Below are 57,203 nucleotides of genomic sequence, written 5' to 3' on the forward strand. Positions count from 1 at the left end.
TTTTGGGGTGGTCAACTTTTCAGTTGTCAAAGAACGCCCACGTGGTCAACTATTAAGTTATCAAACACAATGAGGAAACTCGTATTGTTCATGCATGTCTCGCTTGACGGGTATGCGTCGGATTCGAACGGAGGATTGGATTGGATTCCGTACAACGAGGAATTCGAGAAATATGCCGAGGAGGTCGTAGCCCAAGTCGGCTCTCCAGTTTACGGACGCACAACATATCGGTTAATGGAGAGCTATTGGCCCACGGTGCTGGACAATCCAAATGCGTCGAAGCACAGTATGGATCATGCCAATTGGCTGCAGGATGTAAAGAAAATCGTCATTTCCGGCACGATGGACGATGCGGAATGGAATAATACGATGCTGATCAAGGACAATATCGCAAAGGAAATCAATGCACTCAAGGAACAGCCAGGCAAGAATCTCGTCATCTTTGGCAGCCCGGGGGCGGCGAAGACGCTGCTTCAGCTCGGCCTGATCGACGAATTCCTTCTGACGATTTGTCCGGTCGTCTTGGGTGGCGGAAAATCGGTTTTTGACGGCGGCGGCGAGAAAATCAGGCTCAAATTGCTGTCCAGCCGGACGCTCAAGGCAGGCGTTATCGCGGCCCGTTACGACTTGGTAAAGTAGTTGCACCGTTCAACCTGAACGGCCTCTCGCGATAAGGTAAGTCAAAATAGGCGAACAGACCTCCTCAATAACCCGGGGTGAAACGTTCAGCATGCGGTCCATCGTTGAACTAACGGGCACGAAACTGCAAGAAGGTCCTTCTCTCGACTGGATAAAGTGGGATTATCCGATATTCCCATGGCGTCCAGGTAATCCCCCTGAATTGGAATCAGTATCAATATCCCGGTTGCGGGTTGGGCAGTGAGAAGTCCGTCGAACTGAAGCTGATCGGGTAACTGCCATCGAATTGAAGCTTCAGGTTTTTTAGCACCTGTGAGTCGCCGCTCGAGTCGGGGATGGTGAACTGCGACGAGTGCATCGTGTGCGACGAGTTCCCCGTGTACGTCATCGTTACTGGACGATGGAGTGGGTGCCTTTGGCAGTGTCGCTCAGTCCATACGCGATGTCTCCGGCGGACTGGGCCAAGCTTACGCCGATACGCTTGGCGACGACGTTTTCGCTCCCTTGCGAAGGAGCCTCATCAGACCTGCGAGACCAGCAGGAGAGCGGGAAGCACACCGAATAGGCTGATCGAGATGATGATTCCGATGCCGCTGATGAGCAGTAGCAACCCTCCAAGTTTCGCCTTGAACTTGACGACGATCGCGCCGACGATTGCGCCGACGATTGCGACGACGATTGCGACGACGATTGCGACGACGATTGCCATGGCCGCGAAAACGAACGCTGCGGCGCCGAGTCCGATACGGCCTTGTCGACTGCGCCGAACGCCAGTGCGAAAAACGTACCGCCGAAACCGAAAATACCGCCTATGAGTCCGAGTACAAATTCTGTCGTGCGGCTCAAAATCATGACCCCAATCCTTTTTTTGTTTCGAAGCCACCGGAAAAACGCTGTGGCGTACGGCAACCTCGCGAGAGGCAGAATGCGATGACCGTCGAAGGTCGGCGTCAGGCGGATGTTCAGCGCAGAGACGCATTAGTCCCTGTCCGTGCCAGAACAACTGGGGCAGGTGACCTTCTTGTCCCCGCCGCGTTTGTGGCATTCGTGTCCGCTCACCTCGCAAAACCAGTACCACCCCGATGTGGTGAAACTAAATCTCCCTGATGGAGGCTAGGTTTTTTGATGCCGAGATGCGCAGGTAGATTGATGTGGTCAGTCAACGTATAATTTAGGGGAAGGTGTTTCCAGTTCGCGAATGTATTGACAGGCAGTAATCATCAAGAGTGATTTTTCTTTTGTACATAAAGCCACTCCACAAGTTGGAATGGAATTAAGTGTGGTGTGATGTCTTCCAATTAGATGTACAAGAAGGAGGATGCTTCATAAATGAAGCGATATAAGCAATTTGCAGTAGCGGGAGTGGCATTGAGTACTGTCGGAGTTCTTGCGGGCTGTGGTACTGTTAACACTACAACGAGTGGAAGTACATCAACAAACACCATTAATCAGGCAGGAACATGGAAAACCTACACGAATGATCGTTTTGGTTTCTCGGTTGAGTATCCATCTACTTGGAAGACGGGTCCTCGTTCGAATGATGGGGATGGGAGATACTTCACTACCCCTTCCGGCATGGCTTCATTTCACAACGGTTATGGTTTAGGCGTAGCTAAATCAGATGTGATGCTTGTAGCTGTAGGGACTCCCAATGCGGTCATGGGCAGCGGGAATGGATACAACTTCAAAAAGATGGTTGCCGCATTCAAGGGGAATATTCCCAATAAACGTAGACAACAAAGATTTATTTCGGAGAGCTACACTGTTGTTCCGAATAAATGGATAGTTGACACCTTAGTTACAAAGCTCGGATACGGTGGAATTCAGTACTCGGAGATGTATATAAGCCTTAACACAAACCAAACCATCACGATGATTTTCCCTGAAAGCAAATCTAATGTTTATCTACCAATCTGGAATTATGTATCAAAAAAATTCCGACCGGGTAACAAGTCCGGTTAATTCGACTTTGAATTCAAGCCCCCTTCCTCCGTTCGGGAGAACGGCTGTTTTCCACCTAGCACTCCCCTCTGAAACCTCAATAAACCAAATTTATCTCGGGCGGAAAATGAGATCGACGTTTATTCAGCGGGTGCATTAGCTGTATAACGGTGCCAGTGCATTGCATGATGATCCGGCGCATCGTTGTTGCCTTTTTGGCGCTCAAGGGCAGTAATCCTGAATTAGATCGGGTGTTTTGTTATAGCAGGAATTTTGAATAAAATGGAACCGGACCTCTGCGAGCTGGAGGAAGAATCAATGGGTCAATACGATGCCTTTGCGAAGGAATACGACCAGGCCGTTAGCCATCGACGCCAGTAATCATGGGTAAGAATTCAGTACTCTTACAGATCCTACGATAATGATCGCTTATGGTATGGTGCCGGAATAGGGTGTTGCTGGCGCAAGAATTCATTCGCTTCGTCGGTCGGATTATGAATAATGAAGAGAATCTTGTGAGCCATGATGTGTTGCCAATTGTGATTCAAAGAACGCTTACGTCACTTTTTCAGGGAGACATCCAATGGGTTAGTTCATTTGAGGTACAAGACCCGTAATCTTTACTGATCAACGGACATAAGTGTTCAGTAACATGCTTTCTTTTTTATGGAGATATAATGAGAAATGTGATATTTCTTCAGTGACATCGATGGGAGTAGCAAGAATGGATGTAACGATACGGAGAGCTACAAGGGATGAAGCCAGCACGTTGACTTCGATCGTATTAGCATCAAAAGCTGTTTGGGGCTATGATGAATCGTTTATGGAGAAGTGTCGTGAGGAACTTACGATAACCATTGGTTACACATACGGTCATGTGAAGTCTTTGTCGCTGTGCTCGATGAGCAAATTGCTGGATTCTACGGACTGACTGTAGAAGAGCCGAATGGGGTGGTGGTTTATCTCTATGTGTCCTCCGACTGCAGGTTTGGCTGCGAGAAGTCCACGGAGCTGAAACTGATCGGGTAGCTGCCGTCGACCTTAAGCTTCAGGTTCTTCAGCCCCGGCGGGATGCCAAAGTCGATGTAGCCGATCTCGGACACTCCCGGATTGAGCTGATCGAGGCTGAAGCTCGAACCGCTGCTGTTCATGTCGATCGTCTCGGATGAGGAAGCGCTGTCCTCAACTGTGAGCGTATTTTGCGCTACAAACCGTTGCACTGTCGATCTACACTGAAAACTGACCGCATAACCTCCATGGAAAAATTAGGTTATGTATACGATCGCTTAGCGAGCCACCTTTTGAATATCAATGTGATAAACAAAGATGGTGCTAAAGATCAGGCGGGGGCTGGGTTTTTTGATGCCGAGGTGCGCAGGTAGATCGATGTGGTCAGTCAACGTATAATTTAAGGGAAGGTGTTCCCAGTTTACTATTGTATTAACGGTCAAGAATTCGTGATAGGTTTGCTGAATCATGCTTCCGTTTATGAACCGTTTTTTAAGCGAATCAGCATGCGAAGAGCGCTTGATCCACAAGGAGGTATGGGACATGAAAATCCATCGAATCGATCATGTGAGTGTAAACGTAAATGATCTTTCAGCAGCTAAAGCATTTTTTCTCGATTTGGGACTTGAAGTGCATGGGGAATGGGAAATGGAAGGAGAGTGGTTGGGTCGGGTAATTGGACTTACTGACGTTAAAACGGCATGTGTTGGATTGCGAACGCCAGATGGTCAGGCATGGATAGAGCTAGTCAAATTTTACACGCCATCAGATGAACAAGATATTCAGATACCCTTTGCAAATACGCTGGGTATCCGACATATTGCATTTGCTGTTGAAGATATTGAAGCCATTGTTGCCAAATTGAAAAAGAAGGGCACGGAAATCTTTAGTGAGATACAGCAATATGAAGAAAGTTATAAGTTATGCTACGTTCGTGGACCAGAGGGAATTATTTTGGAGTTGGCGGAGCAAATCAAATAAAAAGATGATATGCTGACACACATAGAGAAACACTTTCGGTTGTCTCAATCACACTGTATATCCTTCAACTGGACGATTGCTGCGTTAGCGGGCAGATTAACGACATACGGAGAATAGAAAGAGCCCACAGCGACGTGGGGGGACTGGTCTGACCCCATGGCGCTGTGGGCTCTTTGTATCGGTTGATTGCCCTTATTGAGCAATATGACCTAAGTGCATTTTTACAACTGCTATGCTGTTGGCATTTAGGATGTATTGGGCATCAGGTGCACTAAACTTGATGATGTTCTTTTGAATGTCGAATTGTACATTATCCCCTCCGTGAATCTCAAAGGTAGACCCACCAACAGTTATGATCAATTCTCCCCAACGTTTTAGTTCTTCTTGAAGAAAAGATACATCCATTTTGAAATCGCCTCCGTAAATCAGTATGACCGACTAGGAATTTATCTATTCACAAGGGAATGCTGTAATCGTGTGTAAAGTATATTGAGAATCGGTGTAGCTGAATTTATGGTTCCGTTCGCATTAGCTGCCGGCTTATCAGGAACGGTATCTCAAACTTCTTTAAGTAGTGATTCCTGGGATGTCCGAAATAGTCGCAGGCTGTACTCCCATAGGATTGGGCGGATATCTCCCTGCCAATACGGTCCTCGTGATTTCCGTGATAATTACATTGATAGCCTTGTTTATTTTCGAATTTGTGAGAGGCAGATTCGCAGGGGTCAATCAATTCAAGAGTGCAATTCAAACATTGCTGGTGGGCGGCATTGCTGCTGCCGCTGCTTTTGCGGTACGGATACAAAAATAGCTGATAAGATTACGATCGCTTAGCGAGCCACCTTTTGAATATCGATGTGATAAACAAAAATGGAGCTAAAGATCAGGCAGGGCTGGTTTTTTGATGCCGGGGTGGTCAGACAATGGAAATGCATGATCTTATGTCAAAAGCGAGCAGATAAACTTAAACGGATGGTATCATTCTATGCAGAGTGATTCATCGGAGGCTGTGAAATGAAACTTATGGGCAATGAAATTTACAATTCATCATGTGCAAGAGCTGTTATGCGTTAAAATCATGATCAGACACAAGCTCAGTTGGTACAGGCAAAAAAACGTTTCAATCATAAAAAACGCATGCCTGAGGAGGATGTCGATGGGTATTCATTTGAAACGAGTCTATGAAGCACCCGCTGAGGAGGATGGACAGAGGATTCTGGTGGACAGGCTTTGGCCGCGGGGACTGACGAAAGAGACTGCCCGAATCGATGTGTGGATGAAGGATGTCGCTCCGAGTCACGAACTACGGAAGTGGTTTCACCACGATTCATCACGCTGGGAAGCGTTTGTCGAGCGATACTGCGTGGAACTGGTCGATCGTCCCGAGGCCGCCGCGTGCATCAAAACGTTGCGCGAGGCTGCTGCTGCAGGTGCTTTGACCCTGGTGTTTAGTGCAAAAGATGTAGACAGGAACAATGCGACGGTGCTTCGTGACGTGTTGCAACAAAATCGAGTCACGGATGATTAAGACCAGCACGGGGCTCTGTGAATAAAAGTGTCTGTTCACTCACGATCATGCAGGTTAAAGAGGGGCGACTCGTCCATCGCAGCGAGAATTCATCTTCCTTGCGAGGCCTTATTTTGACGGAATGGGACGTGGACTACGCAATGGGATCGGCGTATAATTGAAACAGATGGTTTTGTTTTTCTAATACAGTTTTGGACAGAAACCTTGAATAAGGAAGCCGTGCTGACTCTTTTTCCAATCATTAGAGTATAAGGATGGTTATGATGAACAACTCACAGAAGAAAACAGACGTCATCTTAATCGGTGCCGGAATCATGAGCGCGACGTTGGGATCACTGCTAAAAGAATTGGCGCCGGATTGGACCATCAAGGTGTTTGAGAAACTCGACGACGCGGGAGAAGAGAGCTCAAACGAATGGAACAACGCAGGTACTGGACACTCGGCATTGTGTGAACTCAATTATACCCCTGAAGATTCCGATGGATCGATCGATATAAGTAAAGCGATAAAAATTAATGAACAGTTTCAGCTTTCAAGACAGTTTTGGTCGCATCTTGTAAAATGCAATTTGATTCGTAACCCGCGTGACTTTATCAGACCCATTCCTCATATGAGTTTGGTACAAACGGAGAGCGATGTAGCATTTTTGAAAAAACGGTTTGAGGCACTGTCTGGCAATCCGTTGTTTCAAGGGATGGAATTTTCCGATGACCCGGAGAAACTGAAGGATTGGATTCCGCTTATCATGGAAGGCCGTTCATCGAAAGAACCGATTGCGGCAACTAAAATGGACTCTGGAACGGATGTCAATTTCGGCGCTTTAACGCGCATGATGTTTGATCATTTGAAAGACAAGGGTGTAGAGATAAATTATAGGCATCGTGTTGACGACATAAAACGCACTGACGACGGGTCGTGGGAAGTAAAGGTGAGTGATCTCGGCAGTGGTAAAAATGATTGCCATTCTGCAAAATTCATTTTTATCGGCGGCGGAGGAAGCAGCCTGCTTCTGCTTCAAAAAACGGGTATTCCAGAATCAAAACACATTGGGGGATTCCCGGTAAGTGGACTCTTTATGGTTTGTAATAACCCCAAAGTGGTGGCACGTCATCACGCGAAGGTATATGGCAAGGCCAAGGTTGGCGCTCCGCCAATGTCTGTTCCGCATCTTGACACAAGATACATCGACAATAAAGAGACATTGCTGTTTGGACCGTTTGCCGGTTTCTCGCCAAAATTTTTAAAGACAGGATCGAATTTTGATCTGATCGACTCTGTAAAACCGAATAATGTCTTTACGATGTTGGCGGCAGGTGTGAAAGAGAGGGCATTGACGAAATACCTGATTCAACAGGTAATGTTATCGCATGAACAGCGTATGGAATTGTTGCGCGAGTTTATCCCGACCGCCAAAAGCGAGGATTGGGACATCGCACAGTCGGGTACGCGCGTGCAAGTGATCAAAGATACGCAGACCAGCGGTAAAGGTACGCTTCAATTCGGCACAGAAGTGATTTGTGCCTCAGATGGATCGATCGCGGCGTTGCTCGGCGCTTCACCTGGCGCCTCTACGGCTGTTTACGTCATGCTTGAGGTATTAGAAAAGTGTTTCCCAGAGCAAATGAAAGCGTGGGAATCCAAAATAAAAGAAATGATTCCAACGTTTGGTGTTTCGCTTTTAGAGAATGTAGCGCTGTTTCAAGAAATACAAACGACAACCGCGCAGACGCTTGGTTTGAATGAAAAGAAGCCGGTCTTTAGTTAATTCACTCTGGGGCTTCCTTAGACTGAGGTGCTGCAACCTTCGGTTCCTGCGTGGTTTTACACAATCTAAGAATTGCTGAACGGGCTCATCCGGCCAGAGGCGAAAATGACACTCTCAATGATGGTGAGACGACAGTCGCAATGAGCCCTAACATGGATTCTGTTACTCATGTGTTTGGTGATTGCCTCGCGGATGCCCGCGCAGGGCGTTCAATTAACGCTCACAGCTTCATCACGCGCAACCGCCAGTGTCCAGGCTCAACCTCTGCTACCGCCACGCGAAGTCCCAGACCTTCAAGGGCTGCAATGAGCGGGCCAGTCCGGTGTGGCACATAAACTTCGCACAGTGTTCCGCGAGGGGACTCGTCGACCAGTTTTAGAATTTCGTGTCTTGGATGAAACCCCTTCCGAATCGCATCGCGGGCGTCAATCGTCAGGCGTGCATCCCCACGTTCGACCGTCAACAGATCCATCAGGTCCATGTTGATGCCTCCTTATTGGAATTACGCAGGGTGCTTACTTTGCGCTTCTTGTTTTGCGGTATTGTACAGCGCTGCCATTCCGCCATAGAGCGTATAGAAAAAGGCGTCCGGCGCGTCAAGAGAGAACGAGTTGTAATTTCTCGGATCCATACCGAGCACGAATTCAAACAGCTTAGCGCTGTCGTATGCGTAAAAGCAGAAATTCGTATAGTCAAATGCGGGCATTTTCTCATAGATGGTGACAATGTCCGACGAGTACGTCAGAATATCTCGTGCGGCTTCATCAACCATTTTCACGGCATCCACGAGTTCAACTGAGATCCGGATGGTTTTCTCATTCACGATATCTATTTTCGCCACAGTGATCCCCTTTCGCGCTACCGTCTAATAAGAGAAGACAAAAACGCCTACCCGCAGCGCCTCCTGATAGGCGGTTAGAGATATCAACTCATCTTTCATCGGCTCTAGTGGCCGGATCTGAAGATATCCGTCGTCTGCTGTGTCCAGATTCGCAGCGCCAAGTAATGTCCCTTTTGCTACAAGCGAGACAATCACAGATAATCCCCACCATAGCGCCGGATCCTCTACACCCTCGACTCCAGCCATTTCTTTCACGCGAAACACCCATTCATACGGCATGTGGGCTAAATTGATCACATGCCGCAATTTCTGGTTTTGCTTGATGACAAACACACGACGATAGCCGTGCGGCACGTGGCCTACTGGCAGCCACTCGACGCTGGCTGTCATGCGCCGACACGACCGATGTGAATGCGAAAGGTCTCGGGTCCGCGCTCAATGTACTCCCATGAGAATATTCCTGAGCGTTCCAATTCAAACTGATAACGCAACGGTTGCGGATCGTGGTCATTGATCAGGAGCATCGCTTCTCCTGGTTTCAGGCTGTCGAATGTTTCAAAGATCACCTTGTGTTTCTGGTGCGGAGGATATTCTGTCGCATTGACTGTCGCTTGGAACTCACTCATGGGTAATTCCCTCCTGAATAGAAAGTTGACTTCACAACTCGCATTTTACGTCACCTGATGGACCAGGATCGTGATTCATATCACACAGTGACATTTTGGAATGAGGTGGCGTCAAAGCCTCAACTCAGGCGAATGCGGAGGCATAGGGGGTGTGACTCAAAGCACAATCTGCTGAGTCGACATGTGTTAGTCTGACCGCATAGGAGAATTATCTTCGCGGAACGTCACAGCAGAGAAGAAATTCTCATGGGTAGAGAGAAGAGAGCGAGGCGGTGAGTCGTGGCACTTCGCGCGATGCGTAGAAGGGTGCAGATCCTTCAACTGGCCATCCACCTGTATAAGACCTACAGGCAAATTCTACGATTGCAGGAGCATGGGGGTGCACAGGGGGAAATTGACAGACACTTTGCTGCGGCTGGACGTGAGATCAGGGAAACGGCAAATGGCCTGTACGGTGCGATGGTTAAGGCGGGACAATTTCTCAGTCTTCGCGAGGATTTGTTTCCGGAGGCATTTATAAAAGAACTCCAACAACTTCAGGACAAAGTTCCGTCTGTCGCGTTTTCCGATGTGAGAGATGCCATTTTAGAAGCGTGCCGACAGCCGATGGATCCTATTTTCAATTCTATTGATCCGATTCCTGTTGCGTCGGGATCGGTTGCACAGGTGCACCATGCCAAGTTCACGAGTGGACAGACCGCTGCCATCAAGGTGCTAAGGCCTGACATCGAGCGCCTTGTAGCGGTCGATCTCGCTACGCTCCGTCACGTTGCGCGCATTACCGACCGAATTTCTACGGTGCGCAATCGCCTGGATTTGATTGCGCTGCACAAGGCGTTTGCGGCGACGCTCACACGGGAGATGGATATGCGCGCGGAGGCAGGACACATGAAGAGGTTGCGGCAGACGCTGGCGAGTGATGAGCGGATCGTGATTCCGAAGGCGTTTGAAGCTTACACGACAACTCGCGTGTTGGTGATGGAGTGGATCGAAGGAACAAGTATCCGGGACACTGCACAACTTCAAGCTTGGCGTGTGGATCGGCAGGCTGTTCGGGATGCCTTGCTGGGTGCATACGTAAAACAGCTCTTGGTGACGGGCTTTGTCCATCTGGATCCGCATCCTGGAAATCTGGCCATACTTCCTGACGGAAACCTGGCCTTGCTCGATTTTGGCATGGTCGCAGAGTATACCTCTGACGAGCGGGCTGCTTTTCGCGATCTGTTGCAGCGCGCATATTTGCGAGACATGGATGGTGTGGTGAGAATCCTGCAGAACCTCGGTTTTCTGCAATCAACATCGAATGCGGAAGAACTGGCCCGAGGGCTGCAGGGGTTAAGTAAACACTTCACTGTCGCAGATCTTCGCGATTTGTTTCAGAAACATGGTTTTCGGTTGGAGGCGAGGTTTATGCTGCTGATCCGCTGTCTGGGAATGATGAAGACGGCAATGACCACATTGACACCGGATGAAACCAATTGGCTTGAAGTCCTGTCTGAGCATGTGTTTCCCATCATGCTATCCGAAGCGAATGGCTCAATCGCCTCAGTGTGACGGGGTTCACCATACCAGGGAGGGTGTCAATTCTGGCGATGTTTCAGGCATCTGAGATCGCTGAGCCGACAAGAGTACGACCTCGTAGTGCATCGTGAACCCGTTTGGGTGTCCCTGGTCGATTGCGCTTATCATTTCCGCCTTGGTGTCTTCTGGCGCGTAATCAAGCAAATGGAACAATTCGCTGAAGAAATCCAGTACCGCCTGACCGCTTTCAAAGTGAAAGGGCAATCGGGTTCGCACTTCTTCGAGCTTTCCAAAACCGGCTGCGGCCATGGCATTTGGCAACACCTCCGCCTGTGTGAATTTGCTTTGAAAGGGTTTTGCCATCATGGCCATATCTCCGAGAACGAGAGTGGTGACATCGAAGAATTCTTCCCATGTCCGTCTTCCAGGCACAGTGAAAAAAACCGTTCCACCAGGTCGAACAACTTCATGCACTTCGCGCATGCTGTCAAAAGGATGCGAAAAAAACGGAAAGGCGAGATTGCATAGAACCAGATCATACCCTTCAGGCTCAAGATCGATCTTTTCTGCGCCCATGGTCCGAAAATCGATATTGCTGAGGTTTTGTTTGGCGGCCTCTTCTTGTCCCAGGGCGATCATCGAGTTGGATGAATCCACGGCAGTCACCATAAGCTGTGGGTACTGTGCTGCGATGGACAAGCTCAACACACCTGGACCGCAGCCGAGGTCGAGCACGTTGCGACGAGTGGGCGATGTTTCATACGGGGCAATGCGGGATAGAATGACTTGCGCAACGCGCGGGGAGATCAGTCGCCCAACCGTATTTTTGTATAGGATGCTTCCTTCCTCAGATTTGAAGTTTGGAATGCGCATAGCGCGTAACCTCCTGGTTAAACAGGGATCTGAAACCTAGCGACTCAGGGATCAACCCCTGAAATTCATGGTGCTTTGTTTAGCGCTTCATTTAAACCATACCGAGATTGGGCAAGATCGGGTGTGCGCTGCATCACGTTTTGCGGGACTGCTGGTGGCGGATTGCCAAAGGAGAATCAGGATGAACGAGGAGATGTGATCTCTTGTGGAGGATCACATCGAGGTATGCAAGATGCTTGAGTCTGTGACGCGAACATCGAATCAAGATGGATTGTGAAAGAGACAGGGCCCAGAAACTAGCTATATCGTCGCTCTGATTCATCAATGGGATAGTCGTTTGCGCTCATGTCCCGGCGCTGCATAAGTCCTTCGTCGTTGAATTCCCAGTGCTCATTCCCGTGAGTGCGCATCCACTGATCGGTGTCTGCGTCACGCCACTCGTATTCAAAGCGCACGGAGATACGATTGTCGGTATAACACCAAAGCTCTTTCATCAATTTGTAGTCGAGTTCTTTGGCCCATTTGCGCCGCAGGAATTCTTTGATCGCCTCTCTCCCTTTAAAAAATTCGGTGCGGTTTCTCCACTCAGAGTCAGGCGTATACGCCAAAGCGACGATTTCCGGGTCGCGCGTATTCCAGGCGTTCTCTGCCGCTTTGACTTTGGCGCGCGCGGTTTCTTCTGTAAAGGGAGGTTTGATGGGTGACGACATTCTGATCGCTCCTCTGGATTCATTTTATTTTTATGATACTTGAGTTGACGGTTGAGCGCCAGAATCGACGCATTGCTTTATGACAAAGTGTGCAGGATTCAAGTCTCATTGTTCATGCCCATCTTCTTTGGCGAGGTTGCCTTGGTTCCCATCACGTCTCCTGTCGCAGAGCAGGGTATCTTTTTTTAAAATCTGCTTTATGATGAGAATGCCTCCTGTCATTTTGCGATTGGAAATGCGTATCCCACAAGAATCGTAAATGGCCAGCATATGGATCCAGAAGAGCTTGTGAAGCGTGGATAGAATCATAGCATGGCGCATGTCGATTTTAAATGTCGATGGCGAGACAATGGACGGACGGCGAGTGCCCATCCTGCGCGCAGGAAAGTGGGTTTTAGCGGGTGAATCCAGTAAGTCGTAGGATTGTGAAAGAAGGAATGTGATTGATCCGCTCATTTTTTCATGCTTTTGCGTTTCGCGAATATCGATGGCTATGGTTGCTTACGACACTGACCAATTCTGCTTCTTGGACGTTTACACTGGTGGTCACGTGGCAAGCCTACGCGCTCACGCACTCTTCTTCGTGGTCTGGCGCTGTCATGTTTGCGACACTCATTCCTAACATTATGGGGGCGCCGATTGCCGGTGTATTGGCAGACGTCATGGATCGAAGGATACTCATGGTTTCAGCGTGTGGGATTGAAATTGTGATCACTGTTTTGCTCAGCGTTTTGTCGCGATTCCATTTGGAGACGCCTGCCTTGCTTGTGATCTTGTCCTTGCTCTTTGGATTTGCGTCAAGTGGCTTGAGCGTCATGCTCAGTTCTCTTGTTCCGTCCGTTGTGCCGCAAGAGACGTTATTCAACGCGTTGTCCTTACAGGCTGTGGCACAAAGGGGCACCGAATTTGTCGGACCAGCGCTTGCAAGCCCTCTGCTGATCTTATTCGGCCCAGGCATGGCCTACTTGCTAGCCACCTTCTTTTATGCATTTGCCGGGACACTTGTCTTTTTTCTCGCGAACGTGCACATTGAGAGCCTGGCCGACGAGGATTTGCGGAGGCGTACGATTTTTGCCCCGTTCCTTGATGGCTTCATCTATGTTCGCAAGAATCCCACGATCGGTCTCATGGTGTCGCTTGTAGGGTTTCACTGTGCCCTGACAATGGCGTATATGGGCATGTTGCCTCAATTCGTAAAAACATCCCTGCATGGCTCGACCGCCTTTTATGGTTTGGTTGTGAGTGCGATCGGTCTTGGATCGATTTTTGGAACGCTTCTTTTGGCGGGTGTAAAAGGTGTCCGGCTTCGAGGGGGATTGTACTGGATGACAGCGGTCATCAGCGGTGCATCTTTAACGCTTTTTGCACTGAGCGAAACGCCTGTACTGGCGATGCTGGCGATCATCTTGGTAGGCGCATCGCAGGCGATTTTTATGACGCTTAGTCTTGGATACATTCAGCACATGTCGGTGAAACAGATGACAGGACGAGTGACCAGCCTTTACTTAGTGTTAGCTGGCGGATTCATGTCATTGGCAAATTTGGGGTATGACACATTGAGCAATGTTATTGCTCCGGGGTGGATCATGCGTTCTACTGGCGTTTTGTTTATGCTCATCGTGGGCATCTATGGACTCTTCTCCGCACAGTTTCGAACCGTTTCGAAATTTGGCACCTTTTTGTCGCACGATAACGAAGTACAATCCGTTCGTGGATAAAGCTCGATCCTGAGACTCGCTATACCACCTGAACGGTTCCGCGCAGTGAAACAGTAATCACACCGCGTCGCTCAATAAACTGGCGCATCGCGTCAATCGCTGAACAAGTAAGGTTTTTTCGGTTTATTCCATATTTTTCAGGCACGCCCTGCATCGTCACGAACGCCGCACGGTATGTGCGATCCAGGGTGACTGGCCGATCATTGACAAAGAGATTCTGGATGCGCGTTCCCGCTGGGTTCTCAATTTTGATAAACATTCTCATGCCAAGGCAGCGTTTTACATAACCGCCCATCTGACCGTACGGATTACGGGCAAACGTCTTTTCTAAATTCTCTTCCAACATTTCCATCAGTTCCCGCCCCGTGATCTCGACGGTTGAAACAGGGGGATTGGTGGGGATGATGTTCCACAGGTCATTGAGTGTAATCGGCCCCGGCGGGATGGGCGCCCCGTATCGCCAGCCATTCGAGAACGCGAGCTCTGTCTCGGCAACCTCAAGGATTGATTCCAACAGCAGATTGTCCATCGTCGTCTCGAGTTGTGCGTAGCGGTGGAGCGCCGTTTCCGTCTGCCCCACGATCGCTTGGAGCATTTCTTGATGCGGCAGAAGCGCCTGCTCTACAAGAGCTGCCACCTCGCGGTCGGGCGGGATGCTCTGCGCCACCTCGATGAGCGTGTGGCGATAATCGCGAATTTTGCCGTCTTCTATCTCCAACTCCAACTGCCCCATAAAAGAACCGTGACAACCGGATTGGATGAGAATGGTGTCGTTGATGCTGACGGGATGATAGAGGCGGTTGTGCGTGTGGGCACTCAGTAAGACATCAATGCCATCGATCTCGGCTGCCATCTCTGCCTCAAGTGGAAATCCGAGGTGAGAGAGGACAACGACGAGATCGACCTGCTCTTCATTTCGCAGTGCAGCAATTTGGGCTGGTAATTCATCCTTGCCCATCGTAAATCGAATGCCAGTAGAAAAGTGGGGCGGCATCGTCTTGTCGATGATGTGACAGGCGATTCCGATGATACCGATCTTTAGGCCAGCGCGCTCGATCACGGTATGGGATGGGAAGACACGTTGATTGCTTTCTTTGGCGTAACAGTTGTTTGCAAGGACGGGATAGTGAAGTCGCTCCGACAATGTTTGGAATTGGCTTGGACCATAGGCGAAATCCCAGTGTGCTGTCATTCCGTCTATCAAAAGTGCATTGAGAATCGGGACGAGCGCTTCCCCTTTGCTTGCGACTGCAGGGTAGGTGCCGTGAAACGTGTCACCGTTGTCAAGGACAAGCACCCCGTCTGGATTTTGCGCTCGCGCGGCTTGAATCAGCGTGGCAATTCTGGCGTAGCCTCCGACATTTCGATAGTGAGCAATGCCAGAATCCTCGAGGAACATTTCTTTGTGCAGGTCAATGTATGCGTGAATGTCGTTCAATTGCAGAATGGTAAGACGGGTGGTTTCACTCATTTCAATGTCCCCTCGAATGAAATTGCCAAACGGATTATGGGTCAGGCAATGAAAGCTAGACCTAACTTGTCCATGTGAGTGAAAATTACACATGGATTGCGCAAGGTTGACGGCTCCTGTATACTGTTTTACACAGTATCATGTCGTATAACTTGTGTCGATTCATGACGGTTGAGGTTAATTGTATAAACAGCATCGTGGGGGCGAGGTAATGATCCATCCGCGCTTGTGGCAGATGCGCCACTCAGAGAAGGCTTGGTATCGCTGGCTTGTGTTTTCGACCGCCGTGACGGGGACGTTCATGGTGAATGTGGATAGCAGCGTGATGAACGTAGCCTTGCCTGTCTTAGAGCGAGAATTTCACGCAGGGCCACAGGTTTTGCAGTGGGTCATTTCTGCGTATTTACTGGTGATCACGGGGATTTTGCCGATTGTCGGGAGTCTATCCGATCGGATGAACCGAAAGCTCGTGTTCATCACAGGGGTTGTCATCTTTACAGGTGGATCGATGCTCTGTGCGTTCTCGGACAGCATCACGCAACTCATCCTGTTTCGCATCGTCCAATCAATAGGCGGCTCGATCATCATGGGAAACGTCATGTCGATTGTCTCCTATATCTTTCCGGCCGGTCAGCGCGGCCGACCGCTTGGACTTGTTGGAAGCGTTGTGGCGGCGGGAACGATCGTCGGACCTTCGGTTGGTGGCGTGCTCATTGCGGCGTACGGGTGGCGCTCGATTTTCTGGGTGAATGTTCCAATTGGGATCGTATCGGTTGTCGCTTCCGTTTTGGTCATGATGCCGATTCGCTCCGATAGACCCGCGCGAAGATTTGATGTTATGGGTTCGATCCTGTTTTTTGTGGGGATTGTCAGTCTCATGCTGTTTATCTCTGAAGGACAGACCTGGGGCTGGATGAATCTTCGGAGTTTGACTGCGTTCATTCTGAGCGTCGCGATGCTGTCAGCCTTTGTATGGCAGGAGTTAACGTCGAAGAGTCCTGTGATCGAATTGTCGCTGTTTCGATTGCCCAGATTTGTCCTCGGAAATCTAACAGGCTTCTTGTCGTATGTGATGATCATGTTCCCTGGCTTTCTTTTGCCACTCTATATGCATGATGTGTTGCGTATCCCCACGGTGCACATTGGTCTTTTACTCACGCCGCAGGCGATTAGCATGATTTTGTTTTCACCTGTGGGAGGCTGGCTGGCGGATCGATTTGGCACGAATTGGCCTGCAGCCATCGGACTGTTTCTCGGCACACTCGGATTAACGCTCATGGCGTTTTTAAATTCGGCTTCGTCTTACACGGACATTGTGGTTGCCCTGTCCGTGTTTGGACTCGGGATGGGGCTCTTCACGTCTCCCAATAATGTGTCTGTCCTCGAGAGTGTACCGATTGAAAAATCCGGACTCACCGGGAGTTTGATCGCGACAGTCAGAAACTTTGGCCGCGTAGTGGGTGTGGCGCTCACCGTATTGTTTCTCCAAATATCGGGGAATGATTTGCAGTCAAGCGCTGGCTTTGCACACGCGTCTTCCTTTGCATTTCGAATGGGGGTGATCATTGGGATCGCAGGCACGGTGTTAACGATGACACGGTTTCTTGTGCGTTTAAAGAAATTGCGTGTTGCGCATGAAACGAGTCGCTGAAGGGATCGCGGTAACATGTTGCAATGGGATGTTGCGAGCGGATTTGCTGTATACTTGTAGCACATCATTTCATCCTGGGGGAATTGACATGGCAAAGTTGGCATTTTGGATTACAGCAGGACCAGAACTAGAGGCAAAAGCGCTCTCTGGTATCGTACTAGCCAGTCGTTTGAAGAAGAATCGCGGACAAGATGTGGAGGTGTACTTCTTTGGGCCTGGCGTGGCACTGGTCGGTAAGCCTAGTCCAAAAGTGGCAGAGGCGCTCGCGATGCTCCGAGATGCAGAAGTGCACGGCGGGTATTGCCCGTTTAATGCGGAGCAATTTGGCGTTGAGGAGGCAGTATCTGGCGCAGGCTTACATGGAGAGGCGGCCGGAGAAGCGCTCATTCGGTTAGTGGAAGATGGGTATCAGGTTGTCGGCTATTAAGAATGAGAGACAGCGACGCGCGGAGGCCGACATGAAATTTAAATTCAGGATCTACTCGGACTACATCTGACCGTTTTGCCACATCGGCAACGGGATTGTCGAAGCGTTAAAAAAAGAATTCGAGATTGAAGATGAATGGGTCAGCTATGAGATTCATCCCGAGACGCCAAAAGAAGGTGTGCGGCTTGAGGAGCGATTTCCGGCTGCGTCATTAGAGCAGATGCAGGGAAGGCTCAGGGCATCGGGGAAAGCGTTGGGACTCTCTTTTGGGAATTTGGAGCTTTTGTCAAATTCGAGGTTGGCGCTTATGGCCAGTGAGTTTGCGCGCGATAAGGGTGTGTTCCACGATTTCCACCAGCGAATCTTTGACGCGTATTTTCGCGCGTGTGAAGATATCGGGAAATTGGAAGTGTTGCTCTCCATGGCGGGTCAGTGCGGCCTTGATCCTGATGAATTGAAAACTGCACTGGCGGATCTCCGCTATATGCCAAGACTTGAGCAGGCACAGCGTGAAGGCGCAAAGCAGGGTGTGACCGGAACACCGACGTTCATCATCAATGACACGTATAAAGTGGTGGGGGCGCAACCTTTTGAGGTATTCCGCAACGCTCTCCATAAAATTTCGGAAGGGCATGTGGAGTGAAAGCTGTGACAATAGGTTGTCGTGACACGCCGAAGAGCGGTTGTGTCGCGGCAATCTTTTTTTATACGCAGAAATTGACGAGAGCGTGGATGTGTATGTAAAATAGACCGTGATGTTAGCACTCCCTTGCGTTGAGTGCTAACGCGTGGTGTATCCCCACGACAAAGGATAAAAACCCCATGGGGACGAATGAAAGGAGTCATTTTTATGCAAAAAACAGAGTTTAAAGCGGAGTCAAAGCGGTTATTAGAAATGATGATTCACTCGATTTATTCTAATCGAGAAATTTTCTTGAGGGAATTGATTTCAAACGCGAGTGACGCGATTGATAAAATTTACTACAAAGCGCTGACGGATAGCAACCTAACGTTTGCTAAGGAAGATTATTATATCAAGGTGGAAATCGATAAAGACACTCGCACATTGTCGATTGTGGATACCGGGATTGGCATGACGCGGGATGAACTGGAAAACAATTTGGGCGTGATCGCTCAGAGTGGATCGCTGTCCTTTAAGCGTGAAAATGAGGCAAAAGATGGGCATGACATTATCGGGCAGTTTGGCGTCGGGTTTTACTCAGCGTTTATGGTTGCCGAGGAAGTCACGGTTATCACACGGGCGCTTGGGAGCGATTCTGCATACGTTTGGAAATCTGCGGGTGTGGATGGATACACGATTGAATCAGGACAAAAGGCTACGGTTGGCACAGAAATCCTTTTAAAGATCAAGGAAAACACAGAGGATGAGAATTACGAGGATTATCTGGATGAGTATCGTGTGCGGTCGATCATAAAAAAATACTCCGATTTCATCCGCTATCCAATCAAGATGGAAGTGACGCGGCAGCGGCCAAAGGAAGGCAGCGAAGGGGAGTTTGAAGAATACCGGGAAGAACAAACGATCAACAGCATGGTTCCGATTTGGAGAAAGAATAAAAACGAGCTCACCGATGAGGACTATGAAGCTTTCTATATGGAGAAGCACTACGGCTTTGACAAGCCGTTAAAGCATATGCACATCAGCGTCGACGGCGCTGTGAGCTATAACGCCATTTTGTATCTGCCGGAGACGACCCCTTTTGACTTTTATACAAAGGAGTATGAAAAAGGTTTAGAGCTCTACTCGAATGGTGTGCTCATCATGAGCAAAGCGCCTGACCTACTCCCGGACTATTATCGCTTCGTCAAAGGGATGGTTGACTCAGAGGACCTGTCGCTCAACATTTCTAGAGAGATTTTGCAGCAAAACCGGCAACTCCAGTTGATTGCTAAAAACATCAAGAGCAAAATTACCAGTCAACTGCAGAACATGTTGAAAGATGAGAGAGACAAATACGAAGTGTTTTATAAGTCGTTTGGTACACAGTTGAAGTATGGCGTTTACAGTGACTATGGGAGCAACAAAGACACGCTCCAGGATCTTTTGCTGTTTTACTCATTAAAAGAAGAGAAAATGATCACGCTGGATGAATACGTTTCGAGTATGCCAGAAGATCAGAAATACATTTATTATGCGACAGGCGAAACGTATGAGAGAATTGAGAAATTGCCGCAGACAGAGCTTGTGGTGGATAAAGGGTATGACATTCTCTGCTTTATTGAAGAAATCGACGAGTTTGCGATCAAAATGTTGATGAACTATAAAGAGAAAGAGTTCAAGTCGGTCGCGAGCGGCGATTTGGGGATCGAAGCGGACGAGGACAAGGAACAGACGGAACAAGAGGCGCAGGAGAATAAGGCGCTGTTTGACGAGATGAAAAAAATTCTGGGTGACAAGGTGAAAGCGGTCCGCATCTCCAAGCGGCTGAAAAATCATCCGGTTTGTCTCACGGCGGACGGCGATTTGACGATCGAAATGGAAAAAGTGCTGAATGCGATGCCGAACAGTCAACAAGTGAAGGCGGAAAAGGTGCTGGAAATCAACAGCAATCACAGTGTGTTTCAATCGTTGCGCGCAGCGCTTGAGCAGGATCAGGAGAAATTGAGCCTCTATACCAACCTGCTGTACCATCAAGCGTTACTCATTGAGGGACTGCCGATTCAGGATCCGGTGGACTTTACAAACGATATTTGTAAGATCATGGTGTGAGATAAGTTCATAGAATCGCGCAAAACCATCGTCTTTGGGTGAAAATCCAGGGACGATGGTTTTAAGATGATCGAAGCGGTAAAGAGGGGCACATGAAATGAACAGCTCAAAAATGGCGCACCAGGTGAGCAATTTTGTCCGCGAGGTTCGCAAGCAGCATGTGGGCAAGGGGCCGGAGCACGTTACCACGCGGTTTTTGGATGCCTGGGCGATCTGTGAGCTCAAGGGCAATCTCACGACTGTCGAGCGGTTTGCGGTAAACACGGAGGAAGGCAAGCGAATGGTTCGCGAACTGCGGACGACGTACATCAAGAAGGTGTACGAGGATGCGGCGACCCGCTCGGAAATCGAGCGCATTGTTGGCGCCAAACTTGTCACACTTTTGAGTGACTTTGATGTGGATTTGGATCTGGCAGTAACGGTCTTTGTCTTTGATCGCCCACTTTTAGTTGTCGAAGTGGATGAAGTTTGATATTCTCATAGGTAGATAGCTTTTGGATTGGCAAAAAGTACACGAGGTGCTTTGAACTACTCCGCAAAAGCAAATTTCTTCTCACAATGCCATGCGGTGAGGAAGATTTGGTTTTGTGGGGTAGTTTTTATTTTTCATAATTGATGGAATAAGGGGACGTCAAGGCATGGGCCATGTTCAGTTCAATCTTGATGGAGAGTTACGGCAAGTGCCAGAAGGTACGCGAATCCTAGATTATCTGATCGCTCAAGGCATTGAGCACCCGCATATTTGTTACTCAGAGGTGCTGGGACCGATTCAGAGTTGCGACACCTGCATGTGCGAAGTCAACGGACAAACGGTGCGGGCTTGCGCGACAGTTCTAGAGGATGGCATGAAGGTACGCCTTGCTTCCGCGCAAGCGAAAGAGGCGCAGCGCGATGCGATGGATCGCATCTTGGAAAATCACCTGTTGTATTGTACCGTGTGCGACAACAACAATGGAAATTGCCGTGTCCACAACACGGCAGAAATGTTGGACGTGAGTCACCAAACGCGCCCATTTCGCCCCAAAGGGTATGACGTGGACATGTCGAATCCATTTTATCGCTATGATCCTGATCAGTGCATCCTCTGTGGGCGCTGTGTGGAGGCGTGCCAAGATCTGCAAGTCAATGAGACGCTCAGCATCTCGTGGGAAGACGACATGCCGCGCGTGTTGTGGGACGGTGGAAAACCGATTGACGAGTCGTCATGCGTCTCTTGTGGCCACTGTGTTACGGTGTGTCCTTGCAATGCGCTGATGGAGAAATCGATGCTTGGCGAAGCGGGTTACATGACAGGGATGTCGGACGAATTGTTACATCCGATGATTCAACTGGTCAAAGAGGTTGAGCCTGATTATAAGACCATTTTTGCAGTGTCTGAAGTTGAGGCGGCCATGCGCGAAACGCGGACGAAAAAAACGAAGACGGTCTGCACGTTTTGTGGTGTCGGCTGTAGTTTTGAAGTGTGGACGAAGGGGCGCGAAATTCTCAAGATTGAGCCCGTAGAGCAGGCGCCTGTCAACAGTATCTCTACATGCATTAAAGGTAAATTTGGCTGGGATTTTGTGAATTCGAACCAGCGACTCACGTCGCCCCTGATTCGCAAGGGGGATGCATTTGTTGAAGCGTCCTGGGACGAGGCGCTTGACTTGATCGCAAAAAAGATGGGACAGATCAGAGATACGCATGGCTCGAATGCGCTTGGCTTTATCTCTTCTTCTAAAATGACGAATGAAGAGAATTACCTGATGCAAAAGCTGGCAAGGCAAGTGTTTGGAACGAACAACGTGGATAACTGTTCGCGCTACTGCCAGTCTCCCGCCTCTTGGGGGTTACAACAGACGGGTGGAATAGGCGGCGACTCGGGAACGATTGAGGATATCGCTGCTGCGGGGTTGGTCATTCTCGTTGGCTGTTCACCGGCAGAAGGCCATCCGGTATTGGCAACGCGCATCAAGCGCGCGCACAAATTGCACGGGCAAAAACTGGTTACGTTTGATCTTCGGAAACACGAAATGGCGGAGCGCTCGGATCTTTTTGTGCGGCCAAAGCAAGGCACGGATTATGTATGGTTAGCGGCTGTCACGAAGTACATCATCGATCAAGGTTGGCATGATGAAGCGTTTATTCATCAGCACGTCAATGGATTTGATGCGTATTCGGAACTGCTGGAGTCCTTTACACTCGAATTTGCCGAAAAGGAAACGGGTATTTCAAAAGAAACGCTCATTCAGGTTGCGACAATGGTTCATGAAGCGGACGGAACGGCGATCTGTTGGGGCATGGGCGTTACGCAAAATGTGGCGGGTTCGCATACGTCTGGCGCGATTGCAAATTTGCTGCTTGTGACGGGCAACATGGCGCGCAAAGGCGCAGGCGCTTTTCCACTGCGCGGACACAACAATGTTCAAGGCGCGAGTGACATGGGAACGATGCCGAATATTTTCCCGGGGTATCAACCGGTGACGGATGGCGATATCAGGGCGAAATTCGAAAAAGCGTACGGGGTGTCGATTCAGGCTCAACCAGGGTATGACAACATCCAAATGCTAGAGGCCATCGAGCGCGGTGAGCTTAGAGGAATGTACATTGCAGGGGAAGACATGGCGTGGGTTGACGCGAACTCGAATCATACGCAAGAGATGCTTAAGAACGTCGAGTTCTTGGTTGTCCAGGAAATCTTCTTGACGACGACCGCGCAGTTTGCAGACGTGATTCTTCCGGGGACGCCATCCCTTGAAAAGGATGGAACATTCACCAACACAGAGCGGCGTGTTCAACGCTTGTACAAAGCGCTGGAACCGCTCGGTGACAGCAAGCCAGACTGGGAGATCTTTATGGAACTGGCGCGTCGCTTGGGGTTTGCTTGGAACTACGCGCATCCGCGTGAAATTTTTGCGGAAATGGCCAGTTTGACACCGTTTTTCTCGGGATGCAATTACGATGGATTGGCGGACTGGGGAAGTTTTCACTGGGGATCGCCTGATGGGGAAAATACACCTGTTCTGTATTTGAACGGATTCAATTTTCCTGACAAAAAGGCGCGCTTTGCATTGTTCGAGTATGTTGCGCCTGTAGAGTTCCCGGAAGAGTTTGATCTTACGCTTGACAATGGGCGTCTTCTCGAGCAATTTCATGAGGGCAACCTTACGGGCAAAGTGGCTGGTATTCAAGATAAACTGCCTGAGGTTTTTGTGGAGATCTCGCGCGAGCTGGCGGAGCAACGCGGTGTTGAAACAGGAACGTTTGTACGGCTTGAGTCACCGTATGGGGCGGTCAAATTAAAAGCGATTGTCACGGATCGCGTACAAGGCCAGACGGTGTATATGCCGATGCACTCGTCCAGCCACGAAACGGCCGTCAATATGTTGACGGGGAACATCTTTGATGTGAAGACGCACACGCCAGCGTATAAACAGGCGAAGGTGCGGATGCAGGTGTTAAAGGCAAAAGGGGACAGTCCACTGCCGCGCAACAATCCGCGCAATGCCGTGCGAAAGCCACAGATGGGTGTGCAGGTTGAGCGGAAGTGGGCGCGTGCCGACTATCAGCCGATTGCGGATGTCAATGTACCCGATTCTTATAAGGGGGCGCGTTAAATGGCGGCGCCGATTCAGAAGATTTCGCGTGCGGTGAAAACGGAGCAGCCTACAGACGTTAAATCGCTTGAAAGCCTCCTCTCTGCGGTAGCGGATAAGAATGAGAGTCTTGAACAGGCGATGAATTTGCTTCAAGAGCTGTACGATAGTGGTATTCTCGAAGCGTTGACAGCGATGGTTGTCGCGAAAGAAAAGATCGCGAAAATCGCCGTCGAGCAGGCGTTGCGCCCGGAAGCCACGACGCTCATCAACAATATGATGAGCGCCTTAGGCGGATTGACCAAACTCGACCCGGAGATGACGGGCACGTTGTTAAGCGGGCTTGCGCAAGGATTGGAAGATGGAAAACAATCCTTGCAAAACTCGAAAAAAATTGGCGTGTTAGACCTCGGAAGGGCGTTAAATGATCCTGATGTAAACCGAACACTCAAATTCGCGATGGGCTTTTTGAAGGGATTCGGGAAATCGATGATGGATTAGGGCGCAAGGGTTCTGGAAGGGATTGTAAAACAAGATACGCTAAGGTGGCAAAGAGGCAAGAGACAACGGACACGTGAATCAAAAAACCGAAAAGTGAAAGATTAGTGAGGATTAGATATGCACCACTGAGAATTTGTCCCGCGACCAAAAGTATAGTGAGGAGCGCCCCTCGATAGAGATCGGGGCGCTCTAATCGCCAGCGATATGCAAAAATGAAAAGACGGATGATGAGAAGGAAGAGCCCTATGGCAATTCCGCGATGAAGAAAATCAAAATACACATTGAAACCTGCTTGATGGTACGTTTCACTCGGAAATGGGTAACCACGAAAACTGTCTGAAATGTTGCTCTTTGCAAGATAGGCGCCTACATACATTGCAATAAAGGTGTAACCCAATGTGAAAAGCGTCCACTTTGTAAAATTTTTAGGTAGTTCATTTGCGCGTAGACGATGCGGATCTCCTGATCCGAAGGGGTGTTGGCGTTGAATTTGTGCGAGCACAATAGTTACTAGGATATTTCCTGCAAAGGAGATGAGGGAGACTCCCAGAGTAACGGCTAAAATTGCCGGGGAGACAGATGGTAAAAGCACAGCGATTGCGCCAACGACAGATTCCAAAATGACAAAACCCATGCTGATCCAAACCAACACGCGCACCTCAAGCCATGAGCTGTATCTACGCCACAAGAATCGCGTAGGGCTGAGGAGTTCCATTATACCTATTTGGCGCATAGTTCATTCGTGCTAGGTAAAGGAGGGTGTCAATACGTTTGGCGGAGACTTCGAATTTTTTTGGTGACTTTACTTTTTTAGTGCCGCGAATTTCTACGGTTTTTACACGTTTACGCGTTGTGGAACGATAAATTCGAGTCATTTTGGATCGTATAAGACGAAAATAGAATACGATATAACTATAGATACGAATCTTACGTGGAGGTGTCATGTGCGAAAACGGAATATAATGTGGGGTGCAGGCGCCGTCGTTTGCAGTGCTGCACTCATTGTAACGCTCATCTCGCATGTCTCAAGAGGAGCGACGACGAGTTCAAATCCTACTGGTCAGAGCGTGCGTCACGCCCGTGAAACCTCACCGTCAACCACGAGTGCTTTTACAAAGGGTAAATCCACTTCATCGCAAACATTAACGGTGATGGCAATCGGTGGGTCGAGCGCGCAAGGGTATGATGCGCCTAAGCTTGACGGCTATCTTACGAGGGCAATGCAAACGGTCTCTTCAAAGTTGAATCTTCACATCAACTTTGTAAATAAGGCTGTGAGTGGCGGTATCCCTACCATGCTGGCTCCACAATACGACCCGCTCCTTTATCAAGTCAAACCAAATGTCGTGTTGATTGCTTGGGGACTTTTAAATGATATTGCCCGAAAGACACCGCAAGCGATGTTTGAGAGGGTCATAAAAGATGAGGTTTCTATGGCTGTCGCGTACGGCGCGGATGTTTGGATCGTCACTCCGCCAGTTACCCCTGCGACGTATGTTGGCCATGACGTAAAGCTTGAACAGGTGTACACGAACTTGGAAGTCGCAGGCGCTCGCGAAGTACACAGCTCACATGTGCACGTCTTTGACCTTTTAAGCGCCATGAAAAGTTATTTGAAGGTGCATCATCTGTCCTACAAGCCTTATGCATCCAACAATTGGCATATGAATCTGGCTGGACATATCCTTGCGGGACAGATTCTTGCAAATGAAATTTTGACGAAATCAAAAGCGATCGGCCTTGTGGCTTGATTTGCGCAAAACGGTGTTCGACAACCCAGTTGCCCTTGTGGTAACTGGGTTTTTTCGGTTCTACGATCTTGACAAGATTGGGCGATGTAATTTGGAGCGATCCTCACTCATTTTGATTCAACAAGGAGCGCGCGGTTGAGGTCGCGAACAGCCCGCTGCCCAGATAATGCCATCGTGATGTCAACATCCGCAATCAAATGTTGCAGTACCGTCTTTACACCTCTCTCACCCGCGACCGCGAGACCATACATGCAAGGGCGTCCGATAAGCGTGGCCTTCGCTCCGAGCGCGATCGCTTTGACGAGATCGGATCCCCTTCGGATCCCACTGTCCATCAGCACTGGAATGCGATCCGAAACGGTGTCACAGATCACCGGTAACGCATCAAGCGCGCCGATCGCGCCGTCGACTTGACGCCCGCCGTGATTGGATACGATGATTCCGTCTACACCGTGATCCAGCGCGCGCCTTGCATCGTCAGGATGCAAGATTCCCTTCAATAGAATGGGCAGCTTCGTATGCTCCCTCAAAAAAGCTATGTCCTGCCAAGTCAGGCTCATGTTACCGAAAATCTGCGCCCAATAGGCGATTGCGGCGGTTGGATCTTCCTGTGGAGATTTTGGCAAATTTGCGCAGAACGCAGGATCTGTCACATAGTTGCCGATGCCTTCGCCGATTAAAAAAGGGAGATACACATTTTTTAGGTCAAACTCCCGCCACGCCATCATCGGTGTGTCGAGCGTGACGACGATGGCAGAATACCCGGACGCTTCAGCTCTTTGCAGGAAGCTGGCGGCGATGTCCGGATTTTTGCTCCAATACAGTTGAAACCAGCGCGGGGCGTCGCCCATAGTACGCGCGATGTCTTCCATTGAATGGGTGGAGGCAGAACTCGCGATGTACGGGACGCCAAGCGCTGCGCAGGCCTGCGCGGAGGCGAGTTCGCCGGCGGGATGAATGATGGATTGTACTCCGATTGGCGCGTGAAAAACAGGAAATGCAAAGGTTTGGCCAAGGATTTCAACGGATAGGTCGCGTTCTTCTACATTTTGTAACATGCGGGGTACAATCTTCCAACGGTCAAATGCTTGCAGGTTCGCCTTCATCGTGCGCTCACCGCCGGCGCCTCCTGCGACATAATAAAAGGGGCCATCCTGCAGCACTTCACGCGCGCGCGATTCCCACTCTTCGTAGACGACGGGGAGGCGGTCCGGATCGGGATGGGCCATGGTTTTGTACACATCAAATTGGACGTGATTTCCGAAGTTCGGCATGAGAACGCTCCTTTTGGGGGATGGATGAGTTTAACGTTTCAGGTGCCATTTCATATGAATACTACCATTCTTTCATCCGTTTCTGTGGCGTCTCGTGCTCTTTACACTGGCATTTTCCGATGAGATACTTGGCTAAAAAGACATGGGCGAGGTGTGCGCGATGACGGATCGTATACAAGAAATCATGAAAGCTGTCCGGGTCCATCCGGACGTGGAGCGCGCGCTCGCATGGATTCACGCGGATGTGGAGCGAACGATCGAAGAGCAGATCGAACTCACAGAGATTGCGGCGCCGTCGTTTCAGGAGGATCTGCGCGGAGAGCGATTTAAGGAGAAACTTGAAGCGCTTTTGCTCGAAGATGTCCGCGTCGATCGGGTGGGAAATGTGACCGGAATACGCCGCGGGGTAGGGGATGGACCAACCTTGCTGATCTGTGCGCACCTTGACACGGTGTTTCCGGCGGGGACAGACGTGTCGGTAAAGCGGCGCGCGGGGCGTCTCTTTGCGCCAGGGATTGCGGACGACGGCAGAGGGTTGGCTACCGTGCTGGGGCTGGCGCGTGCGCTTCAAGAGAGCGGGATCAAAACGCGCGGAGATATCCTTTTTGGGGCGACCGTTGGGGAAGAAGGACTCGGTGATCTGCGCGGTGTCAAGGCGCTGTTTCGTGATCAAGCGCGAACGGATGTGGCTTCATCAGATCATGTTCCGCGGATTGACGGCTTTGTCTCCATGGAGCCGGGATCCCCAGCGCGCACCACCTATCTCGCCACGGGCAGTCGCCGTTACCGCATCACGTTTTACGGCCCGGGAGGGCACAGTTTTGGGGATTTTGGGACGCCGAGCGCGATTCACGCGTTAGGGCGCGCGATTGCAAAGATTGCTGATCTTCGTCCGCCGAGCCATCCGAAAACCACGTTTAACGTGGGAGGGGTGTCTGGCGGAACGTCTGTGAACACGATTGCCCAGAGCGCCAGCATGCTGCTCGATCTTCGCTCTAATGACGTGGCAGAGCTCGGCGCGCTGGAAGATCAGGCGCTTCACGCAGTTCACGCGGCGTGTGAAGAGGAGAATCACGGCATTGAACGTCCTCATCTTCGCGTCGAGATTGAAAAGATTGGAGATCGCCCGGCGGGGGAGCAGTCACCGGATGCTCCTATTGTGCGCGCGTCTCTTGCGGCGGCGCGCGTGCTCGGTCTTGAACCTGTTCTCGATCAGGCGCAGAGCACAGACGCAAACGTCCCCATCCATCTCGGTATTCCATCCGTCACGCTCGGCGGCGGCGGAGATTGCGGCGGCATGCACACGCTTGAGGAGTTTTTTGATCCCAGCGGAAGCCACATTGGAGTACAACACGCATTTTTGACCATGCTAGCGCTTGTGGGTGTGCGAGATGCGTGGGAGCCCATCCTTGAGAAACGTTCTGCAAAAACCACTCTTTAATCGAATCGTGGCGCGGACGAAACATCACTTCTAGGAGAACAACCGCCATGAAGCGAAGAGAAATTCCCGCATTGCTTGATCTCATCATGTCGCATGATCGTTCTTCACTCCACGTCCAAGCGGGGTTGCGCAATGCGCTCGGGATTGCGCTGCCGCTTGCCGTAGGACTCATCAGCGGACAAGTGCAAACCTCCATCGTTGTGGCCATTGGCGCACTCGTCACCGGGTTTGCCGGCGTCACAGGAACATCGCGCTTGCGCTTGCGCACGATGCTCCTGGCCTTTGGCTGGCTTGGCGTCGCCACCTTCATCGGCACACTAAGCGGCCACTTCCTGATCGCATCAGGCGTATTGCTGATGGCGAACGGTTTTTTTGCTGGCATTCTGGTCGCGGTGAGTCCCGCCGCGGCGCAGGTTGGCATGCTTGCCACGCAGAGCATGATTATTTTCATGGCCTTCCCCGCCGCTCCGTTGCACGCACTTTTTCAGGCGCTGCTTGTCATGTTGGGCAGTTTCACGCAAATCTCACTGATGTGGGTTCAGGATCGCTTTGCTCCACTACGTGAAGAGAGCATCGGTGTGTCGCGCGTGTTTCGTGCAGTCGGGCACTTTGTGGCATCGCGTACCCGCATATCGGAGCTTGCGGTCGTGCAGGCGCTCGTCTATGCGGAGACGCAATTGAACGATTCGCGTTTACCCGGGTCATCGTGGCGAAAACTAAGGATTTTATTAGATGAAATTGAGCATGTTCGCAACGCTGTTGTCGCGCTGAATCGCTCTTTTCGATTGCTTGAGGAAGGCGATCCGAAAGCGATGCGCGATGCAGGTTTGTGGCGTTCATCTTTTTACTCTGAGTTGAGCGCTTCGATCGATGCATTTGCCGAAGCGGTTCTCAATCGTCAGATGCTGCCTGAGCACTCGCTCGCTCAGGCAATTTTTGCAGAAGATCTCTACACACGATTTGAACATAGAGCGACGGAGGTTGGGGACCGTACGATCGAGCGCGTCATCGCGCAACTAATCGAGCATATAAGCGCATGCTTGGAGCGCATCGATGCTGTCATGCGGCAAGGCGCACCGCAAAATCTGAACGCCAAACTTCCGACATCACACCCCACCTTTTGGCAGCCCATTCGCACTTTGTTTGCGACGGTGCGCGCAAACTTTACGTGGCAATCCGCCGCACTGCGTCACGCGATCCGCGTTTCGTGCACGCTTGGCATCGCGTTTGTCTTCTATCGACTGATTCCACTTCCGCGCGGCTATTGGGTGCCGCTCACCGCGCTGCTCATCTTGAAACCTGATTTTTTTTCGACCGTCAGCAGAAGCCTTGCGCGAGTGGTGGGCACTGCGATCGGGGTCGTCGTCACGACAGCGCTTATCGCCATTCCTCAACCTGCGCCTTTTTTCAGCGTCATTTGGATCATCGTATTTGCAGTACTTTTATACACCGTGTTCAACTATAACTACCTCCTTTTTTCTGTATTCATCACCTCGGAGATTGTGGTACTCCTCTCGTTTTTCGAACATATGGCGCCAATACTCGCGGTGCGTGATCGACTGCTTGATACGATGATTGGGAGTGCGTTTGCGCTGATCGCTTTTTCGCTTTGGCCAACTTGGCAACTCACAAATGTTCCGAATGCGTTGGGCAATTTTTTGCGCGCCGATAGGCGTTATTTGCGCGCGGTGTTTCAGCAGATGAGAGATAGAGATGACAACCGTCTCTTGACATCAGACGCTCGCAAAGCAGTGCGTTTGGCGCGTACTAATGCGATGGCCGTCGTTGAGCAGATGGTCAATGAGCCACGGCGCGGCGTGCTCGATCGCGCTTCGGTCAGCGGTTTCTTGATGGCTCTGCATCGTTTTGTCGACAACCTGCTGGCGCTTGAGACAGGCATGCGCGCGTTGCGAAGTGAGAACCATTCAAAGAGCGATTTATCGCTTATTCATCAGGATTTTGGCGATTTTCTTGTCGTGATCATGGAGGACATGGAAGTCTTGGTACGCGCGTCTTTGTCCGCGCAACCGGACCGAGAAGACGTGCTTTCAATGATGGCGCAAAGACTCGCGTTCGCTTCGCCTCAGTGGATTGAACAGGAATGGCAAGACCCTTATCTGCGAAACATCGCTCAGAGGCTCCTTGGAAACGTGGGCACCATGATACGCATGATGCCACTCGATCAGGCGAGTGAGTAAGGTTTTGCGCAGGTGGGGGTGACAACATCGCACAAGTTTTTGACAAGAATGGACAATTTCCCTGGAAATCATCTTCAATTGTCGATCGTTTGTAGAATACGGCGATGATTGTAAATGATGATTGTAAGCGGAGCGCATTTGCGCTATAGTTATCATTATATCATTTGATCGGAGGTATCCAATTTACACGCCATGCAATTCTCCTTGTCGCTCCAGTAATTGTAATTTCGGGACGATGCTCGATATAGGGCGGATAGGGAGAGGCGTGTCCATTTTTGGATGCCGTTTGTAAGTTGTATGGGGCGGGCAGTGTCCGACTCATGACTCCTTTTCGCGCTATACACGGGGAGAATCGCCCGTGTATTTTTTATGTGCGGAGGAATGCGTGATGGCCGTGTTAAGAGTGGACGGAATTAGTAAAGAGATTCAGGGACGTCGTATTTTTTCGAACGTTTGTTTGGAGGTACATTCCGGTGAGAGGGTTGCGCTCATCGGGCGAAACGGGGTTGGAAAAACAACGCTGTTGAAGTGCTTGATGGGAAACCTAGACGTGGACAAAGGGAGCATTCATCGCGGAATCGGGCTCTCTGACTATGGAATGATGGAACAACACGCAGAAATTCCGGAGTACATGTCCCTCTTTGACTATGTGTTTAGTGCAAAGCACGACTTGTATGAGGCAAAACAATCACTTCTTGGACTTGAGAAGCGAGTTGCAGAATCGTCGACTCATGAGAGCTTGTTTTCTGCGTATGCAGAGGCGTTGAATCATTATCTGAAACTGGACGGTTATGGACAAGAAGTCGATGCGGGAAATGTGCTGCGACGGATGCAGTTTCCTGAATCATCATGGACGCAACCCTACGTGACTCTGAGTGGAGGAGAAAAAACGCGTGCACAACTCGCACGTCTCATGGTATTGCGACCCAAGTTTCTGTTGCTTGATGAACCGACTAATCATTTAGATGCAGAGATGCTTGACTGGGTGGAGGCGTGGGTACGCCAATATCGCGGAACTGTACTGTTTGTATCGCACGATCGTCACTTCATCGATGCCGTGGCAACATCTACGTATGAGTTAACGGATGCAGGACTTAATTACGCGCGCGGCGGTTACACTGCTTATCGTGTAAAACAAAATTCTTTGGAGCAATCACGTCAGGCGATCTATGACAAACAGGAAAAGGAACGCCAAGCTTTGATTTCCGCGATTCAGCGCTATAGAGAATGGTTTCAAAAAGGACACGACGCTGCCAGTGAGCGGGATCCGTATGCTAAAAAACGCGCAGCAAAGAATGCGAACCGATTTCAGGCTAAGACTCGCGCATTAAAGCAACTTGAAGAACGGAGTATCGAGAAACCTAAAAAGGAGATGAATGCGCGAATTGATTTTCGGGATGGGCAGTTTAATGCGAAACACATGATCACACTTGATCATGTCTCTTTCTCGTTTGAGGCAGATCACTTATACTTCTCTCTCTTGAATCTTTCAGTAAATCGAGGCGATCGAATCGCTGTAATGGGTCAAAACGGCGCAGGAAAATCTACGCTGTTGCGACTCTTGATCGCTGATTTGACTCCGGATTGTGGTCACATCTTGCGTCATCCTGAGCTTCGTGTAGGATACTTCGCACAACAGGTTGATGTTCTGCCTATGGATCGAAGCATTTTAGCGTGCATGCTTGAACTCCCTGGGATCACACAGTCGTTGGCACGAGAGAGCGAATGGAAGTGGCTCTCGCTGCATATCCCGGAAGCGTGATTCTCGTGTCACATGATCGCTATTTGGTGCAAAAAGTGGCGAATCGCATTTGGGAGATTCAAGAGGGTGTCGTACGCGACTTTCACGGTACGCTTGATGCGTATAGGGTGAACTTAGAAACAGGAACGGATCGCCGTGATGACCCAGAGCGGGATAATGAAATACGCAAGTTACGGTATGAGCTTGCGCTTTATTTATCGGGTGATGAGCCGACGAATGAGGATGCAAAAATACAATGGTGGGCAGATCTTCACGAGCGAAGAAGGCGATTGCGCGAGTTGGCAGGGAAAGAATAAAGGTGGAGCGGGGAACCGCCCCATCTTCATGACAATAGCTCACTTATCCGATTGACAAACTCGGATAAGTGAGCTATTGTCGGTTTATCTACAGTAAACCGATGCAAATAAGGGGTATGGTGTCATGCTATTTCTTGCCTTGATTCTCGTCTATACGTTGTTTTTGCTTCTCATAAGCCAGTATTCGAAACGTCGGACAAAAAACGTTGGCCATTTTTTCGATGGCGGGAGATCCTTTGGCATTTGGCACGTCTTTGTGATGATGACGGCGATGTGGGGATCTTCCATGTTCGCCGTGGAGCTTGATTCAGGGTATCTAACAGGGTTATCCGCGATTTGGTATGGATTTTCGGTGATCGTCTCGTCACTACTCGTTGCAAGCGTGTTACTTCGACCGTTTCGCGGTATCGGTTATCTGACAAACTCGAACCTCCTGGGTCGCGTCTACGGTAAAAAGGCGCGCGATTTGGCCGCACTTGTGATCGGACTCACGTTTCCAATTTTCGCGATGAAAAACGTGTTGGCGGCGGCCACCTATTTTCATGTCATGTTAGGTTGGAACCTTGCCGTCGTCTTGATTTTGACGACACTGTTGGTCATTTTGTATGTGTCTCTCGGCGGTCTCTGGTCACTCGCGTATGTGCAGATCGCAAACCTCGCCTTGTTCACAGTCGGACTGGCGGTGGCAGCCTACTACAGCCTTCACGGTCACGCCGTTTTCACGACGCCCGTGCCCAAGCAGCCACACTTTCAAGGCTTGGCGGGCGGCGGTTTGGCGATGATTCTGGTGTGGTTTGGGATGAACATCCTGAACTCTGTCAGCGCGCAGGCAGAGTTTCAGACCATCTCCTCAGCCAAGAGTGTTCGCAAAGGAAAACTCGGCGTCTATGTCTCTTCCATCGTTCTCATCGGTTTTGCCATCGTCCCCACCCTTCTTGGCATGGCGGCGCGAACCCACCACATCGTGATGAAGAGTGGTCTGCTCGCCTTTCCAACCTACTTGCGCATGGTCGCGCCGCACTGGGCTGTGCTGCTCGTCGGACTAGGGTTTTGGGCGGCGGCGCTGATCTGGTGTGCACCGCTGATGTTTTCTGGCGCGTCAAGTTTTGGTCTTGATTTGTTCAATCGCAAACAACAATCGCATGACACATCCTCCGTACGTCGCTTTACACGGCTGTCGATGCTCATTCAGGGTGCACTCATTGTGATTTATGCATTGGTGAGGCCAGGAGAACTCGCCTGGTGGGCTGTGTTTGGCTTGACACTTCGAAATGCAGCGATTGTCGGACCGACGCTGACCTTTTTGCTCTGGCCGGCTGTTCGCGAGCGAACGGTGATCGCATCGATGATCATAGGGGTTGCGAGTGGTCTCGGCTGGAACGCCCTCACGGGCTTCTCGGCGACCGCCTTCGCATTTGATATCAATCCAATGTGGGTGGGAACTGGACTGTCGATGATCGTCATCATCTTCGGGACCTTGCTTGAAAATCACGGGGCTTTGCAGTGGAACAAACATCCTTGGAAACGCAACGTGGGCTATGCACTCGGAGTGATCGGATTGCTCTTGATCATCGCGAGTCCGCTGCTGATGAAGACGGCGTTCCGCTCGCTCCTTGGCGTCGACCTGTTTCTCGGCATCTTGTTCCTCTTTTTTACTGCGATGCTCTCCACGGAATTGCGGGAGCACGCGAACGAAGTGTCAACATCGATCACGCAAGAATCAAAGAGAGATCCAGACGTTCGGGCTATCGCTCACACGAACTAGGTCAACGGAACCACTTGCGCTTCGTTGAACGCAATACAAGAGAGGATTTTCTGAACTTTTGTCGAATTATTTTTTTGTCAACTGTATTGAGGTGAGGATGAAACAGACGGTGCTGCGTTGCTAGCACCGTTTGTGTTTATGAATCGATTTCGCGTGATAAGGGGGAGCGCAGGTGAAACCGTGGAAGGAAATCGTATCAAGGCAAGTTCCGACAGCCGTTGCGACGCTTCAACGCTATTGTCAGCAGCCGAGTATTGCGGCCCAGCAGATCGGGATCAATGAAACGGTGCAACTCGTCACAGCGATGGTGAGGCAGGCGGGTGGCGTTGTGAGTGTGCTCGATGATTGTGGAGGCAATCCTGTGATCTGTGCAGAATTCGCAGCGGGTCCCCACGGAAATCCTGACAAGACGCTGCTTTTTTATAACCACTACGATGTTCAACCGCCGGAGCCCCTCGCTGAGTGGACGTACCCACCTTTTGGGGCAGAGATTCATGACGGAAAAATTTACGCGAGAGGCGCCGCTGATAACAAAGGTGATTTGACGGTTCGCTTGCAGGCCATCACGGTCTTGAGAGAGAACGGGGGTCTTCCCTGTAACGTGAAGTTTTTGATTGAAGGTGAGGAAGAGATCGGTTCGCCGGCGCTTCCTGCATACTTGAAAAGGTACGCGGAGCGCTTCCGGGCGGATGCATGCATTTGGGAGTTTGGCGGTAAAAATGTGCAGGGTCACCCGCAAATGGTCGCGGGAATCAAGGGAATGTGTTATCTCCAACTATGGTGTCACGGCGCGGACGTGGATCTTCACTCCTCCAATGGCGCCATCGTCGACAATGCCGCGTGGCGCTTGGTGCAGGCGCTCGCCTCCATGAAAAGTGCAGATCATCGCATCTTGGTGGACGGTTTTTATGAGGATGTCGCGCCACTTACACCCGAACTGATCCAGTACGCTGAACAGCAACCGTTTCACGCGGAGCAACTGAAGGAACAATTGGGGCTTCGCCGGCCTCTGATCTGTGCTGATGAGAATCCGAATGTCCATTTGTGGTATGTGCCCACGATGACGATCTGTGGCATCGAGAGCGGTTATACCGGCGAAGGCAGCAAAACGGTTCTACCGCGCAGGGCGCAGGCGAAGCTTGACTGTCGTCTCGTTCCCAATCAAGACCCTGATGACATTCTGGAAAAGGTGCAACGGCATTTGATTCGCCACGGCTTTACAGATGTGGAAGTGAGTCTTGTGAATGGGGAGCGCGCGTATCGCTCGGATATGCATCATCCGTTTGTGAAGATGGTCGAAGAGACAGCGAAGGAGGCGTACGGCGTGGACGCCGTGCTATCGCCAAACTCTGCGGGGACAGGGCCGATGTACCCGTTTGGGGAGTACCTCGGGCTTTCTTTACCCATTGTTTCGACAGGGTGTGGGTGGTGGAATTCGCGTGCGCACGCGCCTGATGAATCGATCCGCATTGAGGATTTTGAGCAGGCGATGCTGCATATGGTGTTGCTCCTGAATCGCTTTGGTGAAACGCAGGGGTAGAGTGCGGTTGATCGGAGACGGCCGACGGTGCGTTTGACGGCGGCTGCCTCCGTTGCTGGAATTTTCCCCCTTAAAGCTTTTGCTTTGCTCAGGAATCTACTTGCGCATCCTGTAAAACACAGTATAATGGCGGTATTGTCTTCGAGACCCTTCATTCATGGCAAGGAGAAATTTAGGATGGCGAAAGAACGTGGTGTTCCCGGGAAACAAAATCGGCACTTGCCCGCGTTTCTCTTGTTGTTTTTAACGGAGCGTGATGCTCACGGCGGGGCGCTCTGGAATCAAATTTCAGCAATCATGCCGGAACACTGGGAAATCGACAGTGGGGCTGTCTACCGGGTCCTGCGCGACTTGGAAGAGCGAGGGTGTGTCTCCTCGTATTGGAACACGGATGATGCAGGGCCTGCAAAGCGGCTCTATCATTTGACAGATGCTGGACAGAGCGAACTACTCTTATGGTATGAAGATATTAAAATTCGTAAAAGAAATCTTGAGTTTTTTATCCATAAATACGATACGTATGCAAACGGAAGAGCGCACACCTAATTCTCGTGGTTTTCCAATTTTAATCTAAACATCTTCGCGATTTGGGAAGGAAATTTGAGGTGGTTTTCAATTTTTGGATGATCGAGATGGGAAGAATCTAACCACTTTCGCGCGATGGTTGCCCACGCCTCCGTTGCAAATCCTGAAGTGAGTGCGATCAATGCGGTCAATGCGCCAGATTTCGCGCCGTTTGAAACATACATCGCCAAGATGGAGATCGTGTTGAGCATGGAGAGACTGATTCGCAAAGGAATGCGCAAACGCCTACACAATACTTGGCCGATCGCTGTGTAGCCTCCCGTCGAATAGCCTTTTGATACAAGGAGGCCAATGGGGAACTTTGAGAATAACAGGATAAGTCCAAAGGCAAGCCATTTTGGCCAAGTGATATAGAGTGGGATCATTTCAAAGAGCCACATGCAAAGACCCGTGAGAACTGCGCCGACCATGGTCCATAGCGCGATGGATCTGCCCCCGAATATGAGAATAATGGTAAAGATGACTCCTTTAATCCACAGATTGACAAACCCGACGTTCAGATGCATGATGTCTGAAATTCCGATGCAAAGACCGCTTACGCCACCAGAGGAAATATGTGATTGTTTTTCTAAGAATACGGAAATGGCTGCGAGAAAGATACACCCGATAAAATAGCGAGTGGGTGGAATTTTTTTTATGCCCAGATGAAAATCCCTTCTTTCTCTGTTTATGTTTCAGTTTAAAGATGACAAGCGGTTGCCCTTTGAATGTCGCACAGGGTACTATTTCTAAGTGTTGGCAAGGAAGCACGATCGCAAACATCGAGCAGGAGACACAAGTGTTACCTCATGGTGACTACGAAACATGTTATGATTGAAGGATCAGTATATTGGAATCATTGTTGCTTTACTCGTTTCTACAGGAGGGGGCGTAAGAATGGAGATACGCGTTCTGGTGACGGGATTTGAGCCGTTTGGTGGAGAGACAATCAATCCAGCTTTAGAAGTGATCGAGGCGTTGTCCGATCGCGCACTTGATGGTCATGACAGTGTTCGCATTTTCACGGCGAAGATTCCCACAGTGTTTGGCCAGGCGATCGACGTTTTGGAAAAAGAAATGGAGAAGATTTCACCCTCCGTTGTGATTTGTATTGGACAGGCAGGCGGTCGCTGTCACATCACACCTGAACGCGTTGCAATTAATATCGATGACGCACGCATACCTGACAATGCGGGGAATGCGCCCGTGGATGTTCCTGTCGTGACGGGCGGCCCGGTGGCCTATTTGAGTGATTTGCCGATTAAGCGAATGGTTCAAGCGATGCAGGAAGCTGGGATACCAGCCACTGTCTCTAATTCGGCGGGTACGTTTGTATGCAACCATCTGTTCTATGGATTGATGCATCTTTTGAAAACAAAGTATAAACGGATACGTGGCGGATTTGTCCATATCCCCTATTTGCCGAGCCAAGTCGTACAGCGTGAGCTTCCTGCAATGAATTTGAGCGACATGGTGCGCGGATTGGAAATCTGTGTGCGCGTCGCGGTTGAACATGCGCTGGATGTACCTCTGACGGCTGGCAAAGAGTGCTAAAACGTTTTCAATACAACCTCTCTTTCCGCATATGGAGTGGTATCGTTATTCGGCTTTTCGTGGTACGCTGTGTGAGCAATTCGATGAATTGCCAAGCGGTGAATGTGAAGGGAAGAGGAAGATCATTTCAGAAGAACAGAACCATTGGAAAAAGGATCTTGTTCCATTTCAACAGTCAGATCTAAAGAAGAGTCTTTGGCAGATCGTGAATACAGTGGCTCCCTATTTTATGTTATGGGCTGCGGCTTATTGGAGCTTATCTGTCTCCTACTGGATAACCCTATGCTTTGTGATCCTTGCGGCGGGATTTGCTGTGAGGATGTTTATTATATTTCACGACTGTTGTCACGACTCGTTTTTTGGAAATCGCAATGCGAATCTTATCGTTGGCGTGTTTACAGGGCTAATGACATTTTTTCCTTATTATCAGTGGAAACATGAGCACGCAATGCATCACGCGACCAGCAGTAACCTGAGTCGAAGAGGTATCGGCGATATCTGGACACTCACGGTGGATGAATACCTTGCGCTATCGACGTTTCGGAAAATGGGTTATCGATTGTATAGAAATCCATTGATTATGTTTGGTCTTGGTCCGCTGTATCTCTTTTTCGTCGTCTATCGCGTGAACCACAAACGTGCAGGACGAAAAGAGCGTTGGAACACCTATGCCACCAATCTGGGACTGGCGGGTATCGTCAGTCTTTTGTGTTGGTGGCTTGGGTGGAAATCGGTTCTCTTGATTCAGGGTCCTATTCTTTATCTTTCAGGAATAGCGGGCATTTGGCTGTTTTACGTTCAACACCAATTTGAGGAGACCTATTATGAGAAAGAAGACGTTTGGAATTTTGTGAGTGCTGCGATGGAGGGAAGCTCCTATTACAAATTGCCGAAACTGTTGCAATGGATGACAGGAAATATCGGATTTCATCACATTCATCACCTCAGCTCAAGAATCCCCAACTACTATTTACAACAGGTGTGCCAGCGCAATGCGTATATGCACAATGTTTCGTCCATCGATCTGCGTACCAGCTTGCGCTCGCTCCGCTATCGCGTTTGGGACGAAGAAAAGAAGAGATTTGTCGGATTTTCTGACCTCTCGATCAGAAAAACAGAAAAATGTTGAATCATTTATCGTGTTTGGCTAGAAAATGCAGGAATTTTGTCGAGCTTTATCGAAACTAATTTTGTGTATAAAAAGAATCGTCGGCAAAACTGTGGAAACGCAGTGGCGCAAAGCTATAGGGGCTTCGGCAAATTGCCATGCTAGCCAGTTGCAAGTTACCGGACACCCCTCTATGGCTTTAGACGAGAGGGGTTTTTTGCTTTGAATGGAGGGGATGCATCGTGCTTGGAATCACTCTGAATGAACGCCTACAGATCGCATCTTCAAAAATGTTGACGATGTTGAGTCAAATGATTGATGTGAATACATTATTTGTGGCAATCCATGATGAACAGACGAATGAGATTATCAAGGTGTACAACCGGACTGAGGCATTGATGCAAGAAGGGGCGATGCCTTTTCGCGAGAGTTATTGTCATCATGTCTGCAAGTCGACAGCAGATGTACTCATCATCCCCGACACAACGCTCGATGAGCGGACAGCCACAATGACGATCACATCCAAGCTCGGTGCGACATCGTTTATCGGTGTGCCGATCGTTTTGAAACACGGGTGGAAGGTTGGCACAATTTGTGGCATGGATCGAACCGATCATGCATTTAGCGAGAAGGAGATTGAGGCGCTGCACGTTGCCGCTGTGTTCGTCGGTTACGTGATTGAATTAGAGCGAATGGCCTATGTGGATGATGTGACGGGGGTGTTTACTAGGAAGTTTTTGCAGGAATCCTTTCAGGGGCTCGCCAATCAGCACTCGGTGGTCTGCATGTTTGTGCTGGACATTGACCATTTTAAGATGATTAACGATCGCCAGGGACACGAGTTTGGAGACAAGGTACTTCGTGTGATCGCAAAGCGCATTCACGACGCTCTGTACTCTACAGGAATCTTGTTTCGCTTAGGTGGCGACGAGTTTGCGCTGATGTCTTCTGATCCCACAAACCGCAAAGAGGCGTTGACGCTTGCGCAACAGGTGCTTGATCTCTTTTCTTCTCCGTTTGCGGTGGACGGAATGAGCCTCTTTGTCACGGCGAGCATCGGGGTTTCCTGGTATCCAGAATGTGGTGTTCAATTGCAGGAGCTTCTTCGCTATGCAGATATGGCGATGTACAGCGCAAAGCATGCCGGGGGCAATTGCATCAAGTGTTATGATCCGCAGCAGGAAGCTGCGATGAGGGAACGGCTTGACTTGGAGGAACGGTTGCGTTATGCGTTGGAACATGAGGAATTAGAAATTCACTATCAGCCCAAAATTTTAGTAAAGGATGGTTCAATTCAGTCCATCGAAGCGCTTACACGCTGGCGAGACGCATCGGGTGCATGGATCTCACCTGAACGATTCATTTCGATTGCCGAAGAGAGTGCGTTGATTGTTATGCTAGGGCGATGGGTGCTGCTTAAAGCGTGTCGACAGTTTGTAACATGGGAAGAAAAAGGGAAAGCCCCGGCGCTTTTGTCTGTCAACGTATCCCCGAAGCAATTTCAACTCGGGAACATGGTGCAAACGATTCGAGAAGTGATTCAGGAAACGGGAATGGACCCGCAGTGCTTGGCGATTGAAATCACAGAGGGTCTTTTGATGCACAATTCCATGGAAATCGCGGAAGAGCTTCGGGTCATTCGCTCTCTCGGTGTAAAGATCGCAATTGATGATTTTGGAAAAGGGTTTTCTTCGCTTTCATATCTTCACTTATTTCAACCCACCCACCTAAAAATCGATAAATCATTTATTGATCATATGTTGCACGATCCAGGTCAAATGTCGATCGTATCTGCGGTGATTCATCTCGCGCATAATCTCAATATGTCAGTCATTGCGGAGGGTGTTGAGAATATGGAGCAGTTCAATCGCCTAAAAGCAGAAGGGTGTGACTATGTGCAGGGATATCTCTTTGCAAAACCCCTTCCCGCAGAGGAAATTGAACGTTTTGCCAGCAGCTATTTAAAACATGGTGACAAGCGATTTAGGGTGGGGTGACGCGTTGAATCGAAGGCGGGAACGATCGAACGCACTTTTCTAAATCTACCAAGAACCTCAGGATCATCGTAAGGTATACGTAAGTTTTCACTGTTAAGCTATCCCCAAGTTAAAGCCAATGAAAAAATAGAAGCTTTGAACTTGGGAGGTTGTTTTAACTTGGCGAAAATAGGAAAACGCCTGATGAGTGTTTTTGGAATGGCCGTTACGGCTGTGTATGCCGCAGGGTACATTTACACCATGCCTTCAGCGCAGGCGAATACGAGTAGTATCCCCGGTTTGAATCCGACGACACCAACCCCGTCACAATCTACACCTGGTGCGGCCGCCAAAGCGTATAACAGCAAACCGCAATCTTCTACAAAAAAATCTTCGTCATCCCACCATGCGACGTCAACGACCGCGAGCAAGAAGTCAACGCCGACGCATCACGCACCATCGACGGCCGCGTCGACAAGCAGTACCGCTAAAAAAGGGAACACAAAATCTTCAACATCAACCAACACCGCAAAAAAACCAGCTGCGAAGGCAGCTCAATACAAAGACGGCGTGTTTACAGGCGTTGCGAGCAATCCGTATGGCGGACTCTCGCTTGCGGTCACGATTGCTCACGGGAAAATTGCAGCGGTCAAGATCACGTCGTATACCATGCACTATCCCCAATCGGTGATTGATCCTCAGCTCCCACAAGAGGCTGTTCAGATGCAGACGTGGAGAATCTATATTGTATCAGGCGCCACAGCGAGTACGTACAACTTTGCGGAGGCAATGTACCAGGCCCTGAATAAAGCCAAGGCTTGAGGAGTGCGTAAAGATGGTGTCCCAACATAGTGAAGAAACTCGCCTGCTCTTGGGAACGGTCGTTTCGATTCATCTCGTTGGATCGACTACGATAAAAGACCGTGAGCAGGCACTCGAACGCGCGTTTTCTGCGATGCGTTTTGTCGAGGAAACCTGCAGTCGATTTGATGAAACAAGCGCGTTGCGCGAACTCTGCCGTCACCCTGGGGTGTGGATGACGGTGCCGGACATCCTGTTTGAGTCGGTGCGTGTTGCGCTTGAAATGAGTGAACTCACGGCTGGACGGTTTGACCCGACGATTGGCGGGACGCTTGTAAGACACGGATTTACTAGACACTACGCGACAGGGGAACAGGTGCATGTTGCGGATGACGCGATGGACGAGACGGTAACATACCGTGATCTCGAACTTGATGAGACGATGCGCGCCATTCGCCTGCGAAAGCCACTCCTGCTTGACTTGGGTGCGGTTGCTAAAGGGCTTGCCGTGGATTTGGCGGCGCGTGAACTGAATGATTTTTCAGGGTTTGCGATTGATGCGGGGGGAGACGTTTACGTGCATGGCGTCGATCCGCAGGGGGATCTCTGGACGATAGGCATTCAGCACCCAACGGTCAAAGGGGAACAAATCGCGTGGCTAAAAACAACGGATGTCGCAGTTTGCACGTCGGGAAGCTATGAGCGGCGCAGCCCGCTCGATCCGGAGATTCATCACATTGTGGATCCGGGACGCGGAGTTTCTGAATCGAGTCTGCTGAGTTGCACGGTCATTGCGCCACTTGCCATGCTGGCGGATGCGGTGTCAACCGCCGCATTCTTACTCGGGGCAGAGCGAGCGCAGGAGTTTGTGGATGACGTTGAGCTTGCAGGCCTGTTTATCAGTGACACGCTTGAGATCACGATGACCGAATCTGCGAGGGGGTATATGAAATGAGTGAAATAGAACGCGAGAGGCGTGCGCCACAGCCTTCATTTGAGCGATTTATAAAGACGCCAAAAGGTACCGTGATGGCGATTTTAGTGGGGATGACGATGATCGCGGCGCTTCGTCCGCAGGATCACTTTGGACTCGTCAACGCGCTCGTCGCTGCACTGACAGGCGTAGTGGTGGATGGCGCCGTCGCACTTATCATGAAACGCGGGAAATGGTTCTCAGACGGCGGGATCATTACAGGTTTGATCGTCGCGGATGTTCTCAGCCAGACGACGCCACTCCCCTGGATCGTCGCGATTACGGCGATTGCGCTGCTTTCGAAGCATCTCTTGAAAATGGGGCGCAAACCACTGTTCAATCCGGCGGCGTTTGGTCTCCTCATCGCAACGTTTATCCTCCAATCAGGACAGAGTTGGTGGGGAAGTCTCGCGCTGATGCCTACGTGGCTCACGTTTGTGGTCATCATCGCGGGAATCTTTATGACGATTCGCGTCAATAAGTTTCCGCAGGTTGCGGCGTACTTGGGAACGTACTTTGGGTTGCTCTTTATCATGGCGATCTTTCATCTCGGATTGCCGAATGATACACCGGCTGACGCCTTGCGTGTGCCGTTTGTAAACACAGCGCTGTTTTTAGCGTTTTTTATGGTGACCGATCCGCCGACATCCCCTGCGTCGTATGGACAACAGGTGGTCTTTGGCGTCGTGACGGCCGTGGTGGGAACGATCATTTTTGCGACGGTTGGAGGCCTGGCGTATCCGCTGATTGGGTTGCTTGTTGCGAATGTGTGGAAGGCGATCTGGAGTTTGCGCAGTAGCCGTCAAAAAGATGCCAGTCGCGCAAAGGGTCGCGCGTATGCACCGCAAGCGTCGAACTCTTAATGGGATTTGATTGAAAATCAAAGGTTATTTCCATTTGCTCGCAACCTAGGTTCGTGGGCGGTATACTCGGAAGAGAGCATTTGATGGAGGCGGATCATAGCATGGCGGATTTGACGTTTAAGGCGGATCTAAAATGGCGCGGCGTTGGTAAAGAAGGGGAAGGCGCGGCGACGATTGCTAAAGACATCACGGTTCGCTATTCAGCGCCGAGTGAGATGGGTGGTAAAGGGGTCGGGACGAGTCCAGAGGAGCTGCTGATTGCGGCGGTCGCGGCATGCTATAGTGGAACCCTTTTTCGTATGCTGCAAAAACGCGGGCTCGCGGTGAATGATTTGCAGATTCGCGCAGTCGGTACGGTGACGGGATATCCGCTGAATGGAAAATTTGCGAAGCTCACCGTAAATCCGAGGATCTACGGTGGGGACACTTCACAGCGTGTCGACTATCAACAGGTCGCCGAGGCGGCGCGCGACGCGTGCTTTATCGGGAAGGCGATCATCGGGAATGTCGAGTATCTTGTGGGGGATGTAACATTTGCAGATGAGTGAAAAAGCAGAAAGAAGCGTCCGAGCCGATCGGATGCTTCTTTCTGCTTTTGTGGATTACAAACCGATGGGGTTGTTGCGCGTCTGCACCCAATTCGTTCCGAAGTTGAAGTAGACAGATTTCCCCTGCATCGAGTTTGGGTCAATTCCTGAACCTGTAGGTGGTCTTAGGTCGAAACCAACTGTGAAGGCAAGTAACGTTGATTGGCCTGGGTGAATTACATCATTGAACGTATTGACATTGTACGGTGACTGATTGACAAAATTTGAGGTTTGATCATTGAACATTTGCGTTACAGCGACCGAATCAGTACTCACCGTCTGCCCATTCGATACCGCAGTAAGATTGTTGATGCTGTGAAGTAGACCGTTGTTCACTGCGGTCAAAAGTTGCTGCCCTGTGTAGCCCATTCCTCCGTACATTTGATAGAAATGGTTCACCGCATCAAGGCATTCTTCGATTTGGGTGGATGTTTCTTGATTGGACCATTGGTCGTCGTTTCCGGTCGCTGTAGAAACAGGAACGAGCTCCCATACGGTCACGTTGGATTGATTGGAGAAAGTAGCATCGTTTTGAAGATTAACTTGATTTGCCGAAGGATTTGAAGCGGTTAATCCATTGGCATCTACGGGTGTGGCTGCAATGGAGGATAGTCTTGCGGTCAATGTTCCTGTGTTTTCAAGAAACAGGCCGCGTGTGTGTTTATCGCCAGGAGCCCACAGCCCTGTGGGAACAACCCCCGCCTGAGGCGACGTAGTACTTGTGTAGAACATGGGCCCAGTTTGCGGAATGTCATCGCGCTCAGGGGTGACATTCAATGTTCCGGCTGTGAACGTGTTGGTTGTATTTTGTGAACTGCTTGTGAAGAGTGCGAACGTTCCGCCTCCGACAAGCGTACTGAGCGTAAGAATCCCTGCTACAGATAGAAGCGGTATCTTCGTCGAGAGTTTCAACATCCTACCTCCTTGGGAAATGGCTGCGGTTTAAAAAAGGTGGTGTTTTCACACCACCTTGAATGGAATCGACGTTATGAAGCGGATGACTGATTAGCTCCAGCTTTGAGGTCCGACAGCGCCTGTGTAAGGGTAAGAAACTGGGTTCTTACTGCTGTCGATCGAGTTGTTCCGCGCTTGAATGGCTTCGACGGTGATCGTTGCAGAACCGGTCTGACCTTGGTAGAAGTTGTTTGCGGCAAGCGGCAATGAATAGTTGATCGCGATGGTCGTACTGGAGCCTGGCGCAAGTAAATAGCCAGTATCTCCAGCCGTCATGTTGGCATTAGGTGTCAAAACAAGCGGCTGATCATTGGCTGCGGTGTTTGTGATACCGTTCATGTCTGTGGTCGTTGCGTCAAAAATACCGCCAGTCGTTACAATTCCCGTAGAAGGAATGACGACCCACTCAGAAAGTGATCCCGTGTTGTGTACGGTCAGGTTGACGATTCCCGAATCTCCGGGCGCCATGTTCTGGAAGTTGTAGGATGTCGACGTGAATGCGGGTTGGTTGCCATTTGATGCATCCACGTTGACCGTGCCAGCCGCGAACGTGTTGTCTGTGTTCGTTGCGCTTGATGTGAACAACGCGAACGATCCGCCCGCCAACATTGCTGCACCTACTGCGGATGATGCCATTGCCAAAGCTACTTTTGATGCGATTGCCATTTGAATTTCCTCCCTAGATCCCCTATTGGGTTATGTTTGTTTCAAACTTCTCGCGGTATTGGATGGATAAGTCCATGCATAGCCCGTCGAGAAGGTCTCAACCGAATGGAAGCAATGCTTTCACACTTCGGATTTAGTGGGGGCTACTTCTTTTGCCCGCAGCTCTTTCCGAAGCGAACGCGTGAGACTGACCATTTGAGAGATGATCAGGAGTGCCCCTGGAATGATCAGTGTGAGCGCCATTCCAAGCTTTGTTTTTACAAATTCGAGGTAGTAACCGACATAGGGAACGGTAAAGTTGTCATACTGCGCAACCACGTTTTGGGATGGAACAAGGAAGAAATCGGCGACTTTGTTTGCGTCGCCTTTCGTGTGAAACAAGAGCTGGTTACCGCGATGAATCACCTGAATGATGCGGTGCGTAATCAGCATATTTTGGGTGTATGGTGCTTTGAATGTAATCATTTCGCCGACTTTTAACGTGGCTGGGTTTATGTGTGGCGTGTCAAATATGACGGAACCGACTTGAAATGTAGGCACCATTGAGCCGGAGAGGACGACGTACATCTCGTGTCCAAAAATCGTCGGCGGTCCACCAGCGATGCGACTGGAAACACCTAAGTAGAGTATCAGCGCAAAAAATGCGAGAAGGAGATAGGTGACCACTCTGCCTGCCCATTTCAGTGTTGCTTTCATTCGCTTGATCGCCTTCCTCTTCATCATCTAGTTGGAACTCGGTTTGTTGTATACATCGCTCACGACACTCGCAGGTGCTTGTGGCGCGTCGCTGCCTGCGTGATTCGTAGTGGCTTTTGCATCAGGTTGATCGGATTTTTTGTCATGTTTCACAAACGATGCGACAACACTTGTGCATGTCTGCATGTCATCTTGCATACGACTGAGATAGGAGGTGGCCGTGGACAAGGCGGTTTGTCCCCACGAAGCAACGCGTGCGAAAGATTCGATCACTGGTTGCGTATCTTTTTGTGCAATGGCGTTTTGATAATTCGTCTCATCTGTCGCCGCAGCTTGCGAAATGATCTCGAATGTGGCGTTTGCGTTTTGGATGAGTGACGCTTCCTGTGAAACCATCCCGTTAAGATGCGAGAGAATCTTTTCTTGATCCGTTTTCTTTTTCTCGTCCTCTTTATCTGAACGAATCCCTGCCCGATGGCTGATCCGCTGTGTGAGCGAGTCAGACTGCTGTGCATCGCCTGCCAGTTGCCCGACCAATTGCGCATACCACGACGGAAAGTGATCGGCAGATTGGAAGACGGCTGTCATTTGCTTTGACGATGTGAGCAGCGCCTCGGTGTTTCTCACAAACAGGTCTGAGCTTATCGCCGAAGCGGGTGTGAGCATCGCCGCCAGAACGAGAAGTGTGCGATACGGTTTTTTTTGACGGTTCACACGCATGGCACGACTCCGTTCTTTTCGCGATAAAAAGTGGTTTTGCGAATTTGTCACATCACTCAAGACTGTATCGCCTCGCCGGTTGTTCTTTAAAACGAACGTTTATGTGTTCATTATAACGAACGATCGTAGTGTGTCAAGAGATTGATATAAAGATTTTCCACGATATTTTCATCTTCATTCATTAGTGACGAAACTGTGCGGATATAATTTCGACGGAGAACGACATATGATCATAAGAAGAAAGTTTGGCGCATAGAATGATCGTCGACGCCGTCGATTGCTCACGAAAAACGTCGGAATTGCGTGGAAATATTCCCTTGTCGGCATAGGAGATAGCGTTTACGATATACATAGCACGAACCCGAAATCGCAAACCCGTTTGAAATGCGGGGACGCAAAGTCTCAGTTCTAAGGCTGACCTCAAATCGGCTATGAAGGCTGGACCGCAGAAGGTTCCTATCGATTCGGTGGGAGGCAAAGGTCTTCATGTCAAATGCTGAGCTGATTCAGTCTGAAGGCGTTGATGTCGGGTGGATTTCTTTAATGAAGGAAGCGAAGACACTTGGACTGAGCCTTGAAGAGGTACGCATCTTTCTTTACAGTAAAAGAGATGTGGTGTATGATTCTTCTTTAAGAACAACAGATACAATCGATCTTAATCAAGAACGATAATCGTTCGCTGATGAGATATGTATAGGGGATTTGCGTTAGGGTTTTGCGATGAATGTAAGGAGGATCACCATGATCGGAGAAAGGATTCGTTCGCTTCGCATAGAGAGGAATCTCTCGCTCTCCGAATTGGCCGAACGAGCGGATATCGCAAAGTCCTACTTGAGTGCAATCGAAAGAAATATTCAGCACAACCCTTCGATTCAAGTGATTGAGAAATTGGCAAACGTCTTTGAACTGCCGATTCAACAGTTATTGCCGGACGAGACGATCAACGCGTTTGGCGAACTCGATTCCGAATGGCTGCAATTGGCCAAAGAAGCGGCAGACTCAGGAATTAGCAAAGAAGAGTTCAGTCAGTTTCTGGAGTATCAAAAATGGCGGTTGCAGCAGCCGAAGTGAACGGTGCCGGCGAAGTGAATTAGGAAGGGAAAATTTCATGACCATTCGATGATAATGCGCGAATGGTATTTTTTTGCGAAGAAAACGAGCTGCCCAGGGGATTAGAGGGCAGATCGTTTTCCATTTCCCTTTTTAAGGGTCTGTTCGGTGTGAAGGGTTTCCTCGCGGTTTCTGCGACGGCGTTCGTTTCCTTTGAGCGTAATCCGGGATACGGCGATGCTAACTTCATACAGGATGATCATCGGCACGGCGACGCTGAGATGTGACACAATTTCTGGCGGACTGATGATCGATGCGACGACAATAATCATCATGTAGGCGTATTTTCGCAGTCCGTGCAACCGTGCGGGCGTCAAGATCCCAAGTTGCGTGAGAAACATGACAACAACTGGCATTTCAAAAATGAGACCGAATGGCAACAGGATGTTTACCATAAAGGAAAAGTAATTCTGAGCGGTGATCATCACGACAAAGTTTTGGCTTGCGAGTGTCATGAGAAAGTGCAAAAGAATTGGAAAGACAATGCGATAGGAAAACAAGACGCCGATGACAAACATGATGAACACGAGCGGGATAAGCTGTAGAGCAATCTTGCGTTCATGGGATTCCAGGGCAGGCTTTAAAAAAAGCCAGAGTTGAAAGAGCAAGAAGGGCAGAGTTACGCCGAGAGCGCTGAATCCGGCGATCATAAAGTAAATGTGAATCACATCGCCTGGCCCCAAAATCGCCAGGCGAATCCCTCCAATCGGGAGTGTGAGGGTGTGGTAGATGCGTGTGACAAACGTCAGGGATGCGGCAAACGCAGTCAACAGTGCGATCAATGAGATTATGAGACGCTTGCGAAGTTCCCCCAGGTGTTCCTGCCAGCGTTTTACCTCAATCGCTGAATTCATGACACGTGGTCGACCGGCGTGGTTTTTTGAAGGAGGTCCAACCCCGCGACCGGTTTTACGTCATCGAGCGGAATAGGGTTGCTCGGCGTGGCAAGATCGCTTGTCAATTCTTTTGTCGCCGATTTGAATTCTTTGAGCGTTTTTCCGACCGCTTTGCCGAGTTCAGGAAGTTTTGATGGACCAAAGAAAATTAGCGCAAAAATACCGATCAAGAGAATTCCGGGTAAACCAATGTTTGAAAACACAGGACAACACTCCTTGGCTTGATTTTTTAGGTGAGACGGGGTGTGATCAGACGTATCACACCCCGCAACGGCGGTTTATTATCCGTTTTGATTCTGGAACATCGTCAGTGTTTTTGTGGTGTTTGGATCCCACCCGCTGTTGCTCCCGACAGCCGCCTGCACCTGCGCTTTGCTTGGCATGGAAAGCGGGCCTGTTGTGCCACCTGCAAACTGGTTGGGGAGAACGAACGGCGCGAGCCCCTTGGCGATGGCAGCGACGGATGTGCCACCCGCTTCTTCAAGGTAGAAATCATTCGGGACATTCAATCCGGCGATCTGGTGACCCATCACGCGATGTTCGCACTCGACGCCGAGGATCTCGCCTGCGAGTTGTGCGAGCGCAGGTTGTTTGAGCGGGCCTCCGAATTGGTAAATCGCCGCAAGGTATGCTTTGATAAAGGTGACCTCGAGCGCCTGTAGGAGATTGAGATAGCTTTTGCTGTCCTTAAAGGTGTCAGCGGGAAAGTAGAAGGATGTATACGGGGACTTTGCGCCTGCCCCTTGCAACAATTCAACGTGATAGAACTCAGCGCCGAGTGCACCTTGAAGATACGGTTTGTTGCCGGCGTTTACGACGGACCCTATGGGAGAATGAAGTCCCGTATAGTAGAATGTAGTCGCGAGACGCTCTGCAGTGAGTGCCGCGCCGATGATGCTTGCGACAGTGTCTTCGCTCGTGGCGGCAAATGCGCTCGCATCGACGCCCGCGAGTCCGCCGAGTGCGACGGTGGCGCTGAGTAGTCCGACGTTTTTGATAAACTGTCTGCGCGTGGTTCCTTGCTGATTTTGTTCCTGATTCAATTTGATCACCTCGTTGTTTTTTGTGTTTCACCCCCTAATACGTGAGCTCGCAAAAGCTGGATCACTCACATCGAAATTTTTTTGCATTTTTTTTTTGAACAATAGCGAAACGCGGTGATTGGATACGTGTCGGAGTTGCAGTCGGATGAGTTTTTATTAGAAGGCATTGCTCGCCGGGAACAGGCGGCGCTGGAAACGTTCTATGATCGCCATGAGCGAATGGTCTTCAGCTTTGCCCTGCGCTGTGTGGCTGACCGTTCTCTCGCGGAAGAAGTCGTGCAGGATGTTTTCACTCGATTGTGGCGATCTGCGGAACGGTATGATGGACAGAAAGCCAAAGTGTCGACGTGGCTTCTGACGATTACGCGTAGAATCGCGATCGATCATCACCGCAAATCCATGCGAAACGTTCCAGTGCAAAGCGACGTGGATGACAGGTTGCAGCAGTTGGAAGAGTCAGACCCAGGTCCACCTGAGCAAGTTGAGGCGAATGAAATGAAGGATCTCGTGCGATCTGCGTTAAATCGCTTGCCGAATGATCAACGTGAGGCGATTGAACGTATGTATTATCAAGGTCAGACGCAAAAAGAGATTGCGGAAGCGATTCGCGTGCCACTCGGCACGGTAAAAGGAAGGATTCGCCTCGGTCTGGCGCGATTGCGCGAACAGATCGACGTCCACGGATGGGGGGATACAACATGATTGAACAGGAGACGTTGTGTTCTCTGCGCGAGATGTACGTTCTTGGGGGATTATCTGAAAAGGAGCAAGGCGCGTTCGAACGCCATCTTTTGACGTGTTCTTCGTGCCAAGTCGAGGTGCGCTCGCTGCGCGAGGTAGAGGCGTGGCTCCTCGAAGACTATGCATCGATTGATCCGCCGAGTGGGATGAAAGAGCGCGTGCTCCATCACGTATTTGCTGACACGGTGGATAGTGCATGGGAAAAGGCTGTTCCTTTTGTGGACGTTTCAAAAGAGAAGCGAAGCGATCTTATACAAGCGTCCCCCCGCCTTAAAACGGTGCGCAGCGGATTGATGTATCGCAAAGTTTCCGCGTGGCAATCGCTTTTGGCATCCGCCGCGATCGCCGTAATTGCGGTCTTTGTCACGCTGCAGAGCGTGCGCGCGCCGATTTCGCCGTCACTGCCGATGCTTGGGCGTGTACAACAGTCGCTCACACTAAAATCGACATCCTTTATTCCGCTGGCACAAGCGCGCGTCATGATCACGCAGATGGGCTCGCAAAAACAGCTCTACATTTCACTTTCTCATCTGGCGCCTGTGACAGGAACAGAGGCATACCAAGTGTGGCTTGTGCAACCGCGCGGGCGTGGGCTCGCGGTTCACTCGTTAGGCGTATTTTTGCCAATGAAAAATGGATCGGCAGCTTTTGCCAGTACGATTCCGACGGGGAACTACTCCATGATCGCCATTACCCTTGAACCGCGAACCATCAATAAAACACCACAGGGGCCTAAAGTTTTGATGGGCACCGCGAACGTCTAATGAATTCGTCACTACCATAAAAGCGCGTTTCTCACACGTGGTTGTGTGAGAAACGCGCTTTTTCATGTCTGGGTTGAGGAGCGTTTCAACATGTCAATAAGGCGATGTCAGACGGCCGTCATAAGAAGGAACGCGGCCATACCGATAAAGAGACTGGCCATGGTGCCATTCTTGCGAAAGAATTCGAACATGTAAGCATCTCCTTAAGGGTTTTTGATTGTCACATCCTATATATAGTTTCGACACAAATCGTTCATAACCTTCAAGGGCTTGAAATTTTTTTTGACGGGTTGGATAAGCTGTGTAGAACCATGCCGAGAACGACAAAACAAAGACCGATTGAATCCCAAAGTGTAAGGAGGGTACCTGGAAGAAGCCACTTCTCTCCGAGAACGGTGAAAAAAACTTCACCAGCCTGGGTAGCTTCTACGGAAGCCAGATGTTTAGGATTTTCACGCGCCGAATCAGTGGCAGAAAAAAAGAGAACGGTGGCAATGACCCCTGAAGATACGGCGACGATGAGCGCTTGTGCCACTTGCGCGCCTGATGGTGGACCCGTATGTACCCACTGGATCAGCGCGAGTACAAGCCATAATGGAAGGCTGGCAATCGTCATACCGAGTGTGCGCTGATACGCGTTTAGCCTTCCCTCACACGCCATCATCATCTTTCGATTTCCGAGTGGATAGGCAAAGGATGCGATCAAGACGGGTATAAATCCTCGCAGGAGTTCGACCATAGAGACGTGGCCAGCCTGAGAGAAGGTCATAACGGCAACGCCAAACACGATCCATAGCGACAGCCCGATTTCTTTATATGTGATGGTATTGTGATCAACCCCTAGTTGAAGAGTGTTGTGCTTGTGTCTGTTTGTCAAAAGGGAAAGCAACGGCCCTACGATCACCGTGATTTGCCATGTGCCTGCCACAAGCCACGCCGGACTATACACAGAAGCGTAGCAGAGGGGGACATAAAAGAGGCCAAACCCGAGATGGCTCCATAGAAGCCACGTTCCGGGATGGCTTTTCATCTCATCAACAAGAGGGCGCACCTGCCGCTTGGCGGCGACGAGCAAGACGAGAAGGGGAAGCATGAAGAGATAGCGAAGCGATGCGCTCCACAGGTAACTTCCTCCCTGGAGATTGATCCAGCGATTGAGCACAAATGTGAACGCAAAAAAGAAAGAAGCGAGAATGCCTAATCCGATGGCCTTCATAAAAAACTCCCCGTTTACTCCTGGTGCATTGCGGAATGTTTTAAATCATACGATTCTCTCGGTGATTTGTGATGTGATCTTTCAAGAACATTATAAGTAAAGAGGGTTTCGATTGCTGTGGAGTGTAGTGCAAGCTCAGAAATGAGTAATTTAATGTATGCTATACTTAGATGATCAAGTGAGGGTTTCCGCTTATAACGATAGGGAATGGGTTGGAGGGATACTCGTTGTTGCGCGAAACGTTGTCGCAATTAGAACACTCCATCAAAGAGCTCGCGGATATTGATATGGCGCTTGACGCGGCGTCGATCGTCGCGGTAACGGATCAAACCGGAAGAATAACGTTTGTCAACGATAAATTTTGCGAGATTTCTCAATATACACGTGATGAGCTGCTCGGACAGAATCACCGAATTATCAACTCAGGCTATCACCCCAAAAACTTTTTTAGAACAATGTGGCGAACCATTGCGCAAGGGGAAATCTGGCGCGGGGAGATCAAAAATAAGACCAAAGACGGCTCTTATTATTGGGTTGACACGATTATCGTTCCGTTTTTAAATGAAAACGGGAAACCGTATAAATATGTTTCCTTTCGCATTGATATCTCACGGCGAAAACGTGTGGAAGAAACGCTTGATACGCTTATCACAACCTTGCCTGACCTCACCATTTTTAAAGATGGGCAGGGTCGTTGGTTGCGCGCGAACGATGCAGCCCTCACCTTTTTCGGATTGCAAGAAGAAATGTATCAGGGAAAGACGGACAAAGAATTGGCAGATGCTGTCCCAACTGCACAGCGGCTTTTGGAACAGCTTAGCGATCAGGATGAGCCGACGTGGCAAAAGCGCGATGAGATGCAGGTTGAGAGAACGTGGAATTTGCCGGGGGGTGGGCAGGCGCGGATCATTCACGAGACGCGCGTTCCTGTGTTTCAAGATAACGGGTTGCGCAGTGGCATGATCTTTCTTGGACAGGATTACACAGAGCGCAGGCAAACGGAATCCTTCCTTCGCCGCGTCGACAAAATCACCGCAGCGGGTCAATTGGCGTCAGGCGTCGCGCATGAAGTAAGAAATCCGCTCGCCGCCATCAAGTGGTCAATTTTGCGCCTTCAGTCCACATACCAAGATGAGGCGTTGTTTAGCTTGATCCTGTCGGAGATCGACCGGATTGACGGGACGGTTGAACAGTTGCTCTCCCTCTCGCGCGAGAAGCTGACGGCGTCTGCGAATATTGATGTAAAGGCATTACTTGAAGGAATTCTGCCACTCATGCAAGTTTCTGCGAAACGGCAAGACGTTGAGATCATTTTTGCGGCGAGTGAGGACTTGCCTACGGTTTTTGGCGATGAGAATCAACTTAAGCAAGTGTTTGTAAACATTCTAAAAAATGCGCTTGAGGCCATGGCCACGAATGGTAAGATCACGGTGTCCCTGGGTGTGCATAACGCTTCACAACTTGAGATTCGCATTGTGGATCAAGGAAACGGAATGCCAGATGAACTTCTGACACGCGTCGGAGAACCCTTTTTTACAACGAAAGATACTGGGACGGGACTCGGTCTCATGATGTCTCACCAAATCATTCGCGAACACAAGGGTCACCTCACTCTGGCGAGTGTGCCGGGTGTGGGGACAACGGTGACAATCTATTTGCCGATTGCGGGCGCGTAGCTTGGTGTGACAGATAAGGATACATGATTAAAAAGGACTAGACACAGGTAGTTCCCTTGTGTCTGTTTTTGTTCTGTGTATTTTGGCATTCTAAGAGAAACAGGGAGAAACGTTGGCCCTGTCGCGCAGTTCGTAAAGCGAGGGCGATCGACTTGAAACCGTGGGTCAAACGCGCGCGCAGCGCGCAAGACGAATGGGATTATCAATTTGTTACGTGGGTTTCTCGCCACGTCGATTTCTTTTTGGCGCTGACATGCACCACGGAACTTTTCTATGGTATTGCGCGATCACAGTACAGTTTGGTTATCTCGATTGTACTCGTTGGCGCCATCAGTTTTTTTGTCGGTTTGGTCGAATCAATCGCCATCACACTACTAATGCTTCTCTTCGTGTTTTTCCACAACGTTCTCGTTTATCACACATTGAACGTTCCTTTTCTCGTCGCCGCATCCGCAGGATGGCTTTGTGTATCGTGGCTCGGGTTTCATCACCGTGAGGAGCAAAAAAATCAAAAAAAGCGCTTACTGAGCGTGGAGTGGGGTCACGATCAAACGGCGTCTGTACTGCCTTGGGCTGTCAGCAATGAGATTCGCACGTCACTCGCGGCTGTTCGCTTTTTGCTGTTTCCCCTTCAAAGCGAAGAGATCATCGATGATTCTGCCCGTGAAATGCCAATTGCCAAGGCGACCCATGAGCTTCAACGTCTAGAAAATCTGTTTATGGATTACGAAGAGATTATCCAAGAGAAGACGATCCACCATGGAAAGGTGAATCAGTCTTCACGCAAGGTGTAGCCTTCGCGTAGCGCATAGGTGGCCGCCTGAACGCGATTGCTGAGATGGAGTTTTTCCAAAATGTTGCGCACGTGATTGCGTACAGTGTTTTCACTGATATAGAGAGCACTTGCGATATCGCGATTGCTCGACCCTGTGCTCAAGTGGCGCAGGACATCGATTTCGCGCTCTGTGAGGGGATCGATTTCTTGCGCTTTCTTTGCGGTTGACGCGGAAAGTTCGTGAATGATCTTTACGGCCAGGTTTCCTGGAATGACCGGTTCCCCTGAGAATACGCGTTGCACGCTGTCAATGACCGTTTGGGGGCTTGCATTCTTTAAGATGTACCCGGAAGCGCCCGCTTTTACCGCTTCAAAGAGCGCCTGCTCCGCATCGGAAACCGTCAGGATGAGAATACGCGCCTCACTGTTTTTTTCACGCATGAGCCGGGTCGCTTCAAGACCCGTCATGATCGGCATGTTGATGTCCATAATGACAACGTCAGGCGTAAGTTCCGTAAATTGCGATACGGCTTCCTGTCCGTTGCTCGCTTCACCGACCACTTCAATCGCCGGATGCCTGCTGATCATGGCGCTTACACCTTGGCGGAACAATTCGTGATCGTCGACAATCAGTACGCGGATCGTGTTGCTGTTCGCGTTTTCGCTGTCACTCATTGGCTCAACATCCCTTTCGAACGGATCACGTCCATTTAATGATACTATAGCGAATTTTGAGGTGCAGAAGATCACCCGTTAGGACTATTTTCACACGCGTTGACAAATGATCGACGTCACGCAAGAATAGCAGACAAGACTGAATGAAAATGGTGAAGTGTACGATGAGTCACGTTCGGCTGACCCCAAAGCGCCAGATCGTTTATGACACGGTTGTTCAATTGGCAAACCATCCATCTGCCGTCGAGATCATGGCGTCGCTACAGGCGAGCGGGAAGAAGCTTGCCTACGCGACGGTCTATAATTCACT

At 50.0% G+C, this 57,203-nt stretch carries 60 protein-coding genes and 2 riboswitches (1 of these 62 running past the window's edge); of the genes, 37 read left to right on the forward strand and 23 right to left on the reverse strand.

What is annotated here, in order from left to right; genetic code table 11:
* Positions 1–69: 69 nt before the first annotated feature.
* Complete coding sequence (locus AYW79_RS01285) at positions 70–639, forward strand: dihydrofolate reductase family protein (protein ID WP_067560944.1); 570 nt, start codon at positions 70–72, stop codon at positions 637–639.
* Positions 640–1,159: 520 nt separating this feature from the next.
* On the opposite strand, the gene AYW79_RS16020 is transcribed toward AYW79_RS01285, so the two are convergent.
* Positions 1,160–1,705 carry a hypothetical protein gene (locus AYW79_RS16020; protein WP_231877768.1) on the reverse strand — a complete coding sequence of 182 codons (546 nt, stop codon included), beginning with the start codon at positions 1,703–1,705 and terminating at the stop codon, positions 1,160–1,162.
* Positions 1,706–1,968: 263 nt separating this feature from the next.
* On the opposite strand from AYW79_RS16020, the gene AYW79_RS01295 reads away from it, so the two are divergent.
* Complete coding sequence (locus tag AYW79_RS01295; protein WP_067560747.1) at positions 1,969–2,601, forward strand: hypothetical protein; 633 nt, start codon at positions 1,969–1,971, stop codon at positions 2,599–2,601.
* Positions 2,602–3,545: 944 nt separating this feature from the next.
* Here the strand turns inward: AYW79_RS01295 and AYW79_RS01300 are convergent.
* The gene (locus AYW79_RS01300) at positions 3,546–3,731 is read right to left on the reverse strand and encodes a DUF4352 domain-containing protein (protein ID WP_143216255.1); all 186 of its coding nucleotides are present in this window, start codon (positions 3,729–3,731) and stop codon (positions 3,546–3,548) included.
* A 400-nt stretch (positions 3,732–4,131) separates the two neighbouring features.
* On the opposite strand from AYW79_RS01300, the gene AYW79_RS01310 reads away from it, so the two are divergent.
* The gene (locus AYW79_RS01310) at positions 4,132–4,569 is read left to right on the forward strand and encodes a VOC family protein (protein ID WP_067560753.1); all 438 of its coding nucleotides are present in this window, start codon (positions 4,132–4,134) and stop codon (positions 4,567–4,569) included.
* Positions 4,570–4,761: 192 nt separating this feature from the next.
* Here the strand turns inward: AYW79_RS01310 and AYW79_RS01315 are convergent, their stop codons facing one another.
* Entirely contained in the window at positions 4,762–4,974 is a 213-nt protein-coding gene (locus AYW79_RS01315) for a hypothetical protein (protein ID WP_067560755.1), read from the reverse strand.
* Positions 4,975–5,155: 181 nt separating this feature from the next.
* Between AYW79_RS01315 and AYW79_RS01320 the strand changes: the two genes are divergently transcribed.
* From AYW79_RS01320 to mqo, 3 genes are all read left to right on the forward strand, one after another.
* Positions 5,156–5,380: a VIT1/CCC1 transporter family protein gene (locus AYW79_RS01320; RefSeq protein WP_067952787.1), complete on the forward strand. Its 225-nt coding sequence runs from the start codon at positions 5,156–5,158 to the stop codon at positions 5,378–5,380.
* 345 nt (positions 5,381–5,725) lie between these two features.
* Positions 5,726–6,097: a DUF488 domain-containing protein gene (locus AYW79_RS01325; protein WP_067560759.1), complete on the forward strand. Its 372-nt coding sequence runs from the start codon at positions 5,726–5,728 to the stop codon at positions 6,095–6,097.
* A gap of 263 nt (positions 6,098–6,360) precedes the next feature.
* Positions 6,361–7,863: a malate dehydrogenase (quinone) gene (mqo, locus tag AYW79_RS01330; protein WP_067560761.1), complete on the forward strand. Its 1,503-nt coding sequence runs from the start codon at positions 6,361–6,363 to the stop codon at positions 7,861–7,863.
* A gap of 220 nt (positions 7,864–8,083) precedes the next feature.
* Here mqo and AYW79_RS01335 read toward each other — a convergent pair whose 3' ends face one another.
* From AYW79_RS01335 to AYW79_RS01350, 4 genes are read right to left on the reverse strand one after another with little or no spacing between them, the layout of a single operon-like run.
* Positions 8,084–8,344: a DUF2249 domain-containing protein gene (locus AYW79_RS01335; protein ID WP_067560763.1), complete on the reverse strand. Its 261-nt coding sequence runs from the start codon at positions 8,342–8,344 to the stop codon at positions 8,084–8,086.
* 21 nt (positions 8,345–8,365) lie between these two features.
* Positions 8,366–8,704 carry a hypothetical protein gene (locus AYW79_RS01340; RefSeq protein WP_067560764.1) on the reverse strand — a complete coding sequence of 113 codons (339 nt, stop codon included), beginning with the start codon at positions 8,702–8,704 and terminating at the stop codon, positions 8,366–8,368.
* A gap of 24 nt (positions 8,705–8,728) precedes the next feature.
* Positions 8,729–9,094, reverse strand: a complete 366-nt coding sequence (locus AYW79_RS01345) for a hypothetical protein (RefSeq protein WP_067560766.1) — start codon at positions 9,092–9,094, stop codon at positions 8,729–8,731.
* Positions 9,091–9,330, reverse strand: coding sequence for a DUF2249 domain-containing protein (locus AYW79_RS01350; RefSeq protein WP_067560768.1), 240 nt, complete (start codon positions 9,328–9,330; stop codon positions 9,091–9,093). The genes AYW79_RS01345 and AYW79_RS01350 overlap by 4 nt, the downstream gene beginning before the upstream one ends.
* A 279-nt stretch (positions 9,331–9,609) precedes the next feature.
* Between AYW79_RS01350 and AYW79_RS01355 the strand changes: the two genes are divergently transcribed.
* The gene (locus AYW79_RS01355; protein WP_067560769.1) at positions 9,610–10,884 is read left to right on the forward strand and encodes an ABC1 kinase family protein; all 1,275 of its coding nucleotides are present in this window, start codon (positions 9,610–9,612) and stop codon (positions 10,882–10,884) included.
* A 6-nt stretch (positions 10,885–10,890) separates the two neighbouring features.
* On the opposite strand, the gene AYW79_RS01360 is transcribed toward AYW79_RS01355, so the two are convergent.
* From AYW79_RS01360 to AYW79_RS16450, 3 genes are all read right to left on the reverse strand, one after another.
* Positions 10,891–11,724 carry a class I SAM-dependent methyltransferase gene (locus AYW79_RS01360; RefSeq protein WP_067560771.1) on the reverse strand — a complete coding sequence of 278 codons (834 nt, stop codon included), beginning with the start codon at positions 11,722–11,724 and terminating at the stop codon, positions 10,891–10,893.
* 296 nt (positions 11,725–12,020) lie between these two features.
* Positions 12,021–12,434 (reverse strand): nuclear transport factor 2 family protein, encoded by a 414-nt coding sequence (locus tag AYW79_RS01365; protein ID WP_067560772.1) that lies wholly within the window; start codon positions 12,432–12,434, stop codon positions 12,021–12,023.
* 105 nt (positions 12,435–12,539) lie between these two features.
* Positions 12,540–12,890 carry a hypothetical protein gene (locus AYW79_RS16450; protein ID WP_231877769.1) on the reverse strand — a complete coding sequence of 117 codons (351 nt, stop codon included), beginning with the start codon at positions 12,888–12,890 and terminating at the stop codon, positions 12,540–12,542.
* On the opposite strand from AYW79_RS16450, the gene AYW79_RS01375 reads away from it, so the two are divergent.
* Complete coding sequence (locus AYW79_RS01375; RefSeq protein ID WP_067560775.1) at positions 12,878–14,152, forward strand: MFS transporter; 1,275 nt, start codon at positions 12,878–12,880, stop codon at positions 14,150–14,152. The two genes, AYW79_RS16450 and AYW79_RS01375, sit on opposite strands and share 13 nt — an antisense overlap.
* A 19-nt stretch (positions 14,153–14,171) precedes the next feature.
* Here AYW79_RS01375 and AYW79_RS01380 read toward each other — a convergent pair whose 3' ends face one another.
* Positions 14,172–15,623, reverse strand: coding sequence for a bifunctional metallophosphatase/5'-nucleotidase (locus AYW79_RS01380; protein WP_067560777.1), 1,452 nt, complete (start codon positions 15,621–15,623; stop codon positions 14,172–14,174).
* A 211-nt stretch (positions 15,624–15,834) separates the two neighbouring features.
* Between AYW79_RS01380 and AYW79_RS01385 the strand changes: the two genes are divergently transcribed.
* The 7 genes from AYW79_RS01385 to AYW79_RS01415 all read left to right on the forward strand — a co-directional run bounded on the left by AYW79_RS01385 (position 15,835) and on the right by AYW79_RS01415 (position 24,508).
* Positions 15,835–17,274, forward strand: a complete 1,440-nt coding sequence (locus AYW79_RS01385) for a DHA2 family efflux MFS transporter permease subunit (RefSeq protein ID WP_067560778.1) — start codon at positions 15,835–15,837, stop codon at positions 17,272–17,274.
* 88 nt (positions 17,275–17,362) lie between these two features.
* On the forward strand, positions 17,363–17,701 hold the full coding sequence (locus tag AYW79_RS01390; protein WP_067560780.1) for a DsrE family protein: 339 nt from the start codon (positions 17,363–17,365) through the stop codon (positions 17,699–17,701).
* 82 nt (positions 17,702–17,783) lie between these two features.
* Complete coding sequence (locus tag AYW79_RS01395) at positions 17,784–18,344, forward strand: DsbA family oxidoreductase (protein ID WP_079291668.1); 561 nt, start codon at positions 17,784–17,786, stop codon at positions 18,342–18,344.
* A gap of 207 nt (positions 18,345–18,551) precedes the next feature.
* Positions 18,552–20,432, forward strand: coding sequence for a molecular chaperone HtpG (gene htpG / locus AYW79_RS01400; protein ID WP_067560783.1), 1,881 nt, complete (start codon positions 18,552–18,554; stop codon positions 20,430–20,432).
* Positions 20,433–20,529: 97 nt separating this feature from the next.
* On the forward strand, positions 20,530–20,904 hold the full coding sequence (locus tag AYW79_RS01405) for a Na-translocating system protein MpsC family protein (RefSeq protein ID WP_067952792.1): 375 nt from the start codon (positions 20,530–20,532) through the stop codon (positions 20,902–20,904).
* 166 nt (positions 20,905–21,070) lie between these two features.
* Positions 21,071–24,028 (forward strand): formate dehydrogenase subunit alpha, encoded by a 2,958-nt coding sequence (gene fdhF, locus AYW79_RS01410; RefSeq protein WP_067560785.1) that lies wholly within the window; start codon positions 21,071–21,073, stop codon positions 24,026–24,028.
* Positions 24,029–24,508, forward strand: coding sequence for a helical membrane plugin domain-containing protein (locus AYW79_RS01415; protein WP_067560787.1), 480 nt, complete (start codon positions 24,029–24,031; stop codon positions 24,506–24,508).
* Here the strand turns inward: AYW79_RS01415 and AYW79_RS01420 are convergent.
* A complete protein-coding gene (locus tag AYW79_RS01420; protein ID WP_082806624.1) occupies positions 24,456–25,241 on the reverse strand; it encodes a COX15/CtaA family protein in 786 nt (261 codons plus the stop codon). The genes AYW79_RS01415 and AYW79_RS01420 overlap by 53 nt on opposite strands.
* Positions 25,242–25,452: 211 nt before the next feature.
* Between AYW79_RS01420 and AYW79_RS01425 the strand changes: the two genes are divergently transcribed.
* Positions 25,453–26,259 (forward strand): SGNH/GDSL hydrolase family protein, encoded by an 807-nt coding sequence (locus AYW79_RS01425; protein WP_143216256.1) that lies wholly within the window; start codon positions 25,453–25,455, stop codon positions 26,257–26,259.
* 107 nt (positions 26,260–26,366) lie between these two features.
* Here the strand turns inward: AYW79_RS01425 and AYW79_RS01430 are convergent, their stop codons facing one another.
* Entirely contained in the window at positions 26,367–27,533 is a 1,167-nt protein-coding gene (locus tag AYW79_RS01430; RefSeq protein ID WP_082806625.1) for a lactate 2-monooxygenase, read from the reverse strand.
* Between the two features lie 160 nt (positions 27,534–27,693).
* On the opposite strand from AYW79_RS01430, the gene AYW79_RS01435 reads away from it, so the two are divergent.
* The 7 genes from AYW79_RS01435 (at position 27,694) to AYW79_RS01465 (ending at position 37,081) form a co-directional block, all read left to right on the forward strand.
* Complete coding sequence (locus AYW79_RS01435; RefSeq protein WP_231877770.1) at positions 27,694–28,974, forward strand: M20/M25/M40 family metallo-hydrolase; 1,281 nt, start codon at positions 27,694–27,696, stop codon at positions 28,972–28,974.
* A gap of 47 nt (positions 28,975–29,021) precedes the next feature.
* A complete protein-coding gene (locus AYW79_RS01440) occupies positions 29,022–31,172 on the forward strand; it encodes an FUSC family protein (protein WP_067560793.1) in 2,151 nt (716 codons plus the stop codon).
* A gap of 388 nt (positions 31,173–31,560) precedes the next feature.
* Positions 31,561–32,934 carry an ABC-F family ATP-binding cassette domain-containing protein gene (locus tag AYW79_RS01445; RefSeq protein WP_156481784.1) on the forward strand — a complete coding sequence of 458 codons (1,374 nt, stop codon included), beginning with the start codon at positions 31,561–31,563 and terminating at the stop codon, positions 32,932–32,934.
* Positions 32,904–33,230, forward strand: coding sequence for a hypothetical protein (locus tag AYW79_RS01450; protein ID WP_197460927.1), 327 nt, complete (start codon positions 32,904–32,906; stop codon positions 33,228–33,230). The genes AYW79_RS01445 and AYW79_RS01450 overlap by 31 nt, the downstream gene beginning before the upstream one ends.
* 124 nt (positions 33,231–33,354) lie before the next feature.
* A complete protein-coding gene (locus tag AYW79_RS01455) occupies positions 33,355–34,995 on the forward strand; it encodes a sodium:solute symporter family protein (RefSeq protein WP_067560799.1) in 1,641 nt (546 codons plus the stop codon).
* A gap of 172 nt (positions 34,996–35,167) precedes the next feature.
* The gene (locus AYW79_RS01460) at positions 35,168–36,535 is read left to right on the forward strand and encodes a M20/M25/M40 family metallo-hydrolase (protein WP_067560801.1); all 1,368 of its coding nucleotides are present in this window, start codon (positions 35,168–35,170) and stop codon (positions 36,533–36,535) included.
* A 177-nt stretch (positions 36,536–36,712) separates the two neighbouring features.
* Positions 36,713–37,081 carry a helix-turn-helix transcriptional regulator gene (locus AYW79_RS01465; protein WP_067560803.1) on the forward strand — a complete coding sequence of 123 codons (369 nt, stop codon included), beginning with the start codon at positions 36,713–36,715 and terminating at the stop codon, positions 37,079–37,081.
* Here AYW79_RS01465 and AYW79_RS01470 read toward each other — a convergent pair.
* Complete coding sequence (locus AYW79_RS01470) at positions 37,078–37,791, reverse strand: YitT family protein (protein WP_082806626.1); 714 nt, start codon at positions 37,789–37,791, stop codon at positions 37,078–37,080. The two genes, AYW79_RS01465 and AYW79_RS01470, sit on opposite strands and share 4 nt — an antisense overlap.
* Before the next feature lie 205 nt (positions 37,792–37,996).
* On the opposite strand from AYW79_RS01470, the gene pcp reads away from it, so the two are divergent.
* From pcp to AYW79_RS01505, 7 genes are all read left to right on the forward strand, one after another.
* Positions 37,997–38,653 carry a pyroglutamyl-peptidase I gene (gene pcp / locus AYW79_RS01475; RefSeq protein WP_067560807.1) on the forward strand — a complete coding sequence of 219 codons (657 nt, stop codon included), beginning with the start codon at positions 37,997–37,999 and terminating at the stop codon, positions 38,651–38,653.
* 88 nt (positions 38,654–38,741) lie between these two features.
* A complete protein-coding gene (gene desA / locus AYW79_RS01480; protein ID WP_472341747.1) occupies positions 38,742–39,782 on the forward strand; it encodes a Delta(5) desaturase DesA in 1,041 nt (346 codons plus the stop codon).
* A 72-nt stretch (positions 39,783–39,854) separates the two neighbouring features.
* Positions 39,855–39,938, forward strand: a riboswitch (cyclic di-GMP riboswitch).
* A 65-nt stretch (positions 39,939–40,003) separates the two neighbouring features.
* Positions 40,004–41,758: a bifunctional diguanylate cyclase/phosphodiesterase gene (locus AYW79_RS01485; RefSeq protein WP_067560809.1), complete on the forward strand. Its 1,755-nt coding sequence runs from the start codon at positions 40,004–40,006 to the stop codon at positions 41,756–41,758.
* A gap of 159 nt (positions 41,759–41,917) precedes the next feature.
* Positions 41,918–42,559, forward strand: coding sequence for an FMN-binding protein (locus AYW79_RS01490; protein WP_156481786.1), 642 nt, complete (start codon positions 41,918–41,920; stop codon positions 42,557–42,559).
* A gap of 13 nt (positions 42,560–42,572) precedes the next feature.
* Positions 42,573–43,493, forward strand: coding sequence for an FAD:protein FMN transferase (locus tag AYW79_RS01495; protein ID WP_067560813.1), 921 nt, complete (start codon positions 42,573–42,575; stop codon positions 43,491–43,493).
* On the forward strand, positions 43,490–44,374 hold the full coding sequence (locus tag AYW79_RS01500; RefSeq protein WP_067560815.1) for an RnfABCDGE type electron transport complex subunit D: 885 nt from the start codon (positions 43,490–43,492) through the stop codon (positions 44,372–44,374). Before AYW79_RS01495 ends, AYW79_RS01500 begins: the two co-directional genes overlap by 4 nt.
* Positions 44,375–44,475: 101 nt before the next feature.
* Positions 44,476–44,922: an OsmC family protein gene (locus AYW79_RS01505; RefSeq protein ID WP_179123179.1), complete on the forward strand. Its 447-nt coding sequence runs from the start codon at positions 44,476–44,478 to the stop codon at positions 44,920–44,922.
* A 54-nt stretch (positions 44,923–44,976) separates the two neighbouring features.
* Here the strand turns inward: AYW79_RS01505 and AYW79_RS01510 are convergent, their stop codons facing one another.
* The 4 genes from AYW79_RS01510 to AYW79_RS01525 all read right to left on the reverse strand — a co-directional run bounded on the left by AYW79_RS01510 (position 44,977) and on the right by AYW79_RS01525 (position 48,057).
* Positions 44,977–45,873 (reverse strand): TasA family protein, encoded by an 897-nt coding sequence (locus AYW79_RS01510; protein WP_231877771.1) that lies wholly within the window; start codon positions 45,871–45,873, stop codon positions 44,977–44,979.
* A 93-nt stretch (positions 45,874–45,966) separates the two neighbouring features.
* Positions 45,967–46,581 carry a TasA family protein gene (locus AYW79_RS01515; protein WP_067560820.1) on the reverse strand — a complete coding sequence of 205 codons (615 nt, stop codon included), beginning with the start codon at positions 46,579–46,581 and terminating at the stop codon, positions 45,967–45,969.
* 120 nt (positions 46,582–46,701) lie between these two features.
* Entirely contained in the window at positions 46,702–47,277 is a 576-nt protein-coding gene (locus AYW79_RS01520; protein WP_067560822.1) for a signal peptidase I, read from the reverse strand.
* A gap of 27 nt (positions 47,278–47,304) precedes the next feature.
* Positions 47,305–48,057 (reverse strand): hypothetical protein, encoded by a 753-nt coding sequence (locus AYW79_RS01525; protein ID WP_067560824.1) that lies wholly within the window; start codon positions 48,055–48,057, stop codon positions 47,305–47,307.
* A gap of 298 nt (positions 48,058–48,355) precedes the next feature.
* A riboswitch (cyclic di-GMP riboswitch) is annotated at positions 48,356–48,448 on the forward strand.
* A gap of 35 nt (positions 48,449–48,483) precedes the next feature.
* Here AYW79_RS01525 and AYW79_RS01530 point away from each other — a divergent pair.
* Together AYW79_RS01530 and AYW79_RS01535 are read left to right on the forward strand one after the other, a co-directional pair.
* A complete protein-coding gene (locus AYW79_RS01530; protein WP_067560825.1) occupies positions 48,484–48,669 on the forward strand; it encodes an anti-repressor SinI family protein in 186 nt (61 codons plus the stop codon).
* Between the two features lie 69 nt (positions 48,670–48,738).
* Positions 48,739–49,068, forward strand: a complete 330-nt coding sequence (locus AYW79_RS01535) for a helix-turn-helix domain-containing protein (protein WP_067560827.1) — start codon at positions 48,739–48,741, stop codon at positions 49,066–49,068.
* A 101-nt stretch (positions 49,069–49,169) separates the two neighbouring features.
* Here AYW79_RS01535 and tatC read toward each other — a convergent pair whose 3' ends face one another.
* From tatC to AYW79_RS01550, 3 genes are all read right to left on the reverse strand, one after another.
* The gene (tatC, locus tag AYW79_RS01540; RefSeq protein WP_067560829.1) at positions 49,170–49,961 is read right to left on the reverse strand and encodes a twin-arginine translocase subunit TatC; all 792 of its coding nucleotides are present in this window, start codon (positions 49,959–49,961) and stop codon (positions 49,170–49,172) included.
* Positions 49,958–50,206 (reverse strand): twin-arginine translocase TatA/TatE family subunit, encoded by a 249-nt coding sequence (locus AYW79_RS01545; protein ID WP_067560831.1) that lies wholly within the window; start codon positions 50,204–50,206, stop codon positions 49,958–49,960. Before AYW79_RS01545 ends, tatC begins: the two co-directional genes overlap by 4 nt.
* A gap of 78 nt (positions 50,207–50,284) precedes the next feature.
* A complete protein-coding gene (locus tag AYW79_RS01550) occupies positions 50,285–51,046 on the reverse strand; it encodes a ferritin-like domain-containing protein (RefSeq protein WP_067560833.1) in 762 nt (253 codons plus the stop codon).
* A gap of 126 nt (positions 51,047–51,172) precedes the next feature.
* Here AYW79_RS01550 and AYW79_RS01555 point away from each other — a divergent pair, with 126 nt between their 5' ends.
* Both AYW79_RS01555 and AYW79_RS01560 read left to right on the forward strand, forming a co-directional pair.
* On the forward strand, positions 51,173–51,748 hold the full coding sequence (locus AYW79_RS01555) for an RNA polymerase sigma factor (protein WP_067560835.1): 576 nt from the start codon (positions 51,173–51,175) through the stop codon (positions 51,746–51,748).
* A complete protein-coding gene (locus AYW79_RS01560) occupies positions 51,745–52,551 on the forward strand; it encodes an anti-sigma factor (RefSeq protein WP_067560836.1) in 807 nt (268 codons plus the stop codon). Before AYW79_RS01555 ends, AYW79_RS01560 begins: the two co-directional genes overlap by 4 nt.
* A gap of 262 nt (positions 52,552–52,813) precedes the next feature.
* Here the strand turns inward: AYW79_RS01560 and AYW79_RS01565 are convergent, their stop codons facing one another.
* Entirely contained in the window at positions 52,814–53,767 is a 954-nt protein-coding gene (locus AYW79_RS01565) for a DMT family transporter (protein ID WP_067560838.1), read from the reverse strand.
* A 227-nt stretch (positions 53,768–53,994) separates the two neighbouring features.
* On the opposite strand from AYW79_RS01565, the gene AYW79_RS01570 reads away from it, so the two are divergent.
* Together AYW79_RS01570 and AYW79_RS01575 are read left to right on the forward strand one after the other, a co-directional pair.
* Complete coding sequence (locus AYW79_RS01570; protein WP_067560840.1) at positions 53,995–55,443, forward strand: PAS domain-containing sensor histidine kinase; 1,449 nt, start codon at positions 53,995–53,997, stop codon at positions 55,441–55,443.
* A 152-nt stretch (positions 55,444–55,595) separates the two neighbouring features.
* Positions 55,596–56,237 carry a hypothetical protein gene (locus tag AYW79_RS01575; RefSeq protein ID WP_067560842.1) on the forward strand — a complete coding sequence of 214 codons (642 nt, stop codon included), beginning with the start codon at positions 55,596–55,598 and terminating at the stop codon, positions 56,235–56,237.
* Here AYW79_RS01575 and AYW79_RS01580 read toward each other — a convergent pair.
* Positions 56,216–56,893, reverse strand: coding sequence for a response regulator (locus tag AYW79_RS01580; RefSeq protein WP_067560843.1), 678 nt, complete (start codon positions 56,891–56,893; stop codon positions 56,216–56,218). The two genes, AYW79_RS01575 and AYW79_RS01580, sit on opposite strands and share 22 nt — an antisense overlap.
* Positions 56,894–57,057: 164 nt before the next feature.
* Between AYW79_RS01580 and AYW79_RS01585 the strand changes: the two genes are divergently transcribed.
* On the forward strand, positions 57,058–57,203 hold the 5' end (the start) of the coding sequence (locus tag AYW79_RS01585; protein ID WP_067560845.1) for a Fur family transcriptional regulator. The gene runs 250 nt beyond the window's last position; the window shows 146 of its 396 coding nt (coding positions 1–146); it begins with the start codon at positions 57,058–57,060; its stop codon lies beyond the right edge, outside the window.

The organism is Ferroacidibacillus organovorans, assembly GCF_001642725.1.
In the GTDB taxonomy this organism is placed as follows: domain Bacteria; phylum Bacillota; class Bacilli; order Alicyclobacillales; family SLC66; genus Ferroacidibacillus; species Ferroacidibacillus organovorans.

Excerpts from the sequence above, each read along its gene's own strand:
- AYW79_RS01500 (WP_067560815.1), top strand. The coding sequence starts at position 43,490 with ATGAGTGAAATAGAACGCGAGAGGCGTGCGCCACAGCCTTCATTTGAG.
- AYW79_RS01350 (WP_067560768.1), bottom strand. The coding sequence starts at position 9,330 with ATGAGTGAGTTCCAAGCGACAGTCAATGCGACAGAATATCCTCCGCAC.
- AYW79_RS01360 (WP_067560771.1), bottom strand. The coding sequence starts at position 11,724 with ATGCGCATTCCAAACTTCAAATCTGAGGAAGGAAGCATCCTATACAAA.
- AYW79_RS01565 (WP_067560838.1), bottom strand. The coding sequence starts at position 53,767 with ATGAAGGCCATCGGATTAGGCATTCTCGCTTCTTTCTTTTTTGCGTTC.
- AYW79_RS01380 (WP_067560777.1), bottom strand. The coding sequence starts at position 15,623 with ATGAGTGAAACCACCCGTCTTACCATTCTGCAATTGAACGACATTCAC.
- AYW79_RS01420 (WP_082806624.1), bottom strand. The coding sequence starts at position 25,241 with ATGCGCCAAATAGGTATAATGGAACTCCTCAGCCCTACGCGATTCTTG.
- htpG (WP_067560783.1), top strand. The coding sequence starts at position 18,552 with ATGCAAAAAACAGAGTTTAAAGCGGAGTCAAAGCGGTTATTAGAAATG.
- AYW79_RS01315 (WP_067560755.1), bottom strand. The coding sequence starts at position 4,974 with ATGGATGTATCTTTTCTTCAAGAAGAACTAAAACGTTGGGGAGAATTG.
- AYW79_RS01465 (WP_067560803.1), top strand. The coding sequence starts at position 36,713 with ATGGCGAAAGAACGTGGTGTTCCCGGGAAACAAAATCGGCACTTGCCC.
- pcp (WP_067560807.1), top strand. The coding sequence starts at position 37,997 with ATGGAGATACGCGTTCTGGTGACGGGATTTGAGCCGTTTGGTGGAGAG.
- AYW79_RS01530 (WP_067560825.1), top strand. The coding sequence starts at position 48,484 with ATGTCAAATGCTGAGCTGATTCAGTCTGAAGGCGTTGATGTCGGGTGG.
- AYW79_RS01505 (WP_179123179.1), top strand. The coding sequence starts at position 44,476 with ATGGCGGATTTGACGTTTAAGGCGGATCTAAAATGGCGCGGCGTTGGT.
- mqo (WP_067560761.1), top strand. The coding sequence starts at position 6,361 with ATGAACAACTCACAGAAGAAAACAGACGTCATCTTAATCGGTGCCGGA.
- AYW79_RS01515 (WP_067560820.1), bottom strand. The coding sequence starts at position 46,581 with ATGGCAATCGCATCAAAAGTAGCTTTGGCAATGGCATCATCCGCAGTA.
- AYW79_RS01495 (WP_067560813.1), top strand. The coding sequence starts at position 42,573 with ATGGTGTCCCAACATAGTGAAGAAACTCGCCTGCTCTTGGGAACGGTC.
- AYW79_RS01335 (WP_067560763.1), bottom strand. The coding sequence starts at position 8,344 with ATGGACCTGATGGATCTGTTGACGGTCGAACGTGGGGATGCACGCCTG.
- AYW79_RS01415 (WP_067560787.1), top strand. The coding sequence starts at position 24,029 with ATGGCGGCGCCGATTCAGAAGATTTCGCGTGCGGTGAAAACGGAGCAG.
- AYW79_RS01405 (WP_067952792.1), top strand. The coding sequence starts at position 20,530 with ATGAACAGCTCAAAAATGGCGCACCAGGTGAGCAATTTTGTCCGCGAG.
- AYW79_RS01580 (WP_067560843.1), bottom strand. The coding sequence starts at position 56,893 with ATGAGTGACAGCGAAAACGCGAACAGCAACACGATCCGCGTACTGATT.
- AYW79_RS01325 (WP_067560759.1), top strand. The coding sequence starts at position 5,726 with ATGGGTATTCATTTGAAACGAGTCTATGAAGCACCCGCTGAGGAGGAT.
- AYW79_RS01560 (WP_067560836.1), top strand. The coding sequence starts at position 51,745 with ATGATTGAACAGGAGACGTTGTGTTCTCTGCGCGAGATGTACGTTCTT.
- AYW79_RS01440 (WP_067560793.1), top strand. The coding sequence starts at position 29,022 with ATGAAGCGAAGAGAAATTCCCGCATTGCTTGATCTCATCATGTCGCAT.
- AYW79_RS01520 (WP_067560822.1), bottom strand. The coding sequence starts at position 47,277 with ATGAAAGCAACACTGAAATGGGCAGGCAGAGTGGTCACCTATCTCCTT.
- AYW79_RS01430 (WP_082806625.1), bottom strand. The coding sequence starts at position 27,533 with ATGCCGAACTTCGGAAATCACGTCCAATTTGATGTGTACAAAACCATG.
- AYW79_RS01300 (WP_143216255.1), bottom strand. The coding sequence starts at position 3,731 with ATGAACAGCAGCGGTTCGAGCTTCAGCCTCGATCAGCTCAATCCGGGA.
- tatC (WP_067560829.1), bottom strand. The coding sequence starts at position 49,961 with ATGAATTCAGCGATTGAGGTAAAACGCTGGCAGGAACACCTGGGGGAA.
- AYW79_RS01435 (WP_231877770.1), top strand. The coding sequence starts at position 27,694 with ATGACGGATCGTATACAAGAAATCATGAAAGCTGTCCGGGTCCATCCG.
- fdhF (WP_067560785.1), top strand. The coding sequence starts at position 21,071 with ATGGGCCATGTTCAGTTCAATCTTGATGGAGAGTTACGGCAAGTGCCA.
- AYW79_RS16450 (WP_231877769.1), bottom strand. The coding sequence starts at position 12,890 with ATGAGCGGATCAATCACATTCCTTCTTTCACAATCCTACGACTTACTG.
- AYW79_RS01385 (WP_067560778.1), top strand. The coding sequence starts at position 15,835 with ATGATCCATCCGCGCTTGTGGCAGATGCGCCACTCAGAGAAGGCTTGG.
- AYW79_RS01390 (WP_067560780.1), top strand. The coding sequence starts at position 17,363 with ATGGCAAAGTTGGCATTTTGGATTACAGCAGGACCAGAACTAGAGGCA.
- AYW79_RS01365 (WP_067560772.1), bottom strand. The coding sequence starts at position 12,434 with ATGTCGTCACCCATCAAACCTCCCTTTACAGAAGAAACCGCGCGCGCC.
- AYW79_RS01535 (WP_067560827.1), top strand. The coding sequence starts at position 48,739 with ATGATCGGAGAAAGGATTCGTTCGCTTCGCATAGAGAGGAATCTCTCG.
- AYW79_RS01310 (WP_067560753.1), top strand. The coding sequence starts at position 4,132 with ATGAAAATCCATCGAATCGATCATGTGAGTGTAAACGTAAATGATCTT.
- AYW79_RS01445 (WP_156481784.1), top strand. The coding sequence starts at position 31,561 with ATGGCCGTGTTAAGAGTGGACGGAATTAGTAAAGAGATTCAGGGACGT.
- AYW79_RS01320 (WP_067952787.1), top strand. The coding sequence starts at position 5,156 with ATGTCCGAAATAGTCGCAGGCTGTACTCCCATAGGATTGGGCGGATAT.
- AYW79_RS01345 (WP_067560766.1), bottom strand. The coding sequence starts at position 9,094 with ATGACAGCCAGCGTCGAGTGGCTGCCAGTAGGCCACGTGCCGCACGGC.
- AYW79_RS01295 (WP_067560747.1), top strand. The coding sequence starts at position 1,969 with ATGAAGCGATATAAGCAATTTGCAGTAGCGGGAGTGGCATTGAGTACT.
- AYW79_RS01285 (WP_067560944.1), top strand. The coding sequence starts at position 70 with ATGAGGAAACTCGTATTGTTCATGCATGTCTCGCTTGACGGGTATGCG.
- AYW79_RS01455 (WP_067560799.1), top strand. The coding sequence starts at position 33,355 with ATGCTATTTCTTGCCTTGATTCTCGTCTATACGTTGTTTTTGCTTCTC.